This window comes from Brevundimonas sp. FV1ps31S (assembly GCF_058681265.1).
Map to the genome: position 1 here is coordinate 280,262 of NZ_CM178735.1, position 54,242 is coordinate 334,503.

Below are 54,242 nucleotides of genomic sequence, written 5' to 3' on the forward strand. Positions count from 1 at the left end.
TTATCTAGGGGGCATGAAAGACCTGACCCAATTAATGCAGCAGGCCCAGGCGATGCAGCAAAAGCTGCAGGACGCCCAGGCGAAGATGGCCGAAACCTCCGCCGAGGGCTCCTCGGGCGGCGGCCTTGTGACCGTGTCGCTGAAGGGCGCCGGCGAGATCACCGCGATCAAGATCGACGACAGCCTGCTGACGCCCGGCGAGGGCGAAATCCTGGCCGACCTGATCGTGGCGGCCCACGCCGACGCCAAGCGCAAGCTGGACGAGGTCAACAACGCCCTGATGCGCGAGGCCGCAGGTCCGATGGCCGGGATGAATATTCCCGGAATGCCGAAACTGTTCTGATGGCCGCCTCCGCCGGGCCGGAGATCGAACGGCTCATCTCCCTTCTCGCCAAGCTTCCCGGCCTGGGGCCGCGCTCCGCCCGGCGCGCGGCCCTGGCCCTGCTGAAGCGGCGCGAGCAGCTGCTTGTGCCGCTGGCGGCGTCTCTGGCCGAGACGGCGGAGAAGGTGGTGTCCTGCTCGGTCTGCGGCGCGCCCGACACGCGCGACCCCTGCGCCATCTGTTCGGACGGATCGCGCGACAACGGCCTGATCTGCGTGGTCGAGGAGGCCGGCGCGCTTTGGGCCATGGAGCGGTCCGGCGCCTTCCGCGGCAAATATCATGTGCTGGGCGGCCTGCTGTCGGCCCTGGACGGGGTCGGCCCTGAACATCTGCGCATCGCCGAACTGGTCGGCCGGGTCAGGCATCAGAACGAGGGGGGCGGCGCCGTGCGCGAGGTCGTCCTGGCCCTGCCCGCCACCGTCGACGGCCAGACCACCGCCCACTATGTCGCCGAGCGCATCTCCGGCCCCGAGGTCCAGGTCACCTCCCTGGCGCGCGGCGTGCCGGTGGGCGGCGAACTGGACTGGCTGGACGACGGCACCATTGTTCAAGCCATGCGGGCGCGCCGGCCGGCGTAGTCCGCAACGGATCGGCTTTTCCAGGAGGGCGACTCCGTCTAGGAACGGAGCATGAACATGCTCGCGCTGATCCTCGCCGTCCTCGCCGCCGCTCTGGGCGCTGGTTTCCTGTGGGCCTTCATGGGGTGGCAGAGGGCGCAAGGGGCGCTGTCGGCGGCCCTGGCGCGGATCGATCTGGTCGAAGAGAGCCGGGTCACCATGGGCGAGCTGCTGAAGGCCCAGGCGGCCCAGTCGGCCCAGGTGGTGGCGGACCAGATGGTCAGTCGCGCGACCGAGACCTTCCGCGCCCAGGACCAGCTGGCGCGCGAGCGGATGGCGGCCCAGTTGAAGCCGGTGGCCGACACCCTGACCAAGTTCCAGGAACATGTGGCGGCGCTGGAGAAGACCCGGGCCGAGGAGACCGGCGGCCTGCGCGAGCAACTGACGCAGTTGATGGCGGCCTCGTCGGCGACGCGGGACGAGGCGCGCAAACTGACCGAGGCCCTGCGCGGCAACACCGGACGGCGCGGTCGCTGGGGCGAACAGACCTGCCGAAACGTGCTGGAGGCCGCCGGCATGGCCGGCCGGTTCGACTTCACCGAACAGACCTCAAGCGCCGACGACGAGGGACGGCAGAACCGGCCCGACTTCCTGGTGCGCCTGCCGGGCGGCGGCCTGTTCGTCATCGACGCCAAGGTGCCCCTGGCCTTTGACGACGAGGAGGGCGACGAAGAGGCGCGCGCCCGCTCGGTCGGTCTGCGCATCGCCGCCAGCCTGAAGACCCACGTCCGCCAGCTGTCGTCCAAGGCCTATCAGGACCAGTTCAAGCCCAGCCCCGATTTCGTCGTCCTGTTCGTACCGGGCGACAGCTTCCTGGCCACCGCCCTGGACCATGCGCCGGACCTGCTGTCGGACGCCATGGAATCGCGGGTCGTCATCGCCACCCCATCCACCCTGTTCGCCCTGTGCAAGGCCGTCGCCTACGGCTGGCGGGCCGAGGAACAGGCGGCCAACGCCGACAAGGTCGCCGCCCTGGGGCGCGAACTCTACAAGCGGCTGTCGATCATGGGCGGCCATGCCTCGGCGGTGGGCCGGGCGCTGGATCAGGCCGTCGGCAAGTATAACCAGTTCGTCGGCTCGCTGGAGAGCCAGGTCATGGTCTCGGCCCGCCGGTTCGAGGATCTGCAGGTGGACCACGAGGGCAAGGAAATTCCTGCGCTTTCTCAAGTCGAAACCCAGCCGCGAACCATCACTCGGCCAGAGCTGACGGGGCCGACAGACAACTGACCTTGTCTCTTTGACAAGGGTGCTTGACATGTTCCGGCCTGCTGTGAGACAAGTGTCCTTGTCATAACGACAAGGAGCATTGTCATGACCCGCACCGTGAAGAGGATTTTGATAGGCTCGGCCTGCGTGTCCGTTGTCGGCGTCCTCCTCTCCTATGTGGCCGGCTACGCCGTCGGCCATTTCTTCTCCGACGACCCCGAGGGCATGGCGCGGTTCGAGGCGACCGTCGGCCCCGTCGTGCTGGGCGTGGGAGGTGTCGCCATCATGGGCGGCGCACTCTGGGCGGCTGTGGCCTGGATGCGCTCGATCGACGAGGCGGCGCGCGAGGCTCACAAATCGGCCTGGTTCTGGGGCGGCTTGGCGGGCATGTCGCTGGGCGGCGTCGCCATCATTCTGTCCCTGCTGCCTCAAGCGTCGAGTTGGCGTTTGCCCTTCACATTTTTCGGCCGGGACGACCCCGCCATCCATGCGGCTATCGGCGCCTATGCGATGCTGCTGCTCATGGTGCTCGGCTACAGCGTCGCTTGGGCCTGGTGGTGGTGGAAGCGCCGGTGAGGGCTGAACCATGAACAACCGCCTCAAGGTGCTGCGGGCCGAACGCGACTGGTCCCAGGCCCATCTCGCCGAACTGCTGGGCGTCTCGCGTCAGACGGTCAATGCGCTGGAGACCGGTCGCTACGACCCGTCCCTGCCGCTGGCCTTCAAGATCGCCCGCATCTTCGAACAACCGATCGAATCCATTTTTTCGGAACAGGAGAACGACGGATGACCGTCTCTTCCCCCAAAAATCCACGCCTGCCGCGTCGTCTGCTGGTCGGCTTCGGCTTCGGCGCGGTCATGGGCGCCGCCGGCTATGTCTTCGGCCGAACGGTCCTGCCCCATCTGATCGGGCCGGGCGCCCTGGAAGGCCTTGACCTGCGATGGTCAGACGCTCTGGCGGCCTTGACCGGCATCGCCCTGATGATCGGCGCCGGCGCGGTCATGGTCATCAGTCTGGACCCGCGTCGTCTGGCCCGGATGTATCATCTGGAAGAACCCGCCTCACCCGAGGAGGTCGGCCAGGCCCGCTTCCAGGCGGCCGTCCTGGGCTTCTCCGGCTTCATCCTGGTGCTGCCCATTGTCTTCGCTCTGGCGGGACTGCCGGGCGGCATGGCGATGGGCCTGATCATTCTGCTGTTCGCCATTCATACGGTGCTGAACATCAGGATGTGGCGCGGCGTCGATGAACTGCTGCGCCGCACCACCCTGGAGGCCGCCACCGCGACCTTCTTCCTGGGCCAGGGCGTGCTCTTTCTTTGGGCGGCGGCCGAGCGGCTCAGCTTGCTTCCGCCCCTCACCGCCTGGGACGTCTACGCCGTTCTGATGACCCTCTACCTGTTCGTCTCCGCCGTCGTGTCCGCCCGTCGCGGGCTCGCCTAAAAACCCCAAAATTTCCACATCTTTTCAACCGAGGAACCAATCATGACCCTTTCCAAACGCCTCAAGTCTTCCGTTTCCACCCTCACCCAAGGCGTCGTCGGCGTCGCCGCCGGCCTGGCCCTGGTCTTCGCCATCGCCGGCGCTCCGGCCCAGGCCCTGGCCCAGGCCGCCCCGGCTCCAGCCCCCGCCGCCCCCGCCCCCGCCCCCGCCCCCGCCCCCGCCCCCGCCATCCAGGGCCAGGGACCGGCCTTGTGGGTGGTCAAGGATGCGGACTCGACCCTGTATCTCTTCGGCTCCATCCACGTCCTGCGCCCGACCACGGGCTGGGCCAGCCCGCGCGTCAACGCCGCCTTCGACAGCGCCTCGGACATCTGGTTCGAGGTCACCAACCCTGACGACCAGGCGGCCATGATGCCCCTGATCCAGCAATACGGCCTGTCGCCCCAAGCGCCCCTGTCCAGCCGTCTCACGGCCGACGAACTGGCCCAGCTGGACGTCGCCGCCAAGACCATCGGCGCCTCGGCCGCCCAGCTCGATCCGCTGAAGCCCTGGCTGGCCGCCCTGTCCCTGTCGGTCGCTCCCCTGATCAAGGCGGGTTACGATCCTCAGTCGGGGGTCGAACTGGCCCTGAAGACGCGCGCCGAGGCCGCCGGCAAGACCATTCACGGCTTCGAGACCCTTGAAGACCAGATCGGCATGCTGGCCACCCTGCCGGACGACATCCAACTGGAATTCCTGCGCGAGACCCTGAAGGATTTCGATCAGGCGGTGGTCTTGCTCGACTCCATGGTCGAGGCGTGGGCCAAGGGCGACGTCGAAGCCCTGGACAAGATCGTCGTCGAGGACATGAAGGCGGACACCCCGGAACTGTACAAGGTTCTGCTGGTCGATCGGAACACCGACTGGGCCGACCAGATCCAGACCCAGCTCCAGGGTTCCGGCACCGCCTTCATCGCCGTGGGCGCGGCGCACCTGACCGGCGACGACAGCGTCCAGTCGATCCTGAAGTCGCGCGGCGTCGCCGTCGAAAGCGTCGAGTAGAATAGACGAGAGGCGGCGGCGCTCAGGCCTGATTGACGCCCCAGGCGAAGATCACCCACAGCGCCGCCGCGATCGCCGCCGCCAGAATCGCGGCCGCAAGACAGCCGAAGCCGAGGCCGCCCAGGCCGCTTCCGTCGTTCCCTCTGCGCATTTCGGATCCTCCCCCGGCCAAGACCTTGCCCCGCCGCCTTGAGCCGCGCCAGACCTGCGTCTAAGGAAGACGTCGCGCGGGCGTAGTTCAGAGGTAGAACGTCAGCTTCCCAAGCTGAATGTCGTGGGTTCGATTCCCATCGCCCGCTCCAATATCGCCCGCAAGGGCGTCTCGCGTGCGTGACATCCGCCGGACAAGGCGGGGCGGCGCCGGGGTCGGAGCGTCGCCTTGGGAGGGGTGTGATGCATCAGGCGATGAATACGACCGAGCTGTATCTGATCGCCATGCTGATCATTTTCAGCGCGCCCTATCTGATCTGGCGCGGGCTGAAGACCGATCATTATGCGCCGCTGGTGGTGGTGCAGATTATCGGCGGCATCCTGTTGGGGCCGGGCGTGCTGGGGGCGGTGTTCCCGGCCTATTACGCCACGGTGTTCAATCCCCAGGTGATCACGGCTCTGAACGGCGTGGCCTGGTGGGCGGTGATGATCTTCGTCTTCGTCGCGGGTCTGGAGCTGGATCTGCATCAGGCCTGGGAAAAGCGGGGCGAGACCGCCGTCACCTCGGGGCTGGCCCTGCTGGCGCCGCTGGCCCTGGGCGCCCTGGCGGCCATCGGCATGCTGCAGTTCCGGGGCTGGACCGGGCCGGAGGGCCAGACCTGGCAGGTGGTGCTGGGTATCGGCATGGCCTGCGCGGTCACCGCCCTGCCCATCCTGATCCTGTTCATGGAAAAGCTCGAGATCCTGCGTCAGCCGATCGGCCAGCGGATCCTGCGCTACGCCAGCCTGGACGATGTGGCGATCTGGGGGGTGCTGGCGCTCATTCTGCTGGACTGGGAACGGGTGGGCCGTCAGGTCGGGTTTCTGGTCGGTTTCGCCGTGGCGGCCTGGGCGGTGCGATGGCTGATGAAGCGTCTACCGGAATCGGATCGCTGGTATGTGGCCCTGATCTGGCTGGCCGCCTGCGGCTTCGCCGGCGACTGGTCGGGGCTGCACTTTATGGTCGGGGCGTTTCTGGCCGGGGCGGTGCTGGATCACCGCTGGTTTGATCAGGCCAGGATGGACCTGTTCCGCAACCACATCCTGCTGGCGGTGATGCCGGTCTTCTTCCTGAGCACGGGCCTGCGGACCCAGTGGGACGTCGGCGGGGTGGCGGTGTTCGCGGCGGCGGGGGTGCTGCTGGTCGCCTCGGTGGCGGGCAAGCTGGCCGGGGTGAATATGGCCGGCCGTATCCTGAAGTGGGAGAACGGCGAGGCCTCGATCATCGGCTGGCTGCTTCAGACCAAGGCCCTGATCATGATCATCTTCGCCAACATCCTGTTGGACAAGCAGATCATCACCAACGAGACCTTCACCGCCCTGCTGCTGATGGCGGTGGGCTCCACCATGCTGACCATGCCGATGGTCAAGCCGCATCTGGCCCGGCTGACCGGGCTGCTGGGCAAGTCCGGCTAGATCTACCGCGGCGCGCGCTTGGCCAGGATCCGTTGCAGGGTGCGGCGGTGCATGCCCAGGCGGCGCGCGGTCTCCGAGACATTGTGGTCGCACAGCTCGTAGACGCGCTGGATATGCTCCCAGCGCACCCGGTCGGCGCTCATCGGATTGTCGGGCGGCTCGGGCGCCTCGTCCGCCGTGGCCAGCAGGGCCTTGACCACGTCGTCGGCGTCGGCGGGCTTGGACAGATAGTCGACCGCCCCGGCCTTGACCGCCGCCACGGCGGTGGCGATGGCGCCGTATCCGGTCAGCATGACGATGCGGGCGTCCTCGCGCCGTTCGCGCACGGCCTCGACCACCTTCAGGCCGTTGCCGTCCTCCAGCCGCATGTCCAGCACGGCGAAGGCCGGGGCCTTGTCGCGCAGCAACTGGGTGGCCTCGGCGACGGACCCGGCGGTGGTGACTTCGAACCCGCGTGATTCCAGCGCACGGCCCATTCGGGTGCGCAGGGCCTGGTCGTCGTCGAGCAGCAGCAGCGACTTGTCGGGCAGGGCGGCGATACGGGTCTCGAGTTCGGGCATTCTGTTCTCCTGACGCTTCAAGTCGGGACCGGTTGCGTCCGGGTCAAGACCAAGGTTCGATCCTGCGACGCTTCGACCCAATACGCAGGTCGGGGCGAACTGGACCCTTTCACGCGGCCACCTCCAGCGCCGGGCGCGCCCAGCGCACGGCCACGCGGGCGCCGCGCAGGGGGCTGCGGCCCTCGGGCGGGGCGTCGGGACGGGGCAGGCCCTGGCCCACGCTGACCACCCCGCCGGTCCGTTCCAGCAGGGTCCGGGCGATGAAGAAGCCCAGGCCCATGCCGCCCTGGCTGGGGGCGATCGACGTCTCCGCACGGGCGTCGCGGGACCGGGACGTGGCGGCGGCGATCTGGGCGGCCAGGGCCAGGCGCGCCTTGCCCTGGGGGCGGCTGGTCACATAGGGCTCGCCCAGTCGGGGCAGGATGTCGCCGGCGAAGCCCGGGCCGTCGTCCAGAATGGCGATCTCGATCCAGCCCGCATCGACCAGGGCCTGGACCCGTACGGTGGAGGCGGCGAAGTCGGCGGCGTTCTCGACCAGGGTGGACAGGCCGTGGACCACCTCGGGCATCCGGCGCACGCGCGGCGCGGGCTGGCCCGGCGGGGTCTTGACCAGAACCTCGAACACCAGGTCAAAGCCCCGGTGCGGCTCCACCACCTCTTCCAGCAGGGCCTTCAGCGCCACATCGGCATAGAGGGCGTCGTCGCCCTCGGGCTGTTGCGACAACTGGGTCAGTATGCCCCGGCACCGCTCGGCCTGTTGCAGGATCAGGGCGGCGTCTTCGGCCGCCTCGCTGTCGGGGGCCGAGGCGCGCTGAAGCTCCTTGGCCACGACCTGGATGGTGGCCAGCGGCGTGCCCAGCTCATGCGCCGCCGCCGCCGCCAGCCCGCCCAGGGCCGCCAGCCGCTGTTCGCGTTGCAGCACGTCCTGGGTCGTGGCCAGGGCCAGCTCCAGCTTCTCGGCGTCGGCCGCCACCCGCCAGGCGTAGCCGGCGGTGAAGACCACGCCCGTCACCAGGGCCATGACCATGCCCAGCCGATAGAGCAGGGGCAGGTGGAAATTCTCGCCCGGCCGCCAGGGCAGGGGCTCGGACCAGAAGAACAGCACCCCCACCGCGATCAGGGCCAGCAGGCCCAGGGTCACGGCCTGGCGGGCGGGCAGGGCCGCCGCCGCGATCGTCACCGGCGCCACCAGCAGCAGGCAGAAGGGGTTCTCCAGGCCGCCGGTCAGACCCAGCAGGACGCCCAGCTGGAAGATGTCGAAGCCCAGGTGAATGGCCGTGGTCCGCCCGTCCGGCAGACTGGCCTCCAGCCGCCGCACCCGGGCCATGGCCCCGACATTGACCGCCGCGCTGACGGCGATGACGATCAGACAGGGCCAGAGCGGCAGGGGAAAGTGCAGGCCTTGCGACGCGGTCAGTATCGCCGCGCTCTGCCCCAGGATGGTCAGCCAGCGCAGGACGATCAGGGTCCGCAGCGAAAAGCCGCGCCCCCGGCGGGGCGTCTCCCGCCAACCTGCGTCTGAGAGCCCCCCCTCGGACGAGAAGGGGGGCGCATGCGGCGCGATGCGGTCTTCTGTCGATGTCACCGGCCTTCTATAGACCGGGTCCGAGGTTTTCGTCAGAGGTCGTCATGCCGCGTCGTTCCATCCTGCTGTTTGCAGGCGCCTGTATCGCCATCGCCGCCGCCCTGGCCATCGTCACCGTGGTGGTGGTGTCCAACCGCGCCCCGGCCACGGGCGAGATCGGCTCCACCGGTCAGCCCCTGGTCGGCGGCGACTTTCAGCTGGTGAACCAGGACGGGGCGCCCGTCGATCAGACGATGCTGAACGGCAAATGGAGCCTGGTCTTCTTCGGCTTCACCTATTGCCCCGAGTTCTGCCCCACCACCCTGGCCGAAATGGCGGCCGTGCAGCAGCGGCTGGGCGACAAGGCGGACGATCTGCAGATCGTCTTCGTCAGCATCGACCCGGAACGCGACACGCCCCAGCAGTTGAAGGACTATCTGTCATCCGACGGCTTCCCCAGGGGGACCATCGGCCTGACGGGCACGCCGGAACAGGTCGCCCAGGCGGCCAAGGCCTACCGCGCCTATTACGAGAAGGTCGGCGAAGGCGAGGGCTATACGATGAACCACTCGCTGACCGTCTATCTGATGGGCCCCGACGGCAAGTTCCGCACCGCCGTCGCCTATGGCCTGGGGCCGGACAAGTCGACCAAGATCATCGAGGACGCGATGGCGCGGGGTTAACCCCGCTCCTTGGTCTTTGTGAAGGCGATCTTGGGGAAGCGTTCGCCGACATAGCCGGTCTCCCAGCTCGACTTGGCCAGGAAGACCGGGGCCTGGTCGATGTCACGCGCCATCTGAGGGCGGTATTTGCCCATGAAGTCCTCCAAGTCGGCGTCCGAACCGCCGATCCAGCGCGCCTCGGCGTAGGGCGACGGCTCGAAGATGACGTCCAGGCCGTATTCCTCGCCCAGACGGTCGGCCATGACCTCGAACTGCAGCTGGCCCACGGCGCCGACGATGAAGTCCGAGCCGATCTCGGGCCGGAACAGCTGGGTCACGCCTTCCTCGGCCAGGCCTTCCAGCGCCTTCTTCAGGTGTTTGGCCTTCAGCGGATCCTTGACCCGCACCCGTTGCAGGATTTCGGGCGCGAAGTTCGGCAGGCCGGCGAACCGCACCACGCCGCTTTCCGACAGGCAGTCGCCGACGCGCAGCACGCCATGGTTCGGAATGCCGATAACGTCGCCGGCGAAGGCGTCGTCGGCCAGTTCACGGTCCGAGGCGAAGAACATGATCGGCGCATTGACCGACAGCGACTTGCCGGTGTTCTGCACCTTCAGCTTCATGCCGCGCTTGAAGGCGCCCGAGGCCATGCGGAACATGGCGATCCGGTCGCGGTGGTTGGGGTCCATATTGGCCTGGACCTTGAAGACGAAGCCGGTGACCTCGTCGGTGCCGGGCTCGACCACCGTATCGACGGCGGGCGGGGCGTTGCGGGTCTCGGGCGGGGATTCCTTCCTGGCCTTCATCACCTTGGGCGCGGGGGCCCAGTCGCCGATGGCCTTCAGCAGTTCGTCGATGCCGAAGTGGCGCAGGGCCGAACCCCACAGCACCGGCGTCATATGGCCTTCCAGGAAGGCCTGCCGGTCGAAGGCCGGATAGCCGCCCTCGACCAGTTCGACCGCCTCGGCCAGATTGTCCTGCTCGCCCGCCTCGAAATACTGGGCCGCCTGGTCCAGGGGCAGGGCGGCGGGGTGTTCGGGATCCTCGGCTGCGCCGGCGGCCTTGCGGGTATAGGGCTGGAACCGGCCGGTCCCGACCTCGACCATGCCGCGCAGACGATTGCCGCTCTCGGCCGGCCACCAGATGGGGGCCGGGTCCAGCTGCAGCCGCGATGCGATGTCGTCCAGCAGCGTCATCGGATCCTGGGCCTCGCGGTCCAGCTTGTTGATGAAGGTGATGATCGGAATGTCGCGCAGCCGGCAGACCTCGAACAGTTTCAGCGTCTGCGGCTCTATCCCCTTGGCGGCGTCCAGCACCATGATGGCGCAGTCGGCGGCGGTCAGGGTGCGATAGGTGTCTTCCGAGAAGTCCTCGTGCCCCGGCGTGTCCAGCAGGTTGAACATCTTGCCGTCGTGCTCGAACGTCATGACCGAGGCGCTGACGGAGATGCCGCGCTCCTTCTCGATCTTCATCCAGTCGGACCGGGTCCGCCGGTTCTCGCCCCGCGCCCGCACCGCCCCGGCCGCGCGAATGGCGCCGCCGGCCAGCAGGATATGCTCGGTCAGGGTCGTCTTGCCGGCATCCGGGTGGGCGATGATGGCGAAGGTCCGGCGCCTCGCCGCCTCGGCGGCGAGAGTCCTTGAGAATTTGGCGGCTTCGTCGGGCAGGGTCAGGTTGGACATGGCGCGCGACTAGCGCGCCCCGCGTGGAAAGTCACTCGCTGGCGGGCTCGGGGGTTGATTCAGTGGCGGTCGACACATCGCCGCTCTCGCGCGAGCGGTAGGCGCTGATGAGGGAGCGTGCGATGGCGGAGCCGCGGTCGCCGTGCGGATTTGACGCCATGGGTTCAAGCATGGCGATCGCTTGTCGATACTCGTCGCGCGCGGCGTAGGCTTGAGCGGCCGACAGCCGGATGGAGGGAATCTGCGGCGCGAACTCGACGGCGGCGAGCAGGGTCTCCATGTCGTTGTCATTCGGGAAGCCGGGCGCGCCGTTGCGCGTCATGGACAGCATGTAGAGCGTTCTGAAATCGGTATCGTCCTGCGCATAGGCCCGCGCCAAATAGCGACGGGCCTGGCCCATTATCGCAGCATGATCCGAGTCCTTATCATCGCGGGCGGTCAGAATACGCGCCTCGGCTAGAAGGAGGAGGGACTCGGTGTCCTCGGGATCCGCCTCGACAAGGTCTTGCGCGATGGTTTCGCCCAGCGGACGGTCGCCGAGGCGGATTTCGGCGCGGGCCAGCAGCCGCCGCGCGAATGGATCGTTGGGGAAGGCGGCGGCGCGGGTTCGCACCTCGGCCAGCACGGCGGCGCGTTGGTCCTCGTCGTCGACGACGCCGGACAGGCGCAGGTTCAACAGCAGGAGCGCGTCTTCGCCCGGGGACACTGTCGTGATCGCCACCTGCGGCACGGGAAACTGCTCGGCGGAAAAGCTCTTCATGGGCACGCGGCCGCGCACATAGGCCTTCAAGGCGCGGTCAATGTCGGTCATCGACATGCCCATCGCCGCTTCCAGCGCGGCCGTCGAGGACTCGCCGGTGCGCAGGCGGGCGAAATAGTCGAGCATCTGCCGGGTCCGCGCCGGATCGGACATCAGCCAATGGGTCAGAAGCCACGCCTGGGCGTAATACATGGCGACGGCGTTGCCATCGCCGTATTGGCTGGGGCGATTGGTGACGATGTCGGCCATCGGCAGCCAGCGGCCGTGCTGAAGCCAATCCGCCCGCCCCTTGTTGAAGTCGCCGATCGCGACACGGCGCGGCGACAGGTCCGCCGTCATGAAATATTCGGCGTATCCCTCGATGAACCAGCCCGGATAGCCGGAGCCGGATGATCCCATCATGAAGTGGTGGGCATATTCGTGCAGCAGGGTGTCCAGGCTGCCCCGCTCGCGAACGGCGATGGCGAATACGCCGTCCTCGCTGGGCCGGTAGAAGCCCGCAATGGTGTCCGAGATGCTTGGCCAGACCTGAGCCAGGCGGCGCCGATCCCCGACCAAGTAGATGGCGAGTTTCCGGGGCGCCCGAGCCGAGGGATCCGCCCCGTGCAGAAAACGCAGGGAGCTTTCGAACAGCTCCAACTGTAGGGCGTTGTCGCGCAGGACGCCGGCGTCGCCGTCGCTGTAGACGATGAAGCCGGGCGTTTCGGCGCGCCGCCACTCGGCGGCGACGGGCGTGGCTGAGCAAAGAAGCGCCGCCAAAGCGATCAGCACACCACGCGACTGTTTACTGCGCCTCATGCGTCCCCCATCGACATACGGCCAAGTCATGCAATCCCGGCGGGTGTCCGTCCAGCCGAAAACGCAGGGATCAACTCATTTGCGCCACATCAAATAACCCCTCGCCATATGGGGCTATTGGAGTCATTGTCGGGTCGGAGGACGATCAGGCCGTCAGAGCCCGACGCTCCCCTCCCGGATCAAACCGGGATCATAGGGAAAGGAAAAGACGATGGCAGTGATCCATCCTGAAGACCGCGTCTCCGGTCTCGACCGTTCGCGCTTCGAACATCCCCGCAAGATGCACCCGGCGTTTGGACTGGCGATGGGCTTCGGCTTCATCTTCGTCGTCGCCACCGTCGTGCACCTGTTGTTCACGGCGTTCTGACGGCGGTTCAAGACGGCCGCGTCAGGCGGCGAGACGGTTCCAGACGGCGCGATCGGCGGCGATCGCGTCGAGGCGACGGCCTTTGTCGTGCAACTGGCCCATGACTGCGTCAGGCAGGGTGCAGAAGCGCGGTTCGACCAGGTCGGGGTTGCAACCAGCGGCCGGCGCCGCGAACAGGGCCGCATTGACGTCTGGGCTGCGCTCGGCGATCAGCCAGGCCAGGCGGCGCGCCCGGTCAGGGTCGTTGCGGTGAAGCAGCGGATCCTCGGCGAACAGTTCGCAGCCCAGTTCCAGCACATAGTCGAAGCCCAGCTTCTCGAACCGGCGCGCGTCGGCAGGCGTGACCGGGCAGGCCTCGTCCAGGTCGAACACGACGTCGTTCAGAAGAAACAGCATGGGCGAAACGCTTCTGGCGAACCGGACGCGATGTCGTCCGTGCTCTCCGATTTAGGACAGTTCGCTTGAGGTCCGGTTCACGGACGCGGTTAAGCCTTTGTGACCGACCAGGCGGACGGAACGGCTAGCCGGCGCCCAGCGCGCCCACCGCCAGATTGACCGCCAGGGCCACGATCACCGTGTTGAAGACGAAGGCGGTCAGGCTGTGAACGCTCGACAGCCGCCGTATGCCCCGGTCGGCGATCTGCACATCGGCCGTCTGGCAGGCCACGCCGATGATCAGGGCGAAATGCAGGAAATCCCAATAGTCGGGCTGGGTCTCGCCCGGGAAGATCAGCCCGCCCCGGTCCTGCGCGCCCCGGTCCTGCGCGCCCTGGTCCTGCACGCCGTCGGTCTGCTGATAGAAGGCGTGGGCGTAGTGAAGCGCAAACATCAGCTGGATGAAGGTCCAGGACAGGGCGACCGTTCCCAGGGCCAGCAGGCCGTCCCGCAGGGGGGCGCCGCCGCTCCGCGCCTCGCCGACCACGACGACGATACTGGCCGTCGCCGCCAGCAGGCTGAGCGGCAGGACGGCGGCGCCGGTCTGATCCAGGGCCGCCGCCCGTCTGCGGATCGCGTCGGCGTCCTGCGCAATGGCCATCCGTATCAGGGTGGCGGCGATGAAGACCGCAACCCCGGCCATCCAGCCATAGGCCATGCGGGTCAGCACACTCTCTCCTGCCGGGATCAACAGGGCGACCAGGATCACCACCGCCAGGCTGGAAAACAGGACGCCATACAGGCGAAGGGGGCGAAACAGGGTCATGGCCCTGGATCATGACGCCCCCTGCGCGGACCGCAAGCGAGCGCCTTAGACGAAAAGCGACCGGGCTGACGCCACGTGACCCTTGCGAAGCCTGGCGTGGTCGGCTTACGTGATCACGCATTGTTACAGCCCGGCCGCCGCCGGAGAAGGGCCGCCATGACCACCTATGAAGATCGCGCCGGATTGAAGGTCGCGGCCGAACTTGTGGCCCTTATCGAACAAGACGTCCTTCCGGGGCTGGGCCTGGAGGCTGCGGCCTTCTGGTCGGGGACGGCGGCCATCTTCGACCGGTTCACGCCGGAGAACCGCGCCCTGCTGGCTCGGCGTGATGACCTTCAGGCCCAGATCGACGCCTGGCACGCCGCGCGTCGGGGCCAGCCCTACGATGTGGCCGCGTCGCAGACCTTCCTGCACGAGATCGGCTATCTGGTCGAAGAGCCGGCACCCTTTTCCATCGGCACGACGGGCGTGGACGCCGAGATCGCCCGCATGGCGGGGCCGCAGCTGGTCGTGCCGGTGCTGAACGCCCGCTTCCTGCTGAACGCCGCCAACGCCCGCTGGGGCAGCCTGTATGACGCCCTGTACGGCACGGACGCGCTGGGCGACCTGCCGACAGGCGGGGGCTATGATGCGGCGCGCGGCGCCCGGGTCGTGGCCCGGGCCAAGGCGTTTCTGGACGAGGCGGCGCCCTTGGCCGAAGGGTCGCACGCCGACGTCGCCGGCTGGTCGGTGGTCGACGGCGCACTGGCCCCCGCCCTCAGGGATACGGCCCAGTTCGTCGGCTTCGCCGGAGACCCGGCCTCGCCCGCCTCCATCCTGCTGGCGCACCATGGCCTGCACATCGAACTGGTGATCGACCCGTCCCATCCGGTCGGGCGCACCGATCCGGCGGGCCTGGCCGACGTGGTGCTGGAATCGGCCCTGACCACCATCGTCGATCTTGAGGATTCGGTCGCCGCCGTCGACGCCGCCGACAAGGTCGAGGCCTATCGCAACTGGCTGGGCCTGATGCGCGGCGACCTGGCCGCCACCTTCAGGAAGGGCGGCGAGACCCTGAATCGCACGCTGGAGCCCGACCGCCGCTGGACCGCGCCCCAGGGCGGGGACGTGACCCTGAAGGGCCGCAGCCTGCTGTTCGTGCGCAACGTCGGCCACCTGATGACCACGCCCGCCGTCCGCCTGGCTGACGGCTCGGACGCGCCGGAAGGGATCATGGACGCGGTCGTCACCAGCCTGATCGCCCTCTACGACATCAAGGGGCTCGGGACCTTCGGCAACAGCGCGACCGGATCGGTCTATATCGTCAAGCCGAAGATGCACGGGCCGGACGAGGCCGCCTTCACCGACCGGCTGTTCGACGCGGTCGAGGATCTGCTGGCCCTGCCGCGCCACACGATCAAGGTCGGGGTCATGGACGAGGAGCGCCGCACCTCGGCCAATCTCGCCGCCTGTATCCAGGCGGTGAAGGACCGGATCGTCTTCATCAACACCGGCTTCCTGGACCGGACCGGCGACGAGATCCACACCGCCATGCAGGCCGGGCCGGTGGTGCGAAAGGCCGACATCAAGTCCAGCGCCTGGATCACCGCCTATGAGGCGCGCAATGTCGCCATCGGCCTGAAATGCGGCCTGTCGGGCAAGGCCCAGATCGGCAAGGGCATGTGGGCGGCGCCCGACCGGATGGCCGACATGCTGGAGCAGAAGATCGCCCACCCCAGGACCGGCGCCAACACCGCCTGGACCCCGTCGCCGACCGCCGCCACCCTGCACGCCCTCCACTATCATGCGGTGGACGTCTTCGCCGTCCAGGCCGAGATGGCGAGCCGACCGACGCCGGGTCTGAACGATCTGCTGACCCCGCCCTTGGCGCACGGCGTCAACTGGTCGGGAGACGAGGTGGCGGCCGAGCTGGACAACAACGCCCAGGGCATCCTCGGCTATGTGGTGCGCTGGATCGACCAGGGGGTCGGCTGTTCCAAGGTGCCCGACATCCACGACATCGGCCTGATGGAGGATCGCGCGACCCTGCGGATAAGTTCGCAGCATATCGCCAACTGGCTGCTGCACGGCGTCTGCACCCCCGATCAGGTGGATGCGGCCTTCCTGAGGATGGCGGCCAAGGTCGACGCCCAGAACGCCGGCGACCCCCTCTACCGGCCCATGGCTCCCGCCCCGGACGCCAGCCTGGCCTACCAGGCCGCCCGCGCCCTGGTGTTCGAAGGGACGACCCAGCCGAACGGCTATACCGAGCCGCTGCTGCACGCCTATCGGCTGAGGGCCAAGGCCGCACACTGACGCCACGCAAGGTCCGTCACCCCCGGGCTTGTTCCGAGGGTCTACGGTTGATGCAGACGCGGTCATCCGAACCCGTGTCGAGACCGGTAGTCCGCACCCTTCGGCGTATGGCGGACAGGTGGGCCCTCGGGACGAGCCCGAGGGTGACGGGGCGGTGGTTTAACCCCCCGTCCGTCCCGGCGGCAGGCCGGGCGCCGGTTCCAGGGGGCCGTCCTCGTCTTCTGCCTTCATAAGGTCTTCGGCGGCGTCGTTGCCGGCCGGGGCAGAGGCCGGGGCCTGGGGCATGGCGGGCGCCGGCTTTGCCGGACCTGCGCCCCCACCGTAGCCCAGCCGCCCCAGGGCGTCGTCGCCCTCCAGGCCGAAGGCGCTGCGGATGCGCAGGTCGGTCTGGGGGAAGGGCACCTCGATCCCGGCGGCGTCCAGAGCGTCGGCGATCAGCCAGGTATAGGCCGCGTGCATGGCCGCCGGCCGTTTGACCGCCTCGCGCGTCGGCCAGACCAGCAGTTCGAACGCCAGCCCATTTTCGCCGAACCCTACCAGCCAGACCTGGCTCTTGCGCGCCTCGGTCTCGGGCAGGGTGAAGGGGCTGACCCGCGCGCAGGCCAGTACGGCGTCGCGCACCCTGCCCCGGTCCGATCCGTAGGCGACGGCGAAGGGGATATGGATGCGCCGAGTGTCGCCCTTCAGCGTCCAGTTGGTCACCGGCTGTTCGATGAAGCGTGAATTGGGCACCAGGACATTGACGTTGTCATTGGTCCGCACCCGCGTCGCGCGCGGCCCGATCTCCATGATGGCGCCGCGAATGCCGATGTCCTCGATCTCGATATAGTCCCCGACCGACACCATCCGGTCGAAGATCAGGAACAGGCCGGAGACGAACTCCTTGACCACGCCTTGCAGGCCCAGACCCACGCCTATGCCCAGGGCGCCGGCGAAGACCGCCAAGGACGACAGGTTCAGCCCCGCCGCCGACAGGGCCGACATGACGCCGACGATGATGATGGCGTAGCCGGCCAGTCGCTCCAGCAGATACAGGGCCTGCCGACTACGTTCCGACCGCTCGCGCACCCGCCGTAAGGCGCGGGTCACCAGCCGGGCGGCGATCAGGGCGACCAGCAGTATGACCACACCGCTGACCAGACCGCCGACCGTGACGCTGGCGCCGGCGATCCGCACGATCTGGGTGTCGTCGAGAGTTTCGAGGCCGGCCTGGAGCGGAGATGTCATCAGGCGCAAGCGCGCAGCGAACCGCTCAGGTTCCAGGGGCGATCGCCATGGCGGGCCTGAAAGCAAAAGGGGCCGGCTGCATGGCAGCCGGCCCCCAGGAAACTGGTGGAGCTTAGCGGAGTCGAACCGCTGACCTCTTGCATGCCATGCAAGCGCTCTACCAACTGAGCTAAAGCCCCGGACCTTGCGGTCTGGTTCGCCCGGTTCATCTTGCGATGGCCCCCGGCGAGGCGGCGGAACCTATGTCAGAGCTTTTTTTCGATCAAGCCCGTTTCGACATTTATTTTCACATCGGTTCCGGATGCGAAAAACAGCAGGGATTTCAAACCAAACCGGGTCCGAAAGCCCGTTCGCCTGCCGCGTCTCCCCTAAAGGGAAACGCGGCGGACGCAACAGAAAAGATCAGTCGTCGTCGCGCGACGGCTTGGCGATCTCGTCGTCGATCGAGTCATCGTCATCGTCCTCGATGAACGGGACGGAATCGTCGTCGTCGTCGCCCAGGTCGTCGTCGCCGTCGGTCGAGCCCATGCCGGCCTCTTCCGAAGCGTCGGCCGGCGCGTCGTCGTCATCGTCGTCGGGCGTGAGGATGGGCTCGTGGCCTTCCTCGTCGATTTCCGGGGCCCGGACTTCTTCGTCCTCGTCCTCGTCGGACTCGGCCTTCTTGTCCTTGACCTGATCTTCCGTGTCCTCGTCGTCGGCGGGATAGCCGGGACGGACGCGGCGGCTGCGCAGCTTCAGCGCTTCTTCGGGATCGAAGTCCGTGCCGCATTTGGGGCAGTGGGCGGGGCGGCGGTTCAGGTCGTAGAACTTAGCCTGGCAGTTCGGGCAAACCTGTTTGGCGCCCAGTTCGGGATTGGCCACGTTTGGAACCTTCAACGGGTTGAATTCGGGGCGGTCCCTTGCCACCCCTAGGAGCCGCTGTCAAAAGCTGTCTTTCGCGCCGCCCGCGCGGCTCCCTCCCCAACACAGCCTGAAGCGGGTGAATATGCCGTCTCAACTGACCGCCAGACGCTCTGACGCCCTTGCCGGAACGGTCCGCGCGCCCGGCGACAAGTCGATGTCACACCGCTCGATGATTCTGGGCGGCATGGCCTCCGGCGTCACCGAGGTCGAGGGTTTGCTGGAAGGCGACGACGTCCTGGCCACCGCCCGTGCGGTCGAAGCCTTCGGCGCCAGGGTCCAACGGACGGGCGACGGCCAATGGCGGATCGATGGAGCGGGCGGGTTCAAGACCCCCCTGTCAGTGATCGACTGCGGCAACGCCGGCACCGGGGTGCGCCTGCTGATGGGGGCGGCGGCCGGTTATCCGCTGACGGCCACCTTCGACGGCGACGCCTCGCTGCGGAAGCGGCCGATGAAGCGCGTCACAGGGCCGCTGGCCGACATGGGGGCCCGGTTCGGCTGGCTGGCGGCGGAGGACCGGTTGCCGGTTGCTTTGACCGGCGGGACGTTGGCGGCGATCGACTATGTGCAGACCGTGGCCTCGGCCCAGATCAAGTCGGCCATCCTGCTGGCCGGGCTGAACGCCCAGGGCGTAACCTCGGTGACGGAGCCTGAAAAGAGCCGTGACCACACCGAACGCATGTTGCGCGCCTTCGGGGCCGAGGTTGGCGTGGAAGAGATGGGCGAGGGCTGGAAGGTCAGTTTGAAGGGCGGGCAGGCCCTGACCGGAACCTTCGTGGCCGTGCCGGGCGATCCGTCCTCGGCCGCCTTCCCCCTGGCGGCGGGCCTGGTGGTGCCGGGCTCGGTGGTGACGGTCGAGGGGGTGATGCTCAATCTGCTGCGCACCGGCCTGTTCGACACCTGGATCGAAATGGGCGCCGACCTGATCATCACCAACCGGCGCCAGGCCGGCGGCGAGGACGTCGGCGACATCACCGCCCGGCATTCGGCCCTGAAGGGCGTGATCGTGCCCGAAGCGCGGGCCGCCTCGATGATCGACGAATATCCGATCCTGGCCGCCACCGCCGCCTTTGCTGAAGGCGTCACCGTCATGCGCGGCGTGGGCGAGATGCGGGTCAAGGAAAGCGACCGGATCTCGCTGATGGTCGAGGGTCTGCGCGCCTGCGGGGTGCAGGTCGAGGAAGAACCCGAGGGCTTCATCGTCACGGGCGCCGCCTCGGTTCCGGGCGGCGCGACCGTCCACACCGCCCACGATCACCGCATCGCCATGAGCCATCTGGTGCTGGGCCTGGCCGCCGATCAACCGGTTTCCGTCGACGAACCGGGCATGATCGCCACCAGCTTCCCCGGCTTCGTCGAGATGATGAACGGCTTGGGCGGTCGGATCTCTTGACGAAATGTCGCCCATAGACGACGATGCGGCTGTGAGGCTGACCTTCACGCCGGTCTTTGATCGCTGGCTTCTCAGGCTTCGCGATCATAGGGCGGTCGCTCGGATCACGACTCGTCTCGAACGACTGTCGGGCGGCCACTGGGGCGATGTGAAGCCGGTGGGCGAGGGCGTCAGCGAACTGAGGATCGCCTACGGACCCGGTTATCGTCTGTATGCGATGAAGAGGAACGACGCCTGGGTCATTCTGCTGGCGGGAGGCGACAAGTCGAGCCAGGACCGCGACATCGTCGAGGCGAAACGGCTGGCTGAGGAGTATCGAAATGACTGAACCCCTGATCGAGTTCGACCCCGCCCGCTACCTGAACACGCCCGAGGCGGTGGAGGAGTATCTCGTCTCCTCGTTCGAAGACGCCGCCGAACTCGGCGATCCGCGCATCATCACTAACGCCCTGGGCGTCGTCGCCCGGGCCAAGGGCATGACCCAGATGGCGCGCGACGCCGAACTGTCGCGCACGGCCCTCTATCGCGCGCTCAGCGAGGAGGGACGGCCCGAGCTTTCGACCATCTTCAAGGTGATGCAGGCCCTGGGGCTTCGCCTCGCCCCCGTTCGCGTGGACTCCGCCGCCTGATGCCGCTGATCATCGCCGTCGACGGCCCGGCCGCCTCGGGCAAGGGCACCATCGCCGCCCGGCTGGCGCGGACCTATGGCCTGCCGCATCTGGACACCGGCCTGCTGTACCGCGCCGTGGGCGTCAAACTGTTGGAGGCCGGCGGTTCGCTGGACGATGAGGCGGCGGCGACCGAAGTCGCGCGGGGGCTGGACGCATCGGAAGTGTCCGAAGACCCCCGTCTGACCACCGGCGAGGCGGGCGAGGCGGCCAGTCGCGTCGCAGGCCACCCCGGCGTACGCGCCGCCCTGCTGGACCTGCAACAGGCCTTCGCGGCCCAGGCCGGGGGCGCCGTGCTGGACGGGCGCGACATCGGCACGGTGATCGCGCCGGACGCCCCGGCCAAACTGTTCGTCACCGCCGCGCCCGAGACGCGCGCCGACCGCCGCTGGAAACAGCTGACGGCGCGCGGCTTCGACATCGGCTTCGACGAGATGCTGGCCGATATCCAGCGTCGGGACGATCGCGACGCCGGTCGCGGGTCGGCCCCGATGGTCCAGGCGGAAGACGCGGTCTTGCTGGACACCACCGACATGGGTATAGAGGCGGCCTTCGATGCGGCCCGCCGTATCGTCGAGGCGGCGCGCGCGAAACACGGTCTCTGACCCATTTCGCAAATCCAACGCGTCCACCCTCGGCTTCCGCGGGCGTCCTGATCGTTCTGAACGGCCTCGCATCCTGACGACCTGCCTATCTTTCCCTATCGCCTCGGCGCAGCGCCTTGCTGTGTCGGCGGCGTCCACCTCGCGCGGGACCCTCCGGTCGCGCGCCACAGCCCCTACGGAATGCTTTTCAGCTTCATGACTGACACCCTCTCCCCCTCGCGCGACGATTTCGCCGCGCTGCTCGACGAACAACTGCAGGGCCGCGACTTCGGCGAAGGCCAAGTGGTCCACGGCCGCGTCGTCGGCATCGAAAAAGACATCGTCATCATCGACGTGGGCCTGAAGACCGAAGGCCGCATCTCGATGCGCGAGTTCGGTCAAGGCGACGACGGCGCCCTGCCCAAGGTCGGCGACAACGTCGAAGTCTACCTCGAGCGCGTCGAGAACGCCCTCGGCGAAGCCGTCATCAGCCGTGACAAGGCCCGCCGCGAGGAAGCCTGGACCCGTCTGGAAGTCGTGTTCGCGGAAGGCCAGCCGGTCAACGGCGCCATCGTCGGCCGCGTCAAGGGCGGCTTCACCGTCGACCTGGGCGGCGCCTCGGCCTTCCTGCCCGGCTCGCAAGTCGACATCCGTCCGGTCCGCGACGTCGGCCCGCTGATGGGCAAGGAACAACCGTTCCAGATCCTGAAGATGGACCGTCCGCGCGGCAATATCGTCGTCTCGCGTCGCGCCATCCTGGAAGAAGCCCGCGCCGAACAGCGCACCGAGCTGGTCGGCCAGCTGCAAGAGGGCGAAGTCCGCGAAGGCGTGGTCAAGAACATCACCGACTACGGCGCGTTCGTGGACCTGGGCGGCATCGACGGCCTGCTGCACGTCACCGACATGTCGTGGAAGCGCGTCTCGCACCCGTCGCAGGTTCTCGCCGTCGGCGACACCGTCAAGGTCCAGATCGTCAAGATCAACCCGGACACCCAACGTATCTCGCTGGGCATGAAGCAACTGCAGTCGGACCCCTGGGACGGCGTGGAAGCCAAGTATCCGGTTGGCGCCAAATACACGGGCCGCATCACCAACATCACCGACTACGGCGCCTTCGTGGAACTGGAAGCCGGGGTCGAGGGCCTGGTGCACGTTTCGGAAATGTCCTGGACCAAGAAGAACGTCCATCCGGGCAAGATCGTCTCCACCTCTCAGGAAGTGGACGTGGTCGTCCTGGACGTCGACGCCTCCAAGCGCCGCATCTCGCTGGGCCTGAAACAGGCTCAGGACAATCCGTGGGACGCCTTCGTCGCCAACAACCCGATCGGTTCGACCGTCGAGGGCGAAGTCAAGAACGCCACCGAGTTCGGCCTGTTCATCGGCCTGGACAACGACATCGACGGCATGGTCCACCTGTCCGACCTCGACTGGTCGGTCTCGGGTGAAGAAGCCATCCAGCGCTACCGCAAGGGCGAGATGGTCAAGGCCAAGGTCCTGGACGTCGACGTCGAGAAGGAACGCGTCTCGCTGGGCATCAAGCAGCTGGGCGGCGATCCGATCGGCGAGGGCGACACCTATCGCCGCGGCCAGCAGATCACCGTCACCGTCTCGTCGATCGAGTCGGGCGGCATCGAGGTCAAGTTCGGTGAAGACGACGCGCCGGTCACGGCCTTCGTCCGCAAGTCGGACCTGTCGCGCGACCGCAACGAGCAACGTCCGGAACGCTTCGCCGTCGGCGACCGCGTCGACGCGATGATCACCGCCGTGGACAAGGCCTCGCGCCGCGTCTCGGTGTCGATCAAGGCGCTGGAAATGAAGGACGAACAGGAAGCCATCGAACAGTTCGGCTCGTCCGACTCCGGTGCTTCGCTGGGCGACATCCTGGGCGCCGCGCTGAAGAACGCCGGCACCAAGGACTAAGTCTGATCCCAACGGATGAGACCGAAGGGCGGCGGGAGCGATCCTGCCGCCCTTTTCTCTGTCTGATACAGCGCCGTGCGCGGAACCGGACATAAATCAGCAAATGCCGCGTCTCATTGGCGGATAAGGGCTTTTTCGCGCGGCGAGCCGGGGTTAGGGTAGGGTTTCTGGATCGTCGACAGGCCCAGGCCTGCCGATCGCGAGCGGGCGGGAACCTTGATGATCAAGTCTGAGTTGATCGAGAAACTGGCGGCCGAGAACACCCACCTGACCCATGCGGAGGTGGAACGGTTGGTCAATGTCATTCTCGGCAAGATGACCGGAGCGCTTTCTGAAGGCGGTCGGGTGGAATTGCGAGGCTTCGGCGCCTTTTCGGTCCGGTCGCGTCCGGCCCGTCTGGGCCGTAATCCCCGAACGGGGGAGACGGTGGAGGTTCCGGCCAAGGCCGTGCCCTTCTTCAAGAGCGGCAAGGAACTGCGCGAGCGTCTGAACGCTTCCGGCGACGCCTGAGTCTGAACGGCTGGAGAAAATCGCCTATGGGTCTGCTGTCCGAATTTCGCGAGTTCGCGATCAAGGGAAACGTCGTCGATCTCGCTGTCGGCGTGATCATCGGAGCGGCTTTCAACGGCATTGTGAAAAGCCTGGTCGACCAGGTGGTGATGCCGCCGATCGGGCTGTTGACGGGCGGCGTGGACTTTTCCGAGCTGGAATGGGTTCTGCGGCCTGAGAATGAGGCCACCGAGGCGGTGGAGAAGGTCGCCATCCAGTACGGGGCCTTCGCCAACACGGTGGTTCAGTTTCTGATCGTCGCCTTCGTGGTCTTCATGGTGGTCAAGGGCGTCAACAGCCTGCGCCGCCAGCAGGCCGCCCAACCGGATCCGGCGCCTTCGGCGCCGACGGCGACCGAGTCCCTTCTGACCGAAATCCGGGACGCTCTGAAAACTCGCCCCGGCGCCTGACGCGGCAGGTTCAGCCCGTGCGCGCCAACTGGCTCGCCGGGGCGCCCGCTCGCCTTCTGATGCGCGAACCCAGGTTAGGGGGCAGGGGCACGGGCCGAGCGCAGACTGCATAGTCCCCGTCATAGGGCGTCGGGGTCCACTCCCGCGCCAGGGCGGGGTTTTCGATCAGGGCGTGGCAATGCCCCCAACCGCCCTCGCGCCGCGCCTTCGGCGTCAGGTGGCCCAACTGGTCGAGAAGCTCGGGCGTGGCGACCTGCAGCCTGACCTTGGCGGCGCCCAGGGCGCGCGCATTCGCGATCAGCGCACCGGCCAGGATCTCCGCCGCCTCGGGCGCCGTCTCCAGCGCCGTCAGGTCAATGATGTCGAGGCAGGGCGCCTCGATCAAATTGGTCTTGTTCATCAGGGCGAGAGCCGTTCCGACCAATCGTCCGCCGCGCATCAGCCCCAGAAGCATGGGCGGGAGGGTCTGGTCCGGGTCGGACAGACGCCAGCCCAGAACCTCTGGGCTGCGATCCGCAAGCAGTCGTCCCTCGTCCGCCCGCGCACGCCAGAAATCAGCGTAAGCCGACCCCTACCCGACGTCGCTCAGCCTGACGACATCCGTCGGCAGGGCCAGGCGGGTCGGCTTGAACAGTCGCGGATTCATCAATTGTTCGCCCAGGCCCCGTGCGGTCTGCGCCGATACGCCGCCCCACAGATGTCGCAGCAGGCGGCCCTTCAGACAGGCGAGGGGATCGACCATCCAGGTCAGTTTCAGCGCGTGCGTTTCCATCGGCCCCGGTCTCAACCCGAAGAGGCCGTAGAGGGGCGCCGAGCGCGAATTGGCGTTGAGGGTGTATCGGGCGAACAGGTCCGGCTGGGCCAGGAAGGCCTTGATCAGCGGCCGGCTGGCGCCCTTCCGGTCCGACGGCACGATGATGGAGAAGCCCGTGGCACCATACAGGCTTCGTCCGTCCTTGTGGAATCGGTGGATCAGATTGCCGAGCATGGCGGCCGGTTCGTCGTCGTGGTCGGTGACGACCCAGCCCAGCGGGGCGTCTATGTCGCGTCGCGCCGGATTGTCCTCCAGCCAGCGCCAACCCGCTTCGGATCGTTCAGGCCAGCCCACCTGCCGATGCAGCCGGTTCAGGCCTGGGTAATCGGATCGGCGGATCGGCCGAATGGGCATCGGCGCTCCTTCCATATTGGAACAGGTCTCTCGGTTCACGCCATCTGATGCAGAGGTCGCGCCAGGCTGCGTCATGGACGGCGGCGGGGCGCGACAGCCTTAACACTTGTTCAGACTTGTTCGCTGTGCTGGGTATGCGCCTTTCGCGCGCCCGGTTGCGGCGCGGCAGTTGGGAGTGAGCCGTTGACAGCGACGGATGGGGGGGCGCTTGAGCCTCGCAAGACTTTCCTCGGGCACCCGCGGGGGCTGGTGGTCCTGTTCTTCACCGAGATGTGGGAACGGTTCTCCTTCTACGGCATGCGGGCGCTGCTGGTCCTGTACCTGACGCAGCATTTCCTGTTCGGCCCGGCCGAGGCTCAGGGCATCTACGCCGCCTACGCCGCCCTGGTCTATCTGATGCCGGTCATCGGCGGCATGATCGCCGACCGATATCTGGGGTCGCGAAAGGCCGTCATCATCGGCGCCGTCCTCTTGGTTCTGGGCCATTTCACCATGGCCTTCGAGGGCACGGGCGGACGTGAAAGCCTGACCATCGGCGACACCACCTATCAGATCCAGGTCGAAGGTCGGGACCAGAACCGCCAGATGTTCGCCGTGAATGGGGACGAGCGGGTCCAGATCGCGATTTCGCCGGAGGGCGTTTCGACCGTCGGGGCCGAACCTTCGGCCGCCAACGCCGCCGACGCAGCCGCTGCAGCCGTGGGCACGGGCCTGGGCACGCCCCCGACCGGCGCGCTGGATCCCGCCACTCAGGCCGCGCCGCAAACAGCCGCCGCCGCCGGCTTCCCCGCCTTCACCGCCGCCGGCGCCTATACGCTGGAAACGGAGCGCGACCAGGCGCTGGGCGAACCGGTTCTGTTCCTGGCCCTGGCCCTGATCATCGTCGGGGTCGGCTTCCTGAAAGCCAACATCTCGACCGTCGTCGGCGCCCTGTATGAAGAGAACGATCCCCGTCGCGACGGTGGCTTCACCATCTTCTACGTCGGCATCAATCTGGGTTCCTTCCTGGCGACGGCCGCCTGTTCCTATCTCGGCTTCAACTATGGCTGGGCTTACGGCTTCGGCCTAGCCGGCATCGGCATGCTGTTCGGTCTTCTGACCTTCATCCTGGGCCAGTCCTGGCTCGAGGGGCGCGGCGCACCGCCCATCCCGGTCGGGGGGCGTTCGATCCTGGGCGTGCCCCTGGTTCCCTTCTTCTGGATCGCCGGTCTGGTTGCCGTCATCCCGACCTGGTTGCTGATGCAACGCCACGAGATCATCGAGACGGGCCTGCCCTGGATCGCCGGCGTCATCTTCGCCTCGGTCGTCGGCTATACCGTCTTCCGGCTGAAGGGCGCCGAGCGCAGCCGCATGCTGGTCGCCCAGTTGCTGATCTTCTTCTCGGTGCTGTTCTGGGCCCTGTTCGAACAGGCCGGGTCGTCCCTGACCCTGTTCGCCGATCAGTCGACCCAGATGCCAAGCTGGTTCAATGCCGGCTACACCCAGATGTTCAACCCCGGCATCATCATCATCGGCGGTCCGATCATCGCCGCTATGTGGGTCTGGCTGGCGAAGCGGAACCTTGAGCCTTCGACCCCCGTCAAGTTCTCGTTCGGCCTGGTCTTCGTCGGGCTGGGCTTCCTGGTCCTGACCTGGGCGGCGGGAACCCAGGCCAATGACGCCTTCCGGGTGCCGTTGCTGTTCCTGTTCCTGACCTACCTCTTCCACACGATCGGCGAGCTGTGCCTTTCGCCGGTCGGCCTGTCGATGATCACCAAACTGTCGGTGGCGCGCGTGGTCGGCATGATGATGGGCGTCTGGTTCCTGTCCAGCTCGGTCGCCCACATCGTCGCCGGCCTGATCGCCAAGGCGACGGCGACCGATACGGTCGCCGGGGTCGTGACCAGCCCCGCGCTGGCCTTGCAGACCTATGGGTCGATCTTCGGCACCATCGGCTGGACGGGCGTCGGCGTCGGCGTCTTCCTGCTGCTGATGTCGCCCCTGCTCAAGAAGGGCATGGCCGGGGTTCACTGAACCCTCGGACCTTTGGACATGAAGAAGCCCCGGCGGATCGATCCGCCGGGGCTTTTTGCCGGACGCTGCTCGCTTCAGAAGGTCTTGCGGACCCGGATCGAGACGAAGGTGCGGGGATCGAAGCTGCTGTCCTCGACAAAGGCCACGGTGCGGGTGTCGCGGTCGGCGAAGACCGTGCGGCTGCTGGTGAAGTCGTCCCACAGGTTCAGCTGGGCGCGGATGGCCAGGGTGGGGCTGGGCTTGTACTCGGCGAACATCTCGTAATAGTCCGTGCCGCGCCATCTGGAGACCTGATCCGGCGAATAGTTGGGCTGACCCAGATAGGGCAGCCAGTTCACGCCCCATTGCAGCTTCCAGCGGGTGATGTCCTGTTCGATGCCGACATTGGCCTGGGTGGGCCGCACGCCTGAAATCGGTCGCTCCTCGCCCGTCGTGGGATCGGTGACGGCGGTCTTGTTCCAGTTGTTGCTGAAGGTGAAACGCGCGCCCGACACGCCCAGCTTTTCCAGCGGCACGGTCACATTCAGCGACAGCCGGTCCAGCGTGCCCTCGCCGATATTGCCGACCGCCGACAGGCCGTCCCCCAGGGGAATCCGGTCGATGGCGTCGACGATCTCGTCGTGGCGATAGCCGATAGAGACGACGCCCTCGCCCCAGAAGCGGCGCTCATAGGTCAGTTCCGAAATCCAGCGCTGTTCAGGTTCCAGATCGACATTGCCGCCATAGACGTTCTCCTCGTCCAGGTCGGCCGAGGCGGCGAAGTCCGAGAAGTCCAGCTGACCCAGCTCCCGCTCGAAGCGGAACCGCAGCTGGTTGTTCGGCATCGGCGTCCAGGTGGCCATGAAGCGCGGTTTGGCGAAGAAGAAGCTCTTCTCCTGGTTGGCGTCGCCGGACTGGCTGATGGTCGAGGCTTCCAGGCGCAGGCCGGCCTCCAGCGTCAGGTCTGGGTGCAGCCGCCATGTGCCCTTGGAGAAGGCCTCGCCGCGCGTCTCCTCGACCTTGACCGAGGCGCTGGGCAGGGGAATGGGCACGCCGCCTTCGCTGTAGGCCTGGTCGGTCTGGCGCATATTGTAGGCGACCTCGCCGCCGGTCTCGATGGTCAGCTTGGGCGAACGCTCATGGCGGACCAAGGCCCGCAGGATGGTCTCAGAGTTCTCGCCGGAATAGGCGAACACCTGTTCTGGCGCGTCCACGCCGTTGTTCAGGACATTATAGGTCGAGACCCCGTCCCAGCTGCCGAACTCGTGCATCAGCCGGGTCTCCAGCTTGAAGCGGGTGTTCAGGGGGCGTTCCCAGGTGACGCCGAACTCGCCGCCGTCGGCGTCTTCGCTGTCCAGGCTTTCGCGGAAGGCGGTGGCGGACCGGCTGGTGTTGTAGCCTTGCCAGTCGTTGATCCCGTAGCGGGCCGTCAGATCGACCTTCCCGCCCGCCAGCGGGCCGGCATAGGTCCCGCGGATCGAGTTTCCACCGCCATAGCCGTCGGTATCGGTGACCTCGTCACGCAGAACGTTGCCGGCCGCGTCGCGGCGGATAAGGCGCCCAGGGCCGTTGGAATCGCTCATGCTGATGCCGTCGGACAAGGTGACGCCCCAGCTTCGGTCGCCGTCGCGGGCCGTGAACTGGAAGCTGCCGCCGTGTAGGTCCTGGCCCGACCCTTCGAACTGGGTAGTGTTCCAGGTCAGGATCGACTGACGGCTGGCCTCCTTCTTGAGTATGACGTTCACGACGACCGAGAAGCCTTGCATGTCGATGCCTGGCGCGCCCCCGCGGATCAGTTCGATCCGCTCGACCTGACGCGCCGGGGTGCGGCTGAGCACGTTCGAACCGGAGTCGTTCTTGGAGGCGGGGCGGGCGTTGTTGATCAGCACATTGCCGACGGCGCCCTCGAAGCCGCGTGCGCCGCTGCCGTCATCCAGTTCGAAGCCGGGCACGCGGTTGACCATGTCGAGCGCGGTATTGGGCCGCTGGGCGAGGAAGAAGTCGGGCGTGAAGATCAGCACGCCACGCTGGGCGGCGTCGGCCAGGGGCGCGTCGCGGGTCGGTCCGGTCGGCACGGGCGCCTGGGCCACCTGCGGTTCGTCGCCGGCATAGGCGGTCGCGGCGGAAATCAGCAGGGCGGTGGTGGCCAGCAGCAGGGTCTTGTTCATCGGTCTTCCCCTCTCGTTCGTTGGCGAGAGATGTGCCGATCCGCCGCATTCATCTCCAGTTACAAGGCCGAAAGGTGGATTAAATCGACGACAGCATTACCGGGATTTCATTAATAATCGGCAAGATACTGCACTATAGTAAAGTAATGTCCATGCGCGCATCTGTCTTGGTATTCGTTTTACTCGCTTGGGGTGGGGCGCAGCCGGCGACGGCTCAGGACACGCCCGTGGCTCCGGAAGCGGTCGAGGACATTATCGTCACCGCGCGTCGGATTGAGGGGCCGATGTGGGAGGTCCAGCGCGGCGACAGCACCCTGATCCTGGTGGGGTCGATCGACGGTCTTCCGCGAGACATGGAATGGCGCACAGACGCGCTGGTTTCAGCGGTCGAAGGTGCGGATCGGGTGCTGTTCCCGGTACACGGTCAGGCGTCTTGGGCGGACGTCGGGCGGCTGATCTGGCGGATGCGCACTCTCACACGCCTGCCTAACGGTCGCACGAGCGCGGACTATCTCCCCGCCGAGCTTGAGGCGCGGGTGGAACGGATTACGGCCGAGGGGCCAAGCCGCAAAAGCATGCTGATGCTGTCGGGCGACCTGATGGAACACGGCGGCTATGCCCGTCGGGCGCGTCCCGTGTCCGAGGTGGTGCGGCGGGCGGCGCGCACATCCCGCAAACCGGCCGAACCGGTCGGCGTCTTCCGCGGCGACGAAATCGTCGACAAGATTCTGACCACGCCGCCTGAAGCCTATCTGGACTGTATTGAACGGGCGACGACGGCCGCAGAAGCGGGAGAGGTCGAGGGCGCGCGCCGGGCTGAGGCCTGGCGACGCAGGCAGGTGCAGGCGGTGCTGGCCTCGCCGCTGGAGCAGGCGACAAACGCCTGTTCCTATTGGGCGGTGATGGGCGAGGGCGAGACCTTGCGCGGCATTTGGAACAAGGCCGTTGACGACGCCCTGTCGCAGCCCGGCGTATCGGTGGCCATCGCGCCGCTTCGGCTGCTCGCGGAGCCGGACGGCGTGCTGGACCGATTGGAAGCCCAGGGGCTGGAGCCGCTCGGACCCGAGTGGCGGCCCTCAGCCCCCTGAGCCCTTAGTTCGCCGGGGCCTGGCGGTCCGGGGCGGCGTCGCGGGCGGCGTCGCCGATATTGTCCGCAGCGCCGCCGACGCTCTCGGCGGCGCCGGCGATGGCGTTGGACTCGATGGCGTCGTTGCGGTTCATGTTCATCAGGAACCAGCCGATGATCAGGACGAGGGCCAGGCCGATGACCAGGGCGATGACTCCGCCCATGCCGCCGCCGCTGCGGCGTTCGACGACGACGGGCGCTGCTGCCGGCGAGGGGGCGGGGTCGTTTTCGGTGATCCGTTCGACCCGGCCGTCAGGGTGTTCGACAGTGCGTTCGGTGGGCATGGTGTTTCCTCTCCAGTGTGGCGAGGAAACACGCGCTCGGCGATTAGGGTTCCGGCCTGTTCAGACCGCCGTTCCGCCGACGGTCAGGCCGCCCATCTTCAACGAAGGCTGGCCGATGCCGACGGGCACGCCCTGACCGGCCTTGCCGCAGACGCCGACGCCGGGGTCGAAGGCGAAGTCGTCGCCGATCATCTGGATCTTGGTCAGGGCCGTCGCGCCGTCGCCGATCAGGGTGGCGCCGCGGACGGGCGCGGTGATCACCCCGTCCTCGATCAGATAGGCCTCGTTGCACTGGAAGACGAACTTGCCGTTGGTGATGTCCACCTGGCCGCCCGAGAAGTTGGCGGCGTAGAGGCCGCGCTTCGTATTGGCGATCATGTCGGCCTTGGAGTCCTTGCCACCCTCCATGAAGGTGTTGGTCATGCGCGGCATGGGCATGTGGGCGAAGGACTGGCGCCGGCCGTTGCCGGTGGCGGCGACGCCCAGCTGACGCGCCGACAGCCGGTCGTGCATCAGGCCGACCATGATCCCGTCCTCAATCAGCACGGTGCGCGAGGTCGGGGTGCCTTCGTCATCGACCGACAGGGAGCCGCGACGGCCGGCGATCGAGCCGTCGTCAACCACGGTGACGCCGGGGGCGGCGACGCGCTGGCCCATCATGCCGTTGAAGACGGAGGAGCCCTTCCGGTGGAAGTCGCCCTCGAAACCGTGGCCGATGGCCTCGTGCAGCAGGACGCCGGGCCAGCCGGCGCCCAGGACCACGTCCATCTCGCCCGCCGGGCAGTCGATGGCGTCCAGATTGACCAGGGCTTGACGCAGGGCCTCGTCCACCTGGGCCTGCCAGCGTTCGGGCGCGACCCAGGCCTCGAAGCCCGCACGGCCGCCGGCGCCGGCGCCGGCGCTCTCGCGCTTGCCGTTCTGTTCGACGGTGATGGAGACGTTCAGCCGGACCAGGGGGCGGACGTCGCGCACCACCCGCTCGTCGGCGCGCAGGATCTCGATGGCGCGGCGCTCGCCGACCAGGGAGGCCGAGACCTGGACCACACGGGGGTCGCGAGCGCGAGCCCAGGCGTCGATCTCGGCCAGCAGGGCGATCTTGTCGGAGAAGGCCGGCGAGGCCAGGGGATCGACGGCGTCATACAGTTGCTGATTGGTGGCGCGGGGTCCCTCGGCGATGCGGGCGGCGTGACCTTGCTTGGCCAGGGCGGCGCTGTCGGCGGCGCGGCGCAGGGCGGCGGCGGAGATCTCGTTGGCGTGGGCGTAGCCGGCGGTCTCGCCCGCCACGACCCGCAGGCCGAAGCCCTCGGTGGCGTCATAGGCGGCGGATTTCAGCCGGCCGTCGTCGAAGACCAGGCTCTCGCTCTCGGACCGTTCCAGGAACAGCTCGCCGTCGTCGGCGCCGGCCAGGGCCGTCTTCAGGATCGACAGGGCTTCGTCGGTATCGACGCCTGCGGCGTCGAGAATGGGGGGCGGGGCGGCGTGAATGGTCATGGGCTGTAGGTAGGGGCTGGAGGGCGGTTCGTCACCTGTCGGTGCGGATTCAGACGGAGGGCCGAAAAAAGAAGGGTCTGCATAGTCTGTCGTTCCGGGTCTCCGCTGCGCTGCGCCCGGAATGACGAAAGTCAGGGTCAGCTACCGCGCCAGCTTCCCCTTGGCCTTGTCGGCAGAGAAGACCACGTCGGGGTCCGGCGCCGCGATCTCTTCGCCGCAGTGGTCGAGCACCTTCAGGATGTGACGGATCAGGTTCACCCGGGCGGTCTTCTTGTCGTCCGTGGCGATGATGGTCCAGGGGGCGAAGGCGCGCTCGGTCTCGTCCAGCATCCGGTCGCGGGCGTCGGAATAGGCGTCGAACCGGGCCTCGGCCTCGGCGTCCAGCGACGACAGCTTGAACCGTTTCAACGGATCGACCCGTCGTTCCTTTAGCCGTTTCGCCTGTTCCTTGCGCGAGATGTCGAGCCAGAACTTGATCAGGATGATCCCGTCGTCGGTCAGCATCCGTTCAAAGCGCGGCGCATCGGTCAGGAACTGGGCGTACTGCTCGGGCGTGCAATAGCCCATGACCGGCTCGACCCCGGCGCGATTGTACCAGGAGCGGTTGAAGATCACCGTCTCGCCCGCGCCCGGCAGATGGGGGACGTAACGCTGGAAATACCACTGGCTGGTTTCGCGGTCGCTGGGCTTGGGCAGGGCGACGACGCGGGTCTGGCGTGGCGACATATATTCGGTCAGGCGTTTGATGGCCCCGTCCTTGCCGGCGGTGTCGCGTCCCTCCAGCACGATGACCACCCGCATCCCATGTTCGATGGTCCAAGCCTGGGTCTTAACGACCGCAAGCTGAAGCTGCTCGAGTTCAGTCTCATAGGCGTCTGATTTCTTTCCCATTCGAGAATGGTGGGGCAGGTATGGGGCGAGAGCAAGTCGGGCGGACACGGGATGACAGGCTTCTCACGTGTCTCGCCGGACGATCAGCGCTAGGTTGGCGCTGAGGATAATGGAGGGGTCGCCGATGCTGAACCGCCGCCGTCTGCTGGCCAGCGGGCTGAATTCTGGTCTGGCGGCGGGCCTGTGCCTGGTCGCCTCGCCTGTGTGCGCGGACGAGGCCGCCGGATATGAGGCGGCGCTGGACGCGGTCTTCGCCGAGACGGGGCCCGTCGCCCTGGCGGGCGGTGTCGTCACACGGCAGGGGCTGGCCTGGTCGGGCGTGCGCGGCGTGCGCCGAGCGGGCGGCGACGACCCAGCGACCCTGGACGATCGCTGGCACCTTGGGTCAAACACCAAGGCGATGACGGCGGCGCTTTACGGGCGGCTGGTCGACCAGGGCCGGGCGGACTGGGACGCGCCGCTGGCGGACCTGTTCCCCGGCGTCCCGATCAATCCGGCCTGGGCGGCGACGACGATCGCCGACTTCATGCGCCACCGGGCCGGGGTGAAGGACGCCGATGCCCTGGGCCCTGTCTTCTTCATGACCGCGCGGGCAGACCCGCGTTCTCTGCCGGAACAGCGGCGGGCCGTGGTCGAGCGGATTATGGGCGGGGCCCCGACCGGGCCGAAGGGTGCGTTCGAATACGCCAACGCCAATTATATCCTGGTCGGGGCGGCGATCGAACGGATCACGGGTCAGTCGTGGGAGACCACCATCCAGAGCGAACTGTTCACGCCCCTGGGCCTGACCTCCGCCGGTTTCGGCGCGCCGACGTCCAATACGGCCGGCGGGGCCAATGTCTGGGGCCATCGCGGGGAAGGCAAGGCGCGGGTCGCGGTCGATCCGGCCACGCCGGGAGCCGACAATCCGATGGCGCTGGGACCCGCAGGCACGGTTCACATGAGCCTGGTCGACTATGCCGCCTGGCTGAGGCTGTTCCTGACGGACGGCGGCGGATGGCTGGCCCCGGACACCCTGGCGAGGTTGACGACGTCGGGGCCGGTCGCCGGAACGGGAACGCCCTACGCCCTGGGGTGGATCGCGCCGCCGCAAGTTGCCTGGGCCGGGGGGCCGGTGCTGACCCACGATGGGTCCAACACCCTGTGGTATGCGACCGCCATCGTGGCCCCGGCGCGGGGGGCGGCCTTCATCGGCCTGACCAACCAAGGCGCGGGTCAGGTGGCGACGACCGCCCTGATGCGGGCGCTGATCGGGAGGCTGGAAGCCTGAGCAGATTCAGGCGGCTCTAAATGCTCTGTACACCACTTGTGGTTATTCAGGTGGAGGTCGGTGAGTGAGAGCGTACAGTGCTGAGTTACAATATTCTTCAGGGCGGCTGGCAACGCGATGGACGTCAGGTCGATCATGTCTCGCTCGGCCAGGGGGAATTCTGCGTCAGCGACGATCCCGACACCGTGATCACGACCGTGCTGGGGTCCTGCGTCGCGGCCTGTGTGCGCGATCCCAAGGCCGGCGTCGGCGGGATGAATCACTTTGTTCTGCCGCGACTTCCCTTCGGGTCAAGGAGCGATCCCTCCCGCTACGGCTCGCGTCTGATGCAATTGCTGATCGACGGCCTGCTTGAGCGGGGCGCCCGTCTGCAACGGCTGGAGGCCCAGGTGTTCGGCGGCGCAAGTCCCGGCCCGTTTCAGAATTCGATCGGCCAGAGCAATGTCGATTTCGCCATGGCCTATCTCGCCGAACGCGGCATAGCGACCGCCGATCCCGTTCGCAGCGGGGCGGCGGGATGCCGGGTCGAGTTCTGGCCGGCGTCAGGGCGGGTGGTCCACACGCCGCTGACGGGGGTGAAGAAGGTCCTCCCGCCCAGGATCGTGCTGCGGCCCGTCAAGCCTCTCGTTCTGCCGTCCGCAGCCTGAAGACCTTTCGCCGTTCTGTTTGAACGGATCGGCCCCTGGCGGCGTTTGCCAGCGGGGCCGTGGGCGGTCCATGCTGGGGCTGCATGAAGCGCGACTTCGCCGATTTCTGGAATCTGTTGTGGGAGGTCGGGCTGCTGGCCTGCGCCGCCTTCGCGCTGTTGAACGCCTATGCTCCTCCTCAGGACCTGCCGTGGAAGCCGCTGGACCTGAACCATCCGGTCGGGCGGGCGACGGCGGCCAAGGTGGCTGATTTCGACGTGCCCGCCACCGCGGCGCCCGAGGCGGTGCAGGGCGCCACCGAGGCCTGTATGAAGGCCTTGCGCGACGCCGGGGTCCAGGTGGAACGGGCTCAGGATCGCGACGACGGCGGCTTCTGCGTGGTGCGCGGGGCGGTGCGGATTACCGGCGGGGCGGTGACGCCCTTGGCGCCGGCCGATGTGGTGATGCAATGCCCGCTGGCGGTCCGCTATGTCATCTGGGATCGGCAGGTGCTGCAGCCGGCGGCGCGGGATATTCTGGGGTCGGCGCCGGCGCGGGTCGAGAACTATGGGACCTATTCGTGCCGCCGCATCTATGGGTCGCAGGATGAGCAGGAGCGGCCCAGCGAACACGCCCGGGCCAATGCGCTGGACGTGGCGGCGGTGAGGCTGGAAGACGGGCGGACGATCAGCGTGCTGGACGACTGGCGCGGGCAGGGATCGGCGGGCGAGCCGGGGTCGCGGTTCCTCCACGCCGTCAGGGACGGAGCCTGCCGGCTGTTCTCGACGGTGCTGACGCCCGACTACAACGCCGCGCATGAGAACCATCTGCACCTAGACGGGGCCGAACGCGGCCTCTGTCGTTAAGGTCGAATCACTCCCTGGGCGAATCGCTTTGCTGTTGACCGACTGGAAAAGCCGGGTGACAACAACAGCACAGTCCGGATTTTGCGTGGGGTCCACACCCGCGTCTCGCTCCTTCGCCTGAACGAGCTGTCCAGATGGATTGTCGGGTCACCCCGAGGGGGATCCGCCTGGAAAAGCGCGTTTACGGAGACGCAGACATGGCGACCGGTACGGTCAAGTGGTTCAACCCCACCAAGGGCTATGGATTCATCCAGCCCGACAGCGGCGGCTCTGACGTGTTCGTGCACGTCACCGCCGTTCAGAAGGCCGGCCTTCAGGGTCTCGATGAAAACGCCAAGGTCGAATACGAGCTGGAAAACCAGCGCGGCAAGACCTCGGCGATCGACCTCAAGCTCCTTTAAGCCGAACAGCCGACAAGGCTAGGAACCAGGCGCGGGGGTCTCCCCCGCGCCTGTTTTCTTTTTTGGGCTATCGCGCTTCGCGCTACTTGAGCCGCATGATGTTGGGCTACCGCGCTTCGCGCGACTTGAGCCCGGCGGGCGTCGGCTTCGTTCGTTGCGAGCGCTGGGCCATCACGATGGCGCCCAGCACCAGGGCGCCGCCCAGAGCCTGGATCGGAGTCAGGGTCTCGCCGAAGATCCACCAGCCCAGCAGGCCGGCGACGACCGGCTGGATCAGAATGGTGACGGCGGTGATCGAGGCCGGCAGCCGGCCCAGGGCCCAGGCGACGCCGCCCTGGCCGAAGACGTGCATCACCCCCATGGCCGCACAGGCGGCCCAGCCCGCCGCGCTCGCCGGGAGGATGTCCTCGCCCAGGGCCAGGGCGACGACCAGCAGCAGGGGCGCGCCCAAAAGGGTGGCCCAGAAGGTGACGCGCATGGCGCCCGCCGTGGCGCGCGCCGCCTTCACCGCCAGGAAATAGCCCGAATACCAGACCGCCACCGACAGCGAGAAGGCGTCGCCCAACGGCGGGTTGGAGCCCTGGCCCCCGTCGGCGCCGGCCGCCATGGCGAAGGCGCCCCCCATGGCCAGGGCCAGGGCCAGCAGGAACAGCCGGTGCGGCCTCTGTTTCAGCACCAGCCAGCCGAACAGGGTGACGACGACGGGGGTCAGATTGCACAGGACTGTGGCGTTGGCGACCGAGGTCATGACGATGCCGTAGTGCCAGAAGCTGAGGTCCAGGGCGAAGAACAGGCCGGCCAGCAGCGCCCATTTCGACGGGGCGGCGATCCCGCCGGGCTCGCGCGACGCCAGCAGGGTCAGCAGGGGCAGGGCGAAGACGAACCGCCAGAAGCCGGCCGCCGCCGGTCCCGTCTCGGTCAGCCGCACCAGGATGGGCGCCAGGCCCAGGACGCTGGCGGCCAGCAGCAGGACGATCAGGGCGAAGGCGCGGGGGGAGACGGACATGGGGCGCTCTTACGCCGCCGTGCGGCCTTCCGCCACGGGCTTGGCCGGGCGGGTTCAGGCCAGGTCGGAGGCAGGGCCGATCCGGGCGCGGAGTTCGACCTCCAGGCCGGGTTTGCGGTCGTGATATTCGATCCTTCCGCCCAACTGGGCGACCAGGCTGCCGATCATCATCGAGCCGAAGCCCTGGCCGGCCTTGTGCCCGCCCTTGCCTTCGTCGGCGACGACCAGGCGCAGGGCGTCGTCGGCCTCGGTCAGCCGGATGCACAGCGGGCCGGGGCGGCCGTCATAGGCGTATTTCTGGGCGTTGATGATCAGTTCGGTCAGGATCAGGCCCAGGGTCACGGCCCGGTCGGCGCCGACGCAGACCGGCGCCAGGTCGGTCTCGATGGCTGCGGCCCAGTCCGCGCCCATGCTGGAGCCCAGGTCGTCGACCAGTTCGCCGATATAGCGCGACAGGTCGACCGCCGAGTCATGGTCGCCGCGATAGAGGCGGGCGTGGACGGTCGAGACGGCGCGGACGCGGCGGCGGGCCTCCTGCAGGGCGGCGCCGGCGGGCCCCTCGCCCAGGTCGCGGGCCTGGAGGCCCAGGAAACTGGAGACCAGGGTCAGGCTGTTCTGGACCCGGTGATTGACCTCGCGCATCAGGAACTGCTGCTGCTCCAGCCGCAGGTCGCGCTCGGACAGGCGGGCCTGGAGGGAGCGGTTCAGGCTGCGCAGCTGGTTGACGGCGGCGAAGTCCGACAGGGTGTCGCGCAGCCGGGCGGCGGATTCGACGGCCGCCGCGCTCCAGCGGCGGGCGCGGCCGGCGACGGTCTCGGACCATTCCTCGAACGAGGCGCGGGGCGTCAGGGCGGCGCCGTCGCCGGCGGACTTGACGGCGGTGGACGGATCGCCGGCCCAGCGGACGGTCTCAAGGATTTCGGAGCGGAACCACAGCAGGTTCAGCGGCTGGTCGCCGAGCAGGCGGACGGCCAGCAGGCCGCTGGCGTGGGTGCGCCAGGCCTCGGTTTCGGGAAGCGTGGTCGACAGGGCGCTGGAGGCGAAGGGGCGCAGGCCCGGCTGCTGGTTCAGCCAGTCGGACAGGCGCGCCACCGCCGCGTCCGGCGGGGTGCGCCCGAAACAGGCGAGGCCGCCGTCATGAACAATCGCAAGACCGTCGGCGCCGACCAGTTCGATCAGTTCGCCGGCCCCGCCGGCCAGGGCGAGGGCGAGCGGAACCCCGGAGGGCAGGCCCAGGATCAGCTCGTCCTCCAGCCGCCGCAGCCGCACCCTTTCGCGATAGAGTTCGGCGTCGGCCTTGGTCTTCAGCTGCCGGGCCAGGCCGCGGGCCAGGGTGGTGCAGGCCACCCGCAGCTCATAGGGCAACAGGTGCGGCGTGGTGCTGTGACAGGCGACCAGACCCCACAGGACGTCGTCGACGATGATCGAGACCGAGGCCGAGGCGCGCACGCCCATATTGCGCAGATACTGGATATGGACGGGCGAGACCGAACGCAGGCCGCTGTCGCTCATGTCCAGCGGCGGCGCGTGCGGATCGACCGGCCGCAGCGGCTGGGGCTGGTAATGGCTGTCGGGAATGACCCGGACCGGATTGCGCAGATACAGGGCGCGGGCCTGGCGCGGAATGTCGGTCGCCGGGAAATGGTGGTTCAGGAAGGAGGTCGTCTCGACCGCCCGCGATTCCGCCACCACCTGGCCCGCCTCGTCGTCGAGGAAGCGGTAGATCATGACCCGCTCGAAGCCGGTCAATCGACGGAAGGCCTCGGCGGCGCGGTCGCATACGGTCTGGACCGTGGCCGCGCGCTCCATGGCGGCGCCGGCGGCGTCGATCCGGGTGATCAGCTCCACGCCCAGACGGGCGTGCTGGGAGCTCTGTTCGACCTCGACGATCATGCGGGGGGAGGCGGCGTTCTCGGCCCCGGCCCCGACGAAATGGACCACCACATCGTATTCCAGCCGGTTGGTCGCGCGCCAGCGGCCGGCGAAGCCCGGCTCGAGCGCCTGGCCCATGTCGCGCAGGCGACGGCCGACCGTGTCGCCGAGCAGGGCCGCGATCGGCTGACCGAGCCAGTCGGTCTTGCCCGTCAGGTCCTCGATCAGGCCCGCCCCCTGTTCGACGGTCTGGCCCGCCGGGTCCAGGACCAGGAGGAAGCCGTGCGGCTGGATCGCCTGGGGGGCGTGGATCGGCTCGCGGTCGCAATCGGTCAGGTCGATGTCGGGGCGAACGGCGAGGTCGGTCATGCGAACGGGATTCCGGCCTCGAACACCCGCCCGGTCGGGTCAGGACCCAGCGGGGTGCGCGGTTCCGGGACACGCCCGATGCGGAGGGGGGGAGGGATCATGTGTTTTTACCCTAACACATTGCAGGAGCTTGTCTATTTGGGCGAGATATGTCCGGCGCCGAACACTTCTCCCGACGTGAGGCGGGGCCGGCGCAGGCTCGGCGGCGGGCGGTCATGGAACGGCCTCAGTCGCATGGCGTTCAGGCGCGGATTCCCCCGCAAACCTGGTGTCCCCCATGAAACTGCGCGTCCGCGCCGAGCTCGTCTATCGTTTCGATCCGCCGACGGACGCCATCTACAAGATCCAGGTCGCCCACTGGCCAGGCCAGCACATCCTGGAGGAGACCCTGGTCTTCGACCCCCCGATCGCCTTCCACGAGGACGAGGACGTCGAGTTCGGGGCGCGGACCCTGCGCTGCCATGTCGAGGGCGAGGTCAGCCTGACCTATGAGGCGGTGGTCGACAACGGCGTGCTGAAGGGCCTGCCGCCCAGCGTGTCGCAGCACGACTGGGGCGAACTGCCGGCCGAGGTCCTGCCCTATCTGCAGCCCAGCCGCTATTGCCCGTCGGACCAGTTCGGCCGGTTCGTCACCCGCGAGTTCGGCGAGACCGCCGGCGGGGCGCGGGTGCTGGCGATCCTGAACTGGATCACCGAGAACCTGGATTACGAGCACGGAGTGTCGGACACCGAGACCACGGCGGCCCGCACCTTCATCGACCGGGCCGGGGTGTGCCGCGACTTCACCCATCTGGGCATGACCCTGTGCCGGGCCTCGGGCATACCGGCGCGGGCCGTCAGCGCCTTCGCCGACCAGCTGGACCCGCCCGACTTCCACGCCATCTTCGAGGTCTGGCTGGACAATGGCTGGTGGCTGATCGACCCGACCGGCCTGGCCCCGGTCGAGGGCCTGGTGCGGATCGCCTGCGGCCGCGACGCGGCGGACATCGCGTTTCTGACGACCCAGGACCGGTGCCAGATGGTGCGGCAGTCGGTGACGGTGCGGGGGGCGTAAGGGGGGAGGAGAGGGGAGTTGGAGCGCACTGAAAGCGTATAACAATCAGACTAAATGGAAGTGGCTGCGCCGCACATCATTTGTCGTGGCTAGGGTTCTAGCCTCAGCCAAAAGCCCGCGCTCAAGAAGTTCTCCGATAGCTCCAATATGAGCAGCAATTCCAGCAGCGTTGTGGTCGAATCCCCAAAGGTCGATGGCTGGGATACCAGCGGTGGACAGCATATGGTTAAGTGCGATGATCCTGTGCGCGAAGCGCTGCACAAGGCGACTTCGGGTTTGGTTGCTATAGGCTGCGTTGATCGTCCAGGCTGCCCGCATCGCTCGGCCTCGCTCGTCGGCCTGTTCTAACAATCCAGCATTTCCATCGGGTGCGCCGTCGATACGATCCACGAGAAAGCCCAGCAGATCGTCGCGCAGCTGCACACAGTCACGGCCAAGCCGGGCTATGTCTAACTGCTTGATGCCACGTATGGCCCAGGCGCGCCGCCCCTCCACATACAGGCGAGCCAAAAGGATGATCCCTGCGGACGATACCAGCACAAAGGCCCACCACGGCATGTCGGAAGTAACGCGGACCACCCATGTCCACAGGATTCCGCCAGCTAGAAGGAATACGCCAGAAAGCCATCCGCTGACCCCCAATAGGCTGAGCGCGGTCCAGCTATGGCCCGCGAGCGAAGCAAATAGGTTCGCGCGTTGCGCTGCTTTTTCGACGGTCCCCATAACAATGTCATATCAGACGACTTCAGAGCTGGGGAATCTGTTTGCACCTTCCCTCATCGCCCAAAGAAAAAGGCCGGTGTTTCCACCGGCCTTTTCAAATCCGTTCAGCGGTCGCCGATCAGGCGGCGGCTTGTTCGGCCAGCTTGGCGCGGACCTGGCGCTTGATGCGCTGGGCGGCGATCGACAGCTGCTCGTCGCGGGCCTTGACGATGAAGGCGTCCAGGCCGCCCTTGTAGTCGAGGGTGCGCAGGGCGGCGTTCGAGATCCGCAGCGAGAAGGTCTGGCCCAGGCTGTCCGAGGTGACCTTGACCGTCTTCAGCGACGGCAGGAAGCGGCGCTTGGTCTTGATGTTCGAGTGGCTCACGTTGTGGCCGACCATCGGGCCGATACCGGTGAGTTCGCAACGACGCGACATCGTCAGATCCTTAAGATGCGGCGTCCAGCCCGAACATGGGAGAAGACGCATGAAACAAGTACGCGCGGGAAGCAGCCCGCGCGAGAGGGGGCCGTATAAGGGAAGACGAGGTTCGGCGTCAAGCTGAGTCTTGAGAGGCGCAGGGGTGGTAATCCGCCCCGTGTCCGGACGACAAGAAACGAAGCCGTTCAGGCGTCATTCAAATGACGCGCTGTATGTCTCATAACATGATCATTCCAGCTGAACAGAAGGCCGCCATGTCTCGTCCGTCCCTGATCGATCGCCTGCCCAAGCGGGCCCGGTCCCTCAAGTCCTGGAGCGTCCTGGCGCCGGTGGTGGCCGGCGGCCTGATGCTGGGCGCGTCGGCCATGGCGCCGGTCCAGGCGTCGGCGCCTGCGCCTGCGTCCACGCCGGCCCAGGCGGAAGTCCTGCCCGGCTACTGGGAATATACGACCAGCGCCCTGGGCCAGCGCGACACCGAGCAGAAATGCGTCCGCCCCAGCGAGATCAACCGCTTCTTCGGCGGCCTGTCGACCAACCGCTGGCGCTGCACCTATCCCACACGCGTGGTGGGGGGCGGGCAGGCGCGGTTCGAGGGGACGTGCCAGGACAAGAAGGGCCGGCGGGTCAATGTGCGGCTGAACGGCACCTATGAAGACACCAGCTTCAGCTTCCGCGGCGGGGCCCAGCTGCTGCGCGGCACGCCCTATATCCCCGCCACCATCACCGCGCGCCGCATCAGCGCCCAGTGCCCGGCGAACGCCGAATATTTCTGAGGCTCAGACCGGTTCGGCCCGGGCGACCACATAGGTGTGGCTCTGGCCGCCGGTCGACAGGCTGACGTATTCGCCGGTCTCGAGCACTTCGTCGGCGAGGCGGAAGCCGTGGGCGTCGTCCGCCTCGCCCGGTTCGAAGTCCAGGAACCAGCGGTCGGGGGCGGCGTGACGCAGCCGGCCGAAGGCCAGGGTCGCGCCGTGCGAGAAGCGGCGAACGCGGCATTTCTCGGGGGCCTCGCGCCAGGCGGCGGCGTCCAGGCGGCGGTCGGCCTTCAGCGGGACCAGGAGGTCATAGCCGACATCGTGATCCCCGGCGGGGCTCTGCGGCTCGCGGGCCAGTTCCAGGCGGATATGGTGAAAGCCCAGGGGAAGGGGGTCGGTCATGATCGGCTCCTTGTCGGAGCTCATCTGGACGGGGCAGGCGCCGCCGCGCCTTGATGTCGGTCAAACCAAAAAGGCCCCGGATCGCTCCGGGGCCTTTTCGTTCGTCTGGAGCCGGGGATCAGGCCGCTTCGGCGGTCGGGATCGGCTTCTTGGCGCTGAGCGACTTGGCCAGCAGCTCGACGGCGGCGTCCTTGTCGATCTTGTTGGCGGCGGCGACTTCGCGGGCCATCCGGTCCAGGGCCGATTCATAGAGCTGGCGCTCGGAATAGGACTGTTCCGGCTGGGTGTCGGCGCGGTGCAGGTCGCGGACCACTTCGGCGATGGAGATCAGGTCGCCCGAGTTGATCTTGGCCTCGTATTCCTGGGCGCGACGCGACCACATGGTGCGCTTGATGCGGGCGCGGCCCTTCAGGGTGGTCAGGGCCTTGGTCACGACGTCGTCGGCGGCCAGCGAACGCAGGCCGGCGGTCGCGGCCTTCTTGGTCGGGACGCGCAGGGTCATCTTCTCGTGGTCGAAGGTCACGACATAGACTTCCAGCGACATGCCCGCGACTTCCTGAGTCTCGACCGCCGCGACTTTACCGACGCCGTGCGCCGGATAGACGACCGCGTCGCCAACCTTGAACTCCAGACCAGTCTTGCTCGTCATATTCGTCCTTTCCCGGTCAGGGCCGGGCGAAGCGAAGGCGCGTTCGACGCAGACAGGACCTCAACCGTCGGTGGGAGCCGCCGGGGAGGTCATGCTGGGCGTCAAATGCGGAAACGGATCACCAAACCTCTGGCCGATCCCGTCTATGGGCGGGATTCTGTCGCAAACACGGGCGGCGCGAAGATTTCGCGGACCGCCCGATCCAATGAAACAGAACCTATCACAAATTTGCGGAATTTCAAAACGTCCACAGGGCGGACGTGGAAATGCGGCACGGCTTGCGCTGGACGGGGCTGAAACTCAGGAACCCTTGCCCGGCTTGGGGCTGAAGTATTTCTCGTACTTGCCGGTCTCGCGTTCATACTGCTCGCGGTCGGCGGGGGGCGTGCCCTTGACGGTGATATTGGGCCAGACCTTGGCGTATTCGGCGTTGACCTGAAGCCATTTGCCGTCCGGCTCGTCCTCGGTGTCGGGCACGATGGCGTCGACGGGGCATTCCGGCTCGCATACGCCGCAGTCGATGCATTCGTCCGGGGCGATGACCAGGAAATTCTCGCCCTCGTAGAAACAGTCGACGGGGCACACCTCGACGCAGTCCATGAACTTACATTTCACGCAGGCGTCGGTGACGATGTAGGTCATGGGGCGGCGAAAAGGGTCGGGACTGTGGACGGGAGGCTGCGACATGGCGACCACGCAACCAACTGTCAACAGCGCGGCTTAAGCTGGGAGACGTTCGCAGGCGGCCTGGCGCGCCTTGACAACAGTCAGGCTAAATCGCAACTGTAGTGATTGCATATCCCGATCCCCTTCAACCGGAACATCACCATGCGCACCCCTTTCATGAAATACGCCCTCGCCGGCGCCCTGGCCGTCAGCCTCGCCGCCGGCGGGGCCGTGGTGGCCCAGGCCGCCTTGACCAAGAACCCGGCCGAGGTCGCCGCCGGGAACTATGATCTGGAGTCCAGCCACGGCAAGATCACCTGGTCGGTCAACCATTTCGGCCTCTCGACCTACACGGGTCAGTTCGTGAACGTGAAGGCCGAGTTGAAGCTGGACCCGGCCAATCCGTCCGCCTCGACCCTGACCGCCACCATCCCGCTGACCGACGTCGCGCCGAACGATGACCGGCTGAAGGCCCACCTCCAGACCGCCGATTTCTTCGACACCGCCAATCATCCGACCGCGACCTTCGTCTCGCGCTCTGTGACGGTCGATGCGGACGACGCCAACGAGGCGACCGTGGTCGGCGACCTGACCCTGCGCGGCGTGACCAAGCCCGTGACCATTGAAGTCGAGTTCAATGGCGCCGGCACAGTCATGGGCGCCTACAAGGCCGGCTTCGACGGAGAAGCCACCATCAAGCGTTCGGACTTCGGCATCAACTACGCCCTGCCGGCCGTTTCGGACGAGGTGAAGCTGCACATCGAAGGCGAGTTCGTCATTCAGAAATAAGGTCGTAAAGGGCGCGGGCCTCTTCAGCAGGCCCGCGTCGCTCGCCCAGGGCCTCGACCCTCAGAGTCGTGACCCGCCCGTTCTGGGCGAAGGTCAGCAGATCGCCCGGATGAACGCAACGGCTGGGCTTGTCCAGCCGCGCCTCGCGTCCCTGATGGGTCAGGCGCACCGCGCCCCTTTCGACCAGATCGGCGGCCAGGCTTCGCGTCTTCACGAACCGGGCGCGCCACAGCCAGATATCGATACGGCAGGCCGCTTCTGCAGTAGACATCGGCGGTCAGGCTCCCGAGCGGGGGCGGCGTTCGCTTTGAAGCTCCAAGGCCGGCACAGCGACCAGCGCGGCCTCGAACCGCGCCAGGAAGACGTTCCGGTCAACGCTCAACGTCACGAAGATCTCCCCGGTGTCGAGGTCGCCTTGGCGGAAATACAGGCGGCCGTCACGATGGGCGGCGTCGAAGGTCCAGCCTTGATCGGCGTCTGAGAAGTCGTGGCGGCCGTCCCCCCTCAGCCAGGCTGTGAAAGGGATCAGGTCTGTCGGGCGATCCCACCAGTGGAAATCGATCCCGTCGGCTCTCCGCACGGTATTGAACTCGAGGAACAGGCGGCTCTCGCTCTGAACGATACGGGGCGTCAGGTCCTCGGCGGCGCGCGCTTGGTTGGTCCAGTCAGTCATCTCTCGCCGGTCGTCGCCGTCTTTTTGCGCGTGCGACGACGCTTGGCCCGCGCCGGCGGTGGCGTCGTCAGGGCGGCGAGAACGGCGAAGGGCGAATCCTTGGGCGGCTTCGGCGAAACGCCGGGCTTGTCGGGCTGGCGGGCGCGCTCGGTCTTCAGGGCGGCGATGACCTGTTTCGCCTGATCAGGGGTCCAGCCCAGGTCGGTCAGGGCGGCGTCGGTCAGTCGGCCGCGATCGGCCGTATTGGCGGCGCGCAGGTCGGCCATCTTCTCCAGGGTCTCGACCGGCGCCAGCCAGCGACCGGCTGCGCGCAGGCCGTGGGCCGAGAGCAGGCGGGGCGAGGGCGGTTCGGGCGGCGCGGGGATCAGATCGGGCGTCGCGGGAATCAGAGGCGCGTCCAGGAAGGCCTGGGCGAAATGCCGGGCGCGGGGCTTCTGCAGGCCGGGCAGCCAGACCGAATGGGCGCCGACGCGGATGGCGAAGCTTTTCAGGGTGCGGCGCTCGACCTGGCTGAGGGCGGCCAGGTCGCGTTCGACGTCGCGGCGGTCGATCAGGCCGCCGGCCTCGATCAGGCGGAAGGCGATCCCGCGAGGCAGACCCTTCAGCGCACCGGATTCCACGGCCTGACGCAGGCGGCGCAGATCGCGCAAGGCGCGGCCGGCTTCGAACGCCAGCCAGGCCTCGATCCGGCGCTTGGCCCGCTCGCGGGCGGGCGTCGGACCCAGTTCGCCCAACAAGCGGACGGAGGGCGAGAAGGGATCGGCGCCGGTCGGCGTGGACTGGATCTGGGCGGTCAGGACGCCGCGCCAAAGGACGGCGCCGTCCGGCGTGACGGCGAAGGCCTCGTCGGTCTCGGCGGCGAGGCGGCCGAGGCGGCGGTTGATCTCGGGCGTGACGGCGCGGACGGCCGCCTGGCGCAGCGTGCGGTCCTCCAGGGCCGAGGCGCCCTTCTCCATCTGGAAGCGGACGCCCTCAAGCTGGCCCACCACCTGGCCTTCCACCGTGACCTCCCCGTCCTCAGCGACGCCTGCGAACGTGTCCTCGCGCACGTTCAGGGCCCGCATCAGGGCGGTGGTCCGACGGTCGACGAACCGCGCGGTCAGCCGCTCGTGCAGAACGTCGGAGAGGCGGTCTTCCAGGGCGCGGGTCTTGTCGCGCCAGCCCTGGGCGTCGTGAACCCAGTCAGGGCGGTTGGCGATGTAGGACAGGGTGCGGACGGCCGAGAGGCGGGCCGATAGCTGGTCGATCTGGCCGTCGTCACGATCCACGAAGGCGAAGCGCGGCGCCATCCAGTCTTCGGTCAACCGGCCCCGCTTGCCGGTCAGGGCATGGAAGACGTCCCTGGCCAGACGGGCGTGTTCGTCCAGCGTCGTCTTCTGGAAGTCCGGCAGCTGGCAGGCCTCCCACAGCCGCATGACGGCCCCGCGCGACCGGCCGATACGGGCCACCTCCTCGTCCTTGATCAGGCGGCGCAGCAGGGTCTCGTCCAGGGCTTCGGCCGTCAGGCTTAGCCCCGCCCGCTGGGGCGTGACGGTGAGGGAGCGCAGCAGATCGGGCAGGGTGTCGAAGTCCAGTCGGGCGTTGCGCCATTCCGCCGCCTCGACCGGATCAAACCGGTGCTCGACCACCTGTTCGACCAGATCGTCGTCCAGGTCCTCGGCCTCCGCCGTGACCCCGAAGGTGCCGTCGCGCAGGTGTCGGCCGGCGCGACCGGCGATCTGGCCGATCTCGTGGGCGTGCAGCCAGCGCGTCCGCCGTCCGTCAAACTTCCTCAGGCCCGCAAAGGCGACATGGTCCACGTCCATGTTCAGCCCCATGCCGATGGCGTCGGTAGCGACCAGGAAGTCGACCTCGCCCGACTGGTACAGGGCGACCTGGGCGTTGCGGGTCCTGGGGCTGAGCGACCCCATGACCACGGCCGCGCCGCCCCTCTGACGCCGGATCAGTTCGGCGATGGCGTAGACCCGCTCGGTCGAGAAGGCGACGATGGCGCTGCGGCGCGGCAGGCGGGTCAGTTTCTTGGACCCGGCGTAAGACAGGGTCGACAGCCGGTCCCGTGTCACGATCTCGACGTCCGGGACCAGGCGGCGGATCAGGGGCTCGAGCGTGCCGGCGCCCAGGAACATGGTCTCGAACCTGCCACGCGCGTGCAGCAGCCTCTGGGTGAAGACATGGCCGCGCTCGGGATCGGCGACCAGCTGGATCTCGTCCACGGCCAGGAACTCGACCGACCGCTCCAGCGGCATGGCCTCGACGGTGCAGACGAAATAATGCGGGCGCGGCGGAACGATCTTTTCCTCGCCCGTGATCAGGGCGACGGCGGCGGCCCCCCGCTGTCTGACGATCCGCTCGTAGATCTCGCGGGCCAGCAGCCTCAGCGGCAGGCCGATCATGCCCGAGGCGTGACCCAGCATCCGCTCGACCGCCAGATGGGTCTTGCCGGTGTTGGTGGGCCCCAGGACCGCGGTGACGCGGGAAGGGGCGAGGCCTGCGGACCGGTCGCTCATGACACCTGCAAGGTGGCGACGATTGCCTCAGGGCTCAAGGGGCGACTCAGGCTTCCGCGACGCTCAAGCCCAGCCGGACCAGCATGGACAGGCTCTGGGCTTGCATCTTCTGCATGACCTTGGCCCTGAAGATCTCGACCGTGCGGGGGCTGATATCGAGCATCAGGGCGATCTCCTTGTTCGAATTGCCGTCGATCAGGGCGTCGAAGACCTGGCGTTCGCGCGGGGTCAGGGTGGCCAGACGGGACACGGTCTCCTCTCGCGCCTCGCTTTCGGCGCCCTGTCTTTCCAGATTGGAGAGACAGCCTCGGACCGCCTCGAGAATCCGGTTCGGATCGAAGGGTTTTTCGATGAAGTCGACCACGCCGGCCTTCATCAACTGGACCGCCAGGGGAACGTCCGCATGACCGGTTATGACGATCACCGGCCAGCCCGGTCCGCGCAACTCCGTCAACTGACGGATCAGCTCGGTCCCCTCCATCTGGGGCATTCTCAGGTCGGTGACGACACAGGCGTTCTTGTCTGTCGGCAGGGCCTCGAGAAACAGGAGGGCGCTGGCGAATCCCCGGGCGCGGATGCCCTCGCCGCGCAGAAGCATCAGAAGGGAATCGCGCATGGCCGGATCATCGTCGATGATGAAGACGGAGGATTGGATCATGCGACTTCGAGCTCCGAAAGAGGGGAGAGGCTGAAGGAGAAGGCGGCGCCGCCCAGTGAACTGCGCCCGACGACCAGAGTGGCGTCGTGGCTCTCGACGATCGAGCGAGTGACGGACAGGCCCAGGCCCATGCCGCCGGCCTTGGTGGTCATCATAGGTTGGAAAATGCGGTCCATCTGGTCGTCCGGAATGCCCGGACCATCGTCTTCGACCAGAATCTCGTATGCCCCGTCCGCGCGGCTGCGGCCGATGAGGCGGACCAGGCCGTTGTCGCGGCCCCCGACGGCGTCGACGGCGTTGCGGATCAGATTGGTGATCGCCTGCTGGAACTGGACGCGATCCGCCAGCACCTGATCCTCGGCGGTCTGGACCTCGACGACGATCGACACCCCAGTGTCCTGGCGAATCAAGTCGAACATGGGTCTCAGGTCGTCGATCATCGACGACGCCCGCTCTGCGGACAGTTCCGGCGCGCCGGTCGCGATGAGCTCGCGCATACGCCTGATAATGTCTCCGGCGCGGAGGAGTTGGGTCTTGGCCAGATCGAGTGTGCGTCCGGCGCTGTCGCCGATCGGCCCCGCGCGGGCGATGTCCGTCTGGCCCGCGTGAAGATAGACTGTGGCGGCGGTCAGGGGCTGGTTCAACTCGTGCGCCAGGATCGCCGCCATCTCGCCCATCGAATTCAGCCGCCAGGTCCGGCTGAGCTGGCTCATCAGGTCTCGCATCCTATCCTGGACCGCCCGGGTCGGTCGTTGGTCTCCCAGGGACAGGACGACCCATTCCCGATCGACGCCGTGCGACAGAGGGCTGGCGTGGATCGTGATCGGCACGATTTCGCCGTCGGGATGTCGAGCCAGCCAGTAGCCGGGCGGGGGAAGGGGCAAGGTTTCGCCCTTCAGCACGATGGCCAGCATCGTCTTGTCGAACTCGGCGATGAAGAGGCTGAAGTTGCGGCCCAGGGCGGCTTCGGGCGCGACGCCGAGCAGATCGGCTGCTGCAGTGGTGATTCGGAGTATGCGACCCTCCTCGTCGAGCGTCACGACGGGAACCGCTGTCATTATGCTGTGCAGCAAGGCGCTACGGCTCGCCAGACGCTGACAGACCTCGGCCATGACCAGGCCGATTACCGTGAAGAGGGCGACATTGGCGGCGGCCTCCGTGAGGCCGAATCGAGGCGTCAAGATGAGGTCGGCCGCGATCGACAGAAGTATCGCTAAGATTGTCGCCGCGCGGTTGGCCATAAGGGCGGTCGCCATCACCGCCGCCAACAGCGGCATGTAGTGGACGTGTTCAATCTCCCGCAGGAAGTACCTGACCAGAGATGCAAATAACACGCAGGCGCACGCAAGAAAAACGCCGTTCCACAAGGCGCGAGAGGGGCTTCGCATGAGCGAGTCCCACCGAGATTCTTTGAAGAATTTCTCTCGCATCAGATTCATGATCGATCTCGCAGCTGCGAAACCATCAGCGCTCCACCACTTTTTTGACCTATTCTTTATAACGCCCTTAATCTCATGGAAAAGCACGTATTGTTATCGTGTGGTGACCAAAGGCGAAATGAGCCAGAGGTCGAGGCTGGGAATCAGGCCGCATGATCTATTGTGCAGCCAGCCTTATCTGGACAACTGTGCCTTGTGTCGAAGGGCGAGGACAACCCCGCCTCAAGGGTCTTCTCCGACAGCGCCGTTTGCAATGCGCTCTCGGCCGACGCCAGAGCCGCTCAGACGACCCGTGCGCCACGCTGCCGGGGCGGTACGCGTTCCTACCTAAGCCTTAGTTCAGAATTCATATTAGTCATCCTTTCATTCTCCCCCGGCAGAGGTGGTTGGCCGACGCGCCTTGTCGCCGTTGTGTGATACCTAGGAGAGAGTAGTTGAATTTCCTCGACAACATGCCGGTCGGCCGCAAGCTTGCCGTCGCCTTTGGAGCTGTCCTGGCGGCGATCATCGTCATGGGGATCGTTATCGTCGTCAATCTTTTCGCGCTGGAACGCGCCGACGAAGTGCGGACCAGCGAAAACAAGATCAACCGCGACCTGGCGGCGGCGGAATTCCGTCTTTCCAAGGCCGAAAACTCTTATCGAGGGTACCTGTTGTCGCAGGACCCCTACTATTCGGAGCGGCTCGACCTCCATCGCGACAAGTTCAAGTCGGCGCTGGAACAGGTCCGCGCTGATCTGCCGGCGGATCGCCAGGCGCCGATCGACAAGGCGATTCAGGCTAGCGACCTCTGGTATGAGAACATCGTCCAGGTCGGGAAGGCCATGGTCGCCGAAGGGCGTGTCGGCGAGGCCGCCCAGATGATTGGTCAGACCGGAACCGCCGACAAGTTCATCGAACCGGTCGAAGCGGCGATCGACGAGTTGAAGGCCGCCAACGAGGCGGGTCTCGAAGCGTCGCGCAAGGCTCAGGCCAACGCCGCGCGCGCCGTCCTGATGGCCGTGGTCGCAGGGCTGGCCAGCGCCCTGGTCGTGGCGATCGTCGCCGGTCTGGCGGCGACCCGCGCCATCGTTCGGCCGACCTTCGGCATGATCGGCTATATGCAGAAGCTGATGGCGGGCGACACCAGCATCCAGGTCGTCGGGGCGGAACGTAAGGACGAGTTCGGCAAGATGGCCCAGGCCATCGTCGCCTTCCGCGACGCCGCCCTGGACAAGGTCCGCGTCGAACAGGAAGCCCTGTCGCATCGCTCGATGTCCGAACAGGAACGCGCGGCCAACGAGGCGGACAAGGCGCGTATCGCCGAGGAGGATCGGGTGGCGCTGACGGCGCTGGCCGAGGGGCTGGCGGCGATGTCGAACGGCGATCTGACGCACCGGTTCACCGTCGAGGTGGCGCCGCGCTCGCAGCAGCTGAAGACCGATTTCAACGCCGCCATCGCCCAGCTGCAACAGGCGCTGAGCGTGGTGCTGGGCAATGTGGCGGGCATCCGCTCGGGCGCCGGCGAGATTTCGCAGGCCGCTGACGACCTGTCGCGCCGCACCGAACAACAGGCGGCGTCGCTGGAAGAAACCGCCGCAGCGCTGGACGAGATCACGGCGACGGTGAACAAGACCGCCTCGGGCGCGCGCCAGGCCTCGGACGTGGTCCAGGCGGCCAAGGGCGACGCCGAAACCTCGGGCGTCATCGTCCGTGACGCCGTGTCGGCCATGCAGGCCATCGAGGGGTCGTCCAGCCAGATCAACCAGATCATCGGCGTGATCGACGAAATCGCCTTCCAGACCAATCTTCTGGCCCTGAACGCCGGGGTCGAGGCGGCGCGCGCCGGCGAGGCCGGTCGCGGCTTTGCGGTGGTGGCCTCCGAGGTGCGCGCCCTGGCCCAGCGTTCGGCCGAAGCGGCCAAGGAAATCAAGACCCTGATCTCGGCCTCGACCACCCAGGTCGGCTCGGGCGTGAAACTGGTCGGCCAGACCGGCGAGGCCCTGCAACGGATCGTGGACCGGGTCGCCGAGATCGACGGCCTGGTGTCGGAAATCGCGGCCTCTGCCCAGGAACAGGCCGTGGGCCTGGCCCAGGTCAACACCGCCGTGAACCAGATGGACCAGGTCACCCAGCAGAATGCGGCCATGGTCGAGCAATCGACCGCCGCCAGCCATTCGCTGGCCCAGGAGGCCGAGGCTCTGCAGGCTTCTGTGGCGCAGTTCAAGGTCGGCGAGGGCTCCCACCAGGCGGTCGCGGCGCCGCGGCCCGTCGCTTCGCCGCCGCCGGCCAAGGCCTCGAACCGCGTGATCCAGGTCTTGAAGACCGTCGGTCGCGGCGGTGCGGCGCCCAAGGCCGAGGCGGACGCAGACGGCTGGGAGGAGTTCTAGGTGATTCTCTCTTCAATCGATCTTTACCAAGACCATGCGATGCATGGGACTGAAGTCGAACCAGGGGGCCTTCAGTGACCGACGCCATCGTGCTCGCGCAAGTGCTGGACATGAATGCGGCGGAGCCGCTGAAAGCCGAACTGCTGGCCAAGCGTGGTCAATCGACCATCCTGGACGCCTCCAATGTCGAACGTCTGGGCGGCCTGTGTCTGCAGGTGCTGTTGTCGGCTCGCAAGACCTGGGCCGCCGACGGCTTCGACCTGACGATCTCTCCCCAGTCTCAAGGCTTTTCCGAACAATGGACCGCCTTCGGCGCGTCCGCTCCCGACGCTCAAGACCTCATTGAAGGACCTCTCGCGTGAAAAAGACAGTGCTGACCATCGATGATTCCCGCACCATGCGCGACATGCTGCTGATGGCGCTCGAGGATGCGGGCTACACCGTGATCCAGGCCGTCGACGGCATCGACGGTCTGGAGACCCTGGCCGCCCAGGGCGCGGACGTCGTCATCACCGACATCAACATGCCCCGGATGGACGGCTTCGGCTTCATCGAAGGCATGCGCGCCGATCCGAACCACCGGACCACCCCCTGCCTGGTGCTGACGACCGAGAGCGACGCCGAGAAGAAGGCCCGCGCCCGCGCCGCCGGCGCCACCGGCTGGATCGTCAAGCCCTTCGATCCCGTCAAGCTGGTCGACGCTGTTCGCCGCGTCGCGGCCTAACCCCAGAGATCGGTCGGGCCGCAAGCCATGGACGCCTTCGAAGCCATCAAAGCCACCTTCTTCCAGGAATGCGACGAACTGCTCGCGGAACTGGAATCGAAGCTCATGTTGCTGGAACAGGGTCAAACCGACCTTGAAACCATCAACGCCGTCTTCCGCGCCGTTCACTCGGTGAAGGGGGGGGCGGGTGCGTTCGGCCTGGAGGCCCTGGTTCGCTTCGCCCACGTCTTCGAAACCCTGATGGACGAGTTGCGGGGCGGTCGAAAGCCCTGCGACACGGTCACGATCAAGACCCTGCTGCGCGCCTCCGATGTGTTGGCCGACCATATTCAGGCCGCGCAAGGTCTGGCCCCCCCCGTGGACGAGGAACGCTCGGCCGGCCTGGTTCAGGAGCTGGAGCTTCTGACCCATGGCGGCGAAGCGCCGCCGGTCATGGAGGAGGAAGACGACGATTTCGGCTTCACGCCTATGGCTTTCGACGCCGCCCTGGACGAGCCTTTGGCCGACCTGGGGACATTGGACGAAACCCCGGCCGCGCCCGAGGCCCAGACGGGCTGGCGCATCCTGCTGAAGCCGCACGGCCGTATGTACGGCAGCGCCAACGAGACGGGTCTTCTGTTGCGCGAACTCGGGCGGTTGGGTCCGATTACAGTGTCGCTGGACGAAAGCACCCTGCCATCGCTGGACATCCTCGTCGCCGAGGAAGGCTATCTGACCTGGACGATCGATCTGACCGCCGAAATCGACGAAAAGGTCGTGCGCGAAGTGTTCGACTTTGTTGAAGCGGACTGCGACCTGTCGGTTTCGCCCCTGGGTGGCGCGCCCGCCTCCGCGCTTGAGTTCGAGGAGGAGCCGCCGGCGGTATTGCCGGCCAGCGACACCCTGGATGTCGCCGCTCTTCTGGCCAAGGCCGCCGGCGCCGCGTCCGCCGAGGCGCCCGCCCCAGCCCCCGCTCCCGTCATTGCCGCACCTGAACCGGTCGCTGCGCCTGCCCCCGTCGCGCCCCCTATCCCCGCCGCCGCGCCCGCTCCTAGCGCGGCTGCCTCGCCGGC

The 54,242-nt window shown here is 67.3% G+C and carries 58 protein-coding genes and 2 tRNA genes (1 of these 60 cut by a window edge); 32 read left to right on the plus strand and 28 right to left on the minus strand.

Annotated features, from left to right (window positions below; all coding sequences use genetic code 11):
- The first annotated feature begins 13 nt into the window (after positions 1–13).
- The 7 genes from ACVPT3_RS01340 (at position 14) to ACVPT3_RS01370 (ending at position 4,686) form a co-directional block, all read left to right on the plus strand.
- Entirely contained in the window at positions 14–343 is a 330-nt protein-coding gene (locus ACVPT3_RS01340) for a YbaB/EbfC family nucleoid-associated protein (protein ID WP_492042440.1), read from the plus strand.
- A complete protein-coding gene (recR, locus tag ACVPT3_RS01345; protein ID WP_299172704.1) occupies positions 343–960 on the plus strand; it encodes a recombination mediator RecR in 618 nt (205 codons plus the stop codon). Before ACVPT3_RS01340 ends, recR begins: the two co-directional genes overlap by 1 nt.
- Positions 961–1,011: 51 nt before the next feature.
- Positions 1,012–2,226, plus strand: a complete 1,215-nt coding sequence (locus ACVPT3_RS01350; protein WP_492042441.1) for a DNA recombination protein RmuC — start codon at positions 1,012–1,014, stop codon at positions 2,224–2,226.
- An 84-nt stretch (positions 2,227–2,310) separates the two neighbouring features.
- Positions 2,311–2,781, plus strand: a complete 471-nt coding sequence (locus tag ACVPT3_RS01355; protein WP_492042442.1) for a hypothetical protein — start codon at positions 2,311–2,313, stop codon at positions 2,779–2,781.
- A 10-nt stretch (positions 2,782–2,791) separates the two neighbouring features.
- Positions 2,792–2,995: a helix-turn-helix transcriptional regulator gene (locus ACVPT3_RS01360; RefSeq protein ID WP_183196306.1), complete on the plus strand. Its 204-nt coding sequence runs from the start codon at positions 2,792–2,794 to the stop codon at positions 2,993–2,995.
- Positions 2,992–3,645 carry a hypothetical protein gene (locus ACVPT3_RS01365; RefSeq protein ID WP_492042443.1) on the plus strand — a complete coding sequence of 218 codons (654 nt, stop codon included), beginning with the start codon at positions 2,992–2,994 and terminating at the stop codon, positions 3,643–3,645. The genes ACVPT3_RS01360 and ACVPT3_RS01365 overlap by 4 nt, the downstream gene beginning before the upstream one ends.
- A gap of 42 nt (positions 3,646–3,687) precedes the next feature.
- Positions 3,688–4,686: a TraB/GumN family protein gene (locus tag ACVPT3_RS01370; protein ID WP_492042444.1), complete on the plus strand. Its 999-nt coding sequence runs from the start codon at positions 3,688–3,690 to the stop codon at positions 4,684–4,686.
- A 22-nt stretch (positions 4,687–4,708) separates the two neighbouring features.
- Here ACVPT3_RS01370 and ACVPT3_RS01375 read toward each other — a convergent pair whose 3' ends face one another.
- A complete protein-coding gene (locus tag ACVPT3_RS01375; RefSeq protein ID WP_492042445.1) occupies positions 4,709–4,837 on the minus strand; it encodes a hypothetical protein in 129 nt (42 codons plus the stop codon).
- Between the two features lie 76 nt (positions 4,838–4,913).
- On the opposite strand from ACVPT3_RS01375, the gene ACVPT3_RS01380 reads away from it, so the two are divergent.
- Both ACVPT3_RS01380 and ACVPT3_RS01385 read left to right on the plus strand, forming a co-directional pair.
- Positions 4,914–4,988: transfer RNA gene (locus ACVPT3_RS01380), tRNA-Gly, on the plus strand.
- Positions 4,989–5,079: 91 nt separating this feature from the next.
- Entirely contained in the window at positions 5,080–6,291 is a 1,212-nt protein-coding gene (locus ACVPT3_RS01385; protein WP_492042446.1) for a cation:proton antiporter, read from the plus strand.
- A 2-nt stretch (positions 6,292–6,293) separates the two neighbouring features.
- On the opposite strand, the gene ACVPT3_RS01390 is transcribed toward ACVPT3_RS01385, so the two are convergent.
- Positions 6,294–6,851, minus strand: a complete 558-nt coding sequence (locus ACVPT3_RS01390; RefSeq protein ID WP_492042447.1) for an ActR/PrrA/RegA family redox response regulator transcription factor — start codon at positions 6,849–6,851, stop codon at positions 6,294–6,296.
- Positions 6,852–6,960: 109 nt separating this feature from the next.
- Entirely contained in the window at positions 6,961–8,436 is a 1,476-nt protein-coding gene (locus ACVPT3_RS01395) for an ActS/PrrB/RegB family redox-sensitive histidine kinase (protein ID WP_492042448.1), read from the minus strand.
- 44 nt (positions 8,437–8,480) lie between these two features.
- On the opposite strand from ACVPT3_RS01395, the gene ACVPT3_RS01400 reads away from it, so the two are divergent.
- On the plus strand, positions 8,481–9,098 hold the full coding sequence (locus tag ACVPT3_RS01400; protein ID WP_492042449.1) for an SCO family protein: 618 nt from the start codon (positions 8,481–8,483) through the stop codon (positions 9,096–9,098).
- On the opposite strand, the gene ACVPT3_RS01405 is transcribed toward ACVPT3_RS01400, so the two are convergent.
- Positions 9,095–10,759 (minus strand): peptide chain release factor 3, encoded by a 1,665-nt coding sequence (locus ACVPT3_RS01405; RefSeq protein ID WP_492042450.1) that lies wholly within the window; start codon positions 10,757–10,759, stop codon positions 9,095–9,097. The genes ACVPT3_RS01400 and ACVPT3_RS01405 overlap by 4 nt on opposite strands.
- Positions 10,760–10,790: 31 nt before the next feature.
- The gene (locus tag ACVPT3_RS01410) at positions 10,791–12,317 is read right to left on the minus strand and encodes a tetratricopeptide repeat protein (protein ID WP_492042451.1); all 1,527 of its coding nucleotides are present in this window, start codon (positions 12,315–12,317) and stop codon (positions 10,791–10,793) included.
- A gap of 211 nt (positions 12,318–12,528) precedes the next feature.
- Here ACVPT3_RS01410 and ACVPT3_RS01415 point away from each other — a divergent pair, with 211 nt between their 5' ends.
- Positions 12,529–12,684, plus strand: coding sequence for a hypothetical protein (locus ACVPT3_RS01415; protein ID WP_492042452.1), 156 nt, complete (start codon positions 12,529–12,531; stop codon positions 12,682–12,684).
- Between the two features lie 21 nt (positions 12,685–12,705).
- Here ACVPT3_RS01415 and ACVPT3_RS01420 read toward each other — a convergent pair whose 3' ends face one another.
- Together ACVPT3_RS01420 and ACVPT3_RS01425 are read right to left on the minus strand one after the other, a co-directional pair.
- On the minus strand, positions 12,706–13,080 hold the full coding sequence (locus tag ACVPT3_RS01420; protein WP_492042453.1) for a hypothetical protein: 375 nt from the start codon (positions 13,078–13,080) through the stop codon (positions 12,706–12,708).
- 124 nt (positions 13,081–13,204) lie between these two features.
- Complete coding sequence (locus ACVPT3_RS01425) at positions 13,205–13,885, minus strand: DUF1345 domain-containing protein (protein WP_492042454.1); 681 nt, start codon at positions 13,883–13,885, stop codon at positions 13,205–13,207.
- 156 nt (positions 13,886–14,041) lie between these two features.
- Here ACVPT3_RS01425 and ACVPT3_RS01430 point away from each other — a divergent pair, with 156 nt between their 5' ends.
- Entirely contained in the window at positions 14,042–16,180 is a 2,139-nt protein-coding gene (locus ACVPT3_RS01430; protein ID WP_492042455.1) for a malate synthase G, read from the plus strand.
- A gap of 159 nt (positions 16,181–16,339) precedes the next feature.
- On the opposite strand, the gene ACVPT3_RS01435 is transcribed toward ACVPT3_RS01430, so the two are convergent.
- The 3 genes from ACVPT3_RS01435 to ACVPT3_RS01445 form a co-directional block, all read right to left on the minus strand.
- On the minus strand, positions 16,340–17,407 hold the full coding sequence (locus ACVPT3_RS01435; RefSeq protein ID WP_492042456.1) for a mechanosensitive ion channel family protein: 1,068 nt from the start codon (positions 17,405–17,407) through the stop codon (positions 16,340–16,342).
- Positions 17,408–17,510: 103 nt separating this feature from the next.
- Positions 17,511–17,586: transfer RNA gene (locus ACVPT3_RS01440), tRNA-Ala, on the minus strand.
- Between the two features lie 223 nt (positions 17,587–17,809).
- Positions 17,810–18,268, minus strand: a complete 459-nt coding sequence (locus ACVPT3_RS01445) for a TIGR02300 family protein (RefSeq protein WP_492042457.1) — start codon at positions 18,266–18,268, stop codon at positions 17,810–17,812.
- 124 nt (positions 18,269–18,392) lie between these two features.
- Between ACVPT3_RS01445 and aroA the strand changes: the two genes are divergently transcribed.
- The 7 genes from aroA (at position 18,393) to mscL (ending at position 23,834) form a co-directional block, all read left to right on the plus strand.
- A complete protein-coding gene (gene aroA, locus ACVPT3_RS01450) occupies positions 18,393–19,703 on the plus strand; it encodes a 3-phosphoshikimate 1-carboxyvinyltransferase (protein ID WP_492042458.1) in 1,311 nt (436 codons plus the stop codon).
- A gap of 4 nt (positions 19,704–19,707) precedes the next feature.
- Positions 19,708–20,031: a type II toxin-antitoxin system RelE/ParE family toxin gene (locus tag ACVPT3_RS01455; RefSeq protein ID WP_492042459.1), complete on the plus strand. Its 324-nt coding sequence runs from the start codon at positions 19,708–19,710 to the stop codon at positions 20,029–20,031.
- A complete protein-coding gene (locus tag ACVPT3_RS01460; protein WP_492042460.1) occupies positions 20,024–20,332 on the plus strand; it encodes an addiction module antidote protein in 309 nt (102 codons plus the stop codon). The genes ACVPT3_RS01455 and ACVPT3_RS01460 overlap by 8 nt, the downstream gene beginning before the upstream one ends.
- A complete protein-coding gene (gene cmk / locus ACVPT3_RS01465; protein ID WP_492042461.1) occupies positions 20,332–20,976 on the plus strand; it encodes a (d)CMP kinase in 645 nt (214 codons plus the stop codon). Before ACVPT3_RS01460 ends, cmk begins: the two co-directional genes overlap by 1 nt.
- Before the next feature lie 195 nt (positions 20,977–21,171).
- A complete protein-coding gene (gene rpsA, locus ACVPT3_RS01470; protein WP_492042462.1) occupies positions 21,172–22,875 on the plus strand; it encodes a 30S ribosomal protein S1 in 1,704 nt (567 codons plus the stop codon).
- Between the two features lie 219 nt (positions 22,876–23,094).
- Entirely contained in the window at positions 23,095–23,385 is a 291-nt protein-coding gene (locus ACVPT3_RS01475; protein WP_035307045.1) for an integration host factor subunit beta, read from the plus strand.
- A gap of 26 nt (positions 23,386–23,411) precedes the next feature.
- On the plus strand, positions 23,412–23,834 hold the full coding sequence (mscL, locus tag ACVPT3_RS01480) for a large-conductance mechanosensitive channel protein MscL (RefSeq protein WP_492042463.1): 423 nt from the start codon (positions 23,412–23,414) through the stop codon (positions 23,832–23,834).
- A 10-nt stretch (positions 23,835–23,844) separates the two neighbouring features.
- On the opposite strand, the gene ACVPT3_RS01485 is transcribed toward mscL, so the two are convergent.
- A complete protein-coding gene (locus ACVPT3_RS01485) occupies positions 23,845–24,288 on the minus strand; it encodes a hypothetical protein (RefSeq protein WP_492042464.1) in 444 nt (147 codons plus the stop codon).
- A gap of 117 nt (positions 24,289–24,405) precedes the next feature.
- Positions 24,406–25,002 (minus strand): GNAT family protein, encoded by a 597-nt coding sequence (locus ACVPT3_RS01490; RefSeq protein ID WP_492042465.1) that lies wholly within the window; start codon positions 25,000–25,002, stop codon positions 24,406–24,408.
- A 249-nt stretch (positions 25,003–25,251) separates the two neighbouring features.
- On the opposite strand from ACVPT3_RS01490, the gene ACVPT3_RS01495 reads away from it, so the two are divergent.
- The gene (locus ACVPT3_RS01495) at positions 25,252–27,015 is read left to right on the plus strand and encodes a peptide MFS transporter (RefSeq protein WP_492042466.1); all 1,764 of its coding nucleotides are present in this window, start codon (positions 25,252–25,254) and stop codon (positions 27,013–27,015) included.
- 74 nt (positions 27,016–27,089) lie between these two features.
- On the opposite strand, the gene ACVPT3_RS01500 is transcribed toward ACVPT3_RS01495, so the two are convergent.
- Positions 27,090–29,162: a TonB-dependent receptor plug domain-containing protein gene (locus ACVPT3_RS01500; RefSeq protein WP_492042467.1), complete on the minus strand. Its 2,073-nt coding sequence runs from the start codon at positions 29,160–29,162 to the stop codon at positions 27,090–27,092.
- 227 nt (positions 29,163–29,389) lie between these two features.
- On the opposite strand from ACVPT3_RS01500, the gene ACVPT3_RS01505 reads away from it, so the two are divergent.
- Positions 29,390–30,250 carry a TraB/GumN family protein gene (locus ACVPT3_RS01505; RefSeq protein WP_492042468.1) on the plus strand — a complete coding sequence of 287 codons (861 nt, stop codon included), beginning with the start codon at positions 29,390–29,392 and terminating at the stop codon, positions 30,248–30,250.
- A 4-nt stretch (positions 30,251–30,254) separates the two neighbouring features.
- Here the strand turns inward: ACVPT3_RS01505 and ACVPT3_RS01510 are convergent, their stop codons facing one another.
- The 3 genes from ACVPT3_RS01510 to ppk2 form a co-directional block, all read right to left on the minus strand.
- The gene (locus tag ACVPT3_RS01510; RefSeq protein WP_492042469.1) at positions 30,255–30,572 is read right to left on the minus strand and encodes a hypothetical protein; all 318 of its coding nucleotides are present in this window, start codon (positions 30,570–30,572) and stop codon (positions 30,255–30,257) included.
- A gap of 60 nt (positions 30,573–30,632) precedes the next feature.
- Complete coding sequence (gene tldD, locus ACVPT3_RS01515) at positions 30,633–32,063, minus strand: metalloprotease TldD (RefSeq protein WP_492042470.1); 1,431 nt, start codon at positions 32,061–32,063, stop codon at positions 30,633–30,635.
- Positions 32,064–32,204: 141 nt separating this feature from the next.
- Positions 32,205–32,954: a polyphosphate kinase 2 gene (gene ppk2 / locus ACVPT3_RS01520; protein WP_492042471.1), complete on the minus strand. Its 750-nt coding sequence runs from the start codon at positions 32,952–32,954 to the stop codon at positions 32,205–32,207.
- A 124-nt stretch (positions 32,955–33,078) separates the two neighbouring features.
- On the opposite strand from ppk2, the gene ACVPT3_RS01525 reads away from it, so the two are divergent.
- The 4 genes from ACVPT3_RS01525 to ACVPT3_RS01540 all read left to right on the plus strand — a co-directional run bounded on the left by ACVPT3_RS01525 (position 33,079) and on the right by ACVPT3_RS01540 (position 36,117).
- Positions 33,079–34,224, plus strand: coding sequence for a serine hydrolase domain-containing protein (locus tag ACVPT3_RS01525; RefSeq protein WP_492042472.1), 1,146 nt, complete (start codon positions 33,079–33,081; stop codon positions 34,222–34,224).
- A 77-nt stretch (positions 34,225–34,301) separates the two neighbouring features.
- Positions 34,302–34,871, plus strand: coding sequence for a chemotaxis protein CheD (locus ACVPT3_RS01530; protein ID WP_492042473.1), 570 nt, complete (start codon positions 34,302–34,304; stop codon positions 34,869–34,871).
- An 83-nt stretch (positions 34,872–34,954) separates the two neighbouring features.
- Positions 34,955–35,716 (plus strand): extensin-like domain-containing protein, encoded by a 762-nt coding sequence (locus tag ACVPT3_RS01535; RefSeq protein ID WP_492042474.1) that lies wholly within the window; start codon positions 34,955–34,957, stop codon positions 35,714–35,716.
- 197 nt (positions 35,717–35,913) lie between these two features.
- Complete coding sequence (locus ACVPT3_RS01540) at positions 35,914–36,117, plus strand: cold-shock protein (protein ID WP_008264090.1); 204 nt, start codon at positions 35,914–35,916, stop codon at positions 36,115–36,117.
- A gap of 106 nt (positions 36,118–36,223) precedes the next feature.
- On the opposite strand, the gene ACVPT3_RS01545 is transcribed toward ACVPT3_RS01540, so the two are convergent.
- Both ACVPT3_RS01545 and ACVPT3_RS01550 read right to left on the minus strand, forming a co-directional pair.
- The gene (locus ACVPT3_RS01545; RefSeq protein WP_492042475.1) at positions 36,224–37,123 is read right to left on the minus strand and encodes a DMT family transporter; all 900 of its coding nucleotides are present in this window, start codon (positions 37,121–37,123) and stop codon (positions 36,224–36,226) included.
- Between the two features lie 54 nt (positions 37,124–37,177).
- Complete coding sequence (locus ACVPT3_RS01550; RefSeq protein WP_492042476.1) at positions 37,178–39,364, minus strand: histidine kinase dimerization/phosphoacceptor domain -containing protein; 2,187 nt, start codon at positions 39,362–39,364, stop codon at positions 37,178–37,180.
- Positions 39,365–39,641: 277 nt separating this feature from the next.
- Here ACVPT3_RS01550 and ACVPT3_RS01555 point away from each other — a divergent pair, with 277 nt between their 5' ends.
- Positions 39,642–40,418, plus strand: coding sequence for a transglutaminase-like domain-containing protein (locus ACVPT3_RS01555; protein WP_492042477.1), 777 nt, complete (start codon positions 39,642–39,644; stop codon positions 40,416–40,418).
- Positions 40,419–40,463: 45 nt separating this feature from the next.
- On the opposite strand, the gene ACVPT3_RS01560 is transcribed toward ACVPT3_RS01555, so the two are convergent.
- Positions 40,464–41,141 carry a hypothetical protein gene (locus ACVPT3_RS01560; protein WP_492042478.1) on the minus strand — a complete coding sequence of 226 codons (678 nt, stop codon included), beginning with the start codon at positions 41,139–41,141 and terminating at the stop codon, positions 40,464–40,466.
- A gap of 118 nt (positions 41,142–41,259) precedes the next feature.
- Positions 41,260–41,556 carry a 50S ribosomal protein L28 gene (gene rpmB, locus ACVPT3_RS01565; RefSeq protein ID WP_248118632.1) on the minus strand — a complete coding sequence of 99 codons (297 nt, stop codon included), beginning with the start codon at positions 41,554–41,556 and terminating at the stop codon, positions 41,260–41,262.
- 257 nt (positions 41,557–41,813) lie between these two features.
- Between rpmB and ACVPT3_RS01570 the strand changes: the two genes are divergently transcribed.
- The gene (locus ACVPT3_RS01570) at positions 41,814–42,332 is read left to right on the plus strand and encodes a DUF3617 domain-containing protein (protein ID WP_492042479.1); all 519 of its coding nucleotides are present in this window, start codon (positions 41,814–41,816) and stop codon (positions 42,330–42,332) included.
- 3 nt (positions 42,333–42,335) lie between these two features.
- Here ACVPT3_RS01570 and ACVPT3_RS01575 read toward each other — a convergent pair whose 3' ends face one another.
- The 3 genes from ACVPT3_RS01575 to fdxA form a co-directional block, all read right to left on the minus strand.
- Positions 42,336–42,716, minus strand: coding sequence for a hypothetical protein (locus tag ACVPT3_RS01575; RefSeq protein ID WP_492042480.1), 381 nt, complete (start codon positions 42,714–42,716; stop codon positions 42,336–42,338).
- A gap of 118 nt (positions 42,717–42,834) precedes the next feature.
- A complete protein-coding gene (locus ACVPT3_RS01580) occupies positions 42,835–43,365 on the minus strand; it encodes a CarD family transcriptional regulator (RefSeq protein WP_008260268.1) in 531 nt (176 codons plus the stop codon).
- A 300-nt stretch (positions 43,366–43,665) separates the two neighbouring features.
- Positions 43,666–44,007, minus strand: a complete 342-nt coding sequence (gene fdxA, locus ACVPT3_RS01585) for a ferredoxin FdxA (RefSeq protein WP_017505910.1) — start codon at positions 44,005–44,007, stop codon at positions 43,666–43,668.
- A 186-nt stretch (positions 44,008–44,193) separates the two neighbouring features.
- On the opposite strand from fdxA, the gene ACVPT3_RS01590 reads away from it, so the two are divergent.
- The gene (locus tag ACVPT3_RS01590; protein WP_492042481.1) at positions 44,194–44,820 is read left to right on the plus strand and encodes a YceI family protein; all 627 of its coding nucleotides are present in this window, start codon (positions 44,194–44,196) and stop codon (positions 44,818–44,820) included.
- On the opposite strand, the gene ACVPT3_RS01595 is transcribed toward ACVPT3_RS01590, so the two are convergent.
- Genes ACVPT3_RS01595 through ACVPT3_RS01615 form a run of 5 tightly spaced genes read right to left on the minus strand, consistent with a single transcriptional unit; the run spans position 44,807 to position 49,992 of the window.
- Entirely contained in the window at positions 44,807–45,091 is a 285-nt protein-coding gene (locus tag ACVPT3_RS01595) for an RNA-binding S4 domain-containing protein (protein ID WP_492042482.1), read from the minus strand. The two genes, ACVPT3_RS01590 and ACVPT3_RS01595, sit on opposite strands and share 14 nt — an antisense overlap.
- Positions 45,092–45,097: 6 nt before the next feature.
- Positions 45,098–45,493, minus strand: a complete 396-nt coding sequence (locus ACVPT3_RS01600) for a hypothetical protein (protein WP_492042483.1) — start codon at positions 45,491–45,493, stop codon at positions 45,098–45,100.
- Positions 45,490–48,000 carry a helicase-related protein gene (locus ACVPT3_RS01605; protein WP_492042484.1) on the minus strand — a complete coding sequence of 837 codons (2,511 nt, stop codon included), beginning with the start codon at positions 47,998–48,000 and terminating at the stop codon, positions 45,490–45,492. Before ACVPT3_RS01605 ends, ACVPT3_RS01600 begins: the two co-directional genes overlap by 4 nt.
- A 46-nt stretch (positions 48,001–48,046) precedes the next feature.
- Positions 48,047–48,658 (minus strand): response regulator FixJ, encoded by a 612-nt coding sequence (gene fixJ / locus ACVPT3_RS01610; RefSeq protein WP_492042485.1) that lies wholly within the window; start codon positions 48,656–48,658, stop codon positions 48,047–48,049.
- A complete protein-coding gene (locus ACVPT3_RS01615) occupies positions 48,655–49,992 on the minus strand; it encodes a two-component system sensor histidine kinase NtrB (protein ID WP_492042486.1) in 1,338 nt (445 codons plus the stop codon). Before ACVPT3_RS01615 ends, fixJ begins: the two co-directional genes overlap by 4 nt.
- A gap of 557 nt (positions 49,993–50,549) precedes the next feature.
- Here ACVPT3_RS01615 and ACVPT3_RS01620 point away from each other — a divergent pair.
- The 4 genes from ACVPT3_RS01620 to ACVPT3_RS01635 form a co-directional block, all read left to right on the plus strand.
- Positions 50,550–52,466, plus strand: a complete 1,917-nt coding sequence (locus ACVPT3_RS01620; RefSeq protein WP_492043772.1) for a methyl-accepting chemotaxis protein — start codon at positions 50,550–50,552, stop codon at positions 52,464–52,466.
- A gap of 74 nt (positions 52,467–52,540) precedes the next feature.
- Complete coding sequence (locus ACVPT3_RS01625; protein WP_492042487.1) at positions 52,541–52,828, plus strand: STAS domain-containing protein; 288 nt, start codon at positions 52,541–52,543, stop codon at positions 52,826–52,828.
- A complete protein-coding gene (locus ACVPT3_RS01630; protein ID WP_183196268.1) occupies positions 52,825–53,190 on the plus strand; it encodes a response regulator in 366 nt (121 codons plus the stop codon). Before ACVPT3_RS01625 ends, ACVPT3_RS01630 begins: the two co-directional genes overlap by 4 nt.
- 27 nt (positions 53,191–53,217) lie before the next feature.
- Positions 53,218–54,242: the 5' end (the start) of a chemotaxis protein CheA gene (locus tag ACVPT3_RS01635; RefSeq protein ID WP_492042488.1), read on the plus strand. It continues 1,228 nt past the right edge of the window; 1,025 of the gene's 2,253 nt are visible here — the first part of the coding sequence; its start codon is at positions 53,218–53,220; the stop codon falls past the right edge of the window.

Coding starts and splice junctions, on each gene's coding strand:
- ACVPT3_RS01340 (WP_492042440.1), top strand. CDS start 14: ATGAAAGACCTGACCCAATTAATGCAGCAGGCCCAGGCGATGCAGCAA.
- recR (WP_299172704.1), top strand. CDS start 343: ATGGCCGCCTCCGCCGGGCCGGAGATCGAACGGCTCATCTCCCTTCTC.
- ACVPT3_RS01350 (WP_492042441.1), top strand. CDS start 1,012: ATGAACATGCTCGCGCTGATCCTCGCCGTCCTCGCCGCCGCTCTGGGC.
- ACVPT3_RS01355 (WP_492042442.1), top strand. CDS start 2,311: ATGACCCGCACCGTGAAGAGGATTTTGATAGGCTCGGCCTGCGTGTCC.
- ACVPT3_RS01360 (WP_183196306.1), top strand. CDS start 2,792: ATGAACAACCGCCTCAAGGTGCTGCGGGCCGAACGCGACTGGTCCCAG.
- ACVPT3_RS01365 (WP_492042443.1), top strand. CDS start 2,992: ATGACCGTCTCTTCCCCCAAAAATCCACGCCTGCCGCGTCGTCTGCTG.
- ACVPT3_RS01370 (WP_492042444.1), top strand. CDS start 3,688: ATGACCCTTTCCAAACGCCTCAAGTCTTCCGTTTCCACCCTCACCCAA.
- ACVPT3_RS01375 (WP_492042445.1), bottom strand. CDS start 4,837: ATGCGCAGAGGGAACGACGGAAGCGGCCTGGGCGGCCTCGGCTTCGGC.
- ACVPT3_RS01385 (WP_492042446.1), top strand. CDS start 5,080: ATGCATCAGGCGATGAATACGACCGAGCTGTATCTGATCGCCATGCTG.
- ACVPT3_RS01390 (WP_492042447.1), bottom strand. CDS start 6,851: ATGCCCGAACTCGAGACCCGTATCGCCGCCCTGCCCGACAAGTCGCTG.
- ACVPT3_RS01400 (WP_492042449.1), top strand. CDS start 8,481: ATGCCGCGTCGTTCCATCCTGCTGTTTGCAGGCGCCTGTATCGCCATC.
- ACVPT3_RS01405 (WP_492042450.1), bottom strand. CDS start 10,759: ATGTCCAACCTGACCCTGCCCGACGAAGCCGCCAAATTCTCAAGGACT.
- ACVPT3_RS01410 (WP_492042451.1), bottom strand. CDS start 12,317: ATGAGGCGCAGTAAACAGTCGCGTGGTGTGCTGATCGCTTTGGCGGCG.
- ACVPT3_RS01415 (WP_492042452.1), top strand. CDS start 12,529: ATGGCAGTGATCCATCCTGAAGACCGCGTCTCCGGTCTCGACCGTTCG.
- ACVPT3_RS01420 (WP_492042453.1), bottom strand. CDS start 13,080: ATGCTGTTTCTTCTGAACGACGTCGTGTTCGACCTGGACGAGGCCTGC.
- ACVPT3_RS01425 (WP_492042454.1), bottom strand. CDS start 13,885: ATGACCCTGTTTCGCCCCCTTCGCCTGTATGGCGTCCTGTTTTCCAGC.
- ACVPT3_RS01430 (WP_492042455.1), top strand. CDS start 14,042: ATGACCACCTATGAAGATCGCGCCGGATTGAAGGTCGCGGCCGAACTT.
- ACVPT3_RS01435 (WP_492042456.1), bottom strand. CDS start 17,407: ATGACATCTCCGCTCCAGGCCGGCCTCGAAACTCTCGACGACACCCAG.
- aroA (WP_492042458.1), top strand. CDS start 18,393: ATGCCGTCTCAACTGACCGCCAGACGCTCTGACGCCCTTGCCGGAACG.
- ACVPT3_RS01455 (WP_492042459.1), top strand. CDS start 19,708: ATGTCGCCCATAGACGACGATGCGGCTGTGAGGCTGACCTTCACGCCG.
- ACVPT3_RS01460 (WP_492042460.1), top strand. CDS start 20,024: ATGACTGAACCCCTGATCGAGTTCGACCCCGCCCGCTACCTGAACACG.
- cmk (WP_492042461.1), top strand. CDS start 20,332: ATGCCGCTGATCATCGCCGTCGACGGCCCGGCCGCCTCGGGCAAGGGC.
- rpsA (WP_492042462.1), top strand. CDS start 21,172: ATGACTGACACCCTCTCCCCCTCGCGCGACGATTTCGCCGCGCTGCTC.
- ACVPT3_RS01475 (WP_035307045.1), top strand. CDS start 23,095: ATGATCAAGTCTGAGTTGATCGAGAAACTGGCGGCCGAGAACACCCAC.
- mscL (WP_492042463.1), top strand. CDS start 23,412: ATGGGTCTGCTGTCCGAATTTCGCGAGTTCGCGATCAAGGGAAACGTC.
- ACVPT3_RS01485 (WP_492042464.1), bottom strand. CDS start 24,288: ATGCTTCTGGGGCTGATGCGCGGCGGACGATTGGTCGGAACGGCTCTC.
- ACVPT3_RS01490 (WP_492042465.1), bottom strand. CDS start 25,002: ATGCCCATTCGGCCGATCCGCCGATCCGATTACCCAGGCCTGAACCGG.
- ACVPT3_RS01500 (WP_492042467.1), bottom strand. CDS start 29,162: ATGAACAAGACCCTGCTGCTGGCCACCACCGCCCTGCTGATTTCCGCC.
- ACVPT3_RS01510 (WP_492042469.1), bottom strand. CDS start 30,572: ATGCCCACCGAACGCACTGTCGAACACCCTGACGGCCGGGTCGAACGG.
- tldD (WP_492042470.1), bottom strand. CDS start 32,063: ATGACCATTCACGCCGCCCCGCCCCCCATTCTCGACGCCGCAGGCGTC.
- ppk2 (WP_492042471.1), bottom strand. CDS start 32,954: ATGGGAAAGAAATCAGACGCCTATGAGACTGAACTCGAGCAGCTTCAG.
- ACVPT3_RS01525 (WP_492042472.1), top strand. CDS start 33,079: ATGCTGAACCGCCGCCGTCTGCTGGCCAGCGGGCTGAATTCTGGTCTG.
- ACVPT3_RS01535 (WP_492042474.1), top strand. CDS start 34,955: ATGAAGCGCGACTTCGCCGATTTCTGGAATCTGTTGTGGGAGGTCGGG.
- ACVPT3_RS01540 (WP_008264090.1), top strand. CDS start 35,914: ATGGCGACCGGTACGGTCAAGTGGTTCAACCCCACCAAGGGCTATGGA.
- ACVPT3_RS01545 (WP_492042475.1), bottom strand. CDS start 37,123: ATGTCCGTCTCCCCCCGCGCCTTCGCCCTGATCGTCCTGCTGCTGGCC.
- ACVPT3_RS01550 (WP_492042476.1), bottom strand. CDS start 39,364: ATGACCGACCTCGCCGTTCGCCCCGACATCGACCTGACCGATTGCGAC.
- ACVPT3_RS01555 (WP_492042477.1), top strand. CDS start 39,642: ATGAAACTGCGCGTCCGCGCCGAGCTCGTCTATCGTTTCGATCCGCCG.
- ACVPT3_RS01560 (WP_492042478.1), bottom strand. CDS start 41,141: ATGGGGACCGTCGAAAAAGCAGCGCAACGCGCGAACCTATTTGCTTCG.
- rpmB (WP_248118632.1), bottom strand. CDS start 41,556: ATGTCGCGTCGTTGCGAACTCACCGGTATCGGCCCGATGGTCGGCCAC.
- ACVPT3_RS01570 (WP_492042479.1), top strand. CDS start 41,814: ATGTCTCGTCCGTCCCTGATCGATCGCCTGCCCAAGCGGGCCCGGTCC.
- ACVPT3_RS01575 (WP_492042480.1), bottom strand. CDS start 42,716: ATGACCGACCCCCTTCCCCTGGGCTTTCACCATATCCGCCTGGAACTG.
- ACVPT3_RS01580 (WP_008260268.1), bottom strand. CDS start 43,365: ATGACGAGCAAGACTGGTCTGGAGTTCAAGGTTGGCGACGCGGTCGTC.
- fdxA (WP_017505910.1), bottom strand. CDS start 44,007: ATGACCTACATCGTCACCGACGCCTGCGTGAAATGTAAGTTCATGGAC.
- ACVPT3_RS01590 (WP_492042481.1), top strand. CDS start 44,194: ATGCGCACCCCTTTCATGAAATACGCCCTCGCCGGCGCCCTGGCCGTC.
- ACVPT3_RS01595 (WP_492042482.1), bottom strand. CDS start 45,091: ATGTCTACTGCAGAAGCGGCCTGCCGTATCGATATCTGGCTGTGGCGC.
- ACVPT3_RS01600 (WP_492042483.1), bottom strand. CDS start 45,493: ATGACTGACTGGACCAACCAAGCGCGCGCCGCCGAGGACCTGACGCCC.
- ACVPT3_RS01605 (WP_492042484.1), bottom strand. CDS start 48,000: ATGAGCGACCGGTCCGCAGGCCTCGCCCCTTCCCGCGTCACCGCGGTC.
- fixJ (WP_492042485.1), bottom strand. CDS start 48,658: ATGATCCAATCCTCCGTCTTCATCATCGACGATGATCCGGCCATGCGC.
- ACVPT3_RS01620 (WP_492043772.1), top strand. CDS start 50,550: ATGCCGGTCGGCCGCAAGCTTGCCGTCGCCTTTGGAGCTGTCCTGGCG.